The 56,177-nt window shown below is 63.8% G+C and carries 55 protein-coding genes (2 of these 55 running past the window's edge); 30 read left to right on the forward strand and 25 right to left on the reverse strand.

Features of this window, described 5'->3' with window-relative positions:
- Together L6Q21_RS07765 and L6Q21_RS07770 are read left to right on the forward strand one after the other, a co-directional pair.
- Positions 1 to 243: the 3' end of a nucleoside triphosphate pyrophosphohydrolase family protein gene (locus L6Q21_RS07765; protein ID WP_017499945.1), read on the forward strand. It extends 936 nt beyond the left edge of the window; the window shows 243 of its 1,179 coding nt (coding positions 937–1,179); the start codon falls outside the window, past its left edge; it ends in the stop codon at positions 241 to 243.
- Positions 240 to 944, forward strand: a complete 705-nt coding sequence (locus L6Q21_RS07770; RefSeq protein ID WP_017499944.1) for a uracil-DNA glycosylase — start codon at positions 240 to 242, stop codon at positions 942 to 944. Before L6Q21_RS07765 ends, L6Q21_RS07770 begins: the two co-directional genes overlap by 4 nt.
- Here the strand turns inward: L6Q21_RS07770 and L6Q21_RS07775 are convergent.
- Genes L6Q21_RS07775 through L6Q21_RS07795 form a run of 5 tightly spaced genes read right to left on the reverse strand, consistent with a single transcriptional unit; the run spans position 911 to position 4,072 of the window.
- Positions 911 to 1,690, reverse strand: coding sequence for a thymidylate synthase family protein (locus L6Q21_RS07775; RefSeq protein ID WP_058454887.1), 780 nt, complete (start codon positions 1,688 to 1,690; stop codon positions 911 to 913). The two genes, L6Q21_RS07770 and L6Q21_RS07775, sit on opposite strands and share 34 nt — an antisense overlap.
- On the reverse strand, positions 1,662 to 2,342 hold the full coding sequence (locus L6Q21_RS07780) for a C1 family peptidase (RefSeq protein WP_058454886.1): 681 nt from the start codon (positions 2,340 to 2,342) through the stop codon (positions 1,662 to 1,664). Before L6Q21_RS07780 ends, L6Q21_RS07775 begins: the two co-directional genes overlap by 29 nt.
- Before the next feature lie 6 nt (positions 2,343 to 2,348).
- Positions 2,349 to 3,359: an ImmA/IrrE family metallo-endopeptidase gene (locus tag L6Q21_RS07785; RefSeq protein ID WP_082657683.1), complete on the reverse strand. Its 1,011-nt coding sequence runs from the start codon at positions 3,357 to 3,359 to the stop codon at positions 2,349 to 2,351.
- Between the two features lie 3 nt (positions 3,360 to 3,362).
- Positions 3,363 to 3,737: a helix-turn-helix domain-containing protein gene (locus tag L6Q21_RS07790; protein WP_017499940.1), complete on the reverse strand. Its 375-nt coding sequence runs from the start codon at positions 3,735 to 3,737 to the stop codon at positions 3,363 to 3,365.
- Positions 3,734 to 4,072: a hypothetical protein gene (locus L6Q21_RS07795; protein ID WP_058454885.1), complete on the reverse strand. Its 339-nt coding sequence runs from the start codon at positions 4,070 to 4,072 to the stop codon at positions 3,734 to 3,736. Before L6Q21_RS07795 ends, L6Q21_RS07790 begins: the two co-directional genes overlap by 4 nt.
- Before the next feature lie 342 nt (positions 4,073 to 4,414).
- Here L6Q21_RS07795 and L6Q21_RS07800 point away from each other — a divergent pair, with 342 nt between their 5' ends.
- From L6Q21_RS07800 to L6Q21_RS17980, 13 genes are all read left to right on the forward strand, one after another.
- Complete coding sequence (locus tag L6Q21_RS07800) at positions 4,415 to 6,442, forward strand: conjugal transfer protein TraG (RefSeq protein WP_058454967.1); 2,028 nt, start codon at positions 4,415 to 4,417, stop codon at positions 6,440 to 6,442.
- A 2-nt stretch (positions 6,443 to 6,444) separates the two neighbouring features.
- Complete coding sequence (locus tag L6Q21_RS07805) at positions 6,445 to 6,870, forward strand: hypothetical protein (protein ID WP_058454884.1); 426 nt, start codon at positions 6,445 to 6,447, stop codon at positions 6,868 to 6,870.
- Entirely contained in the window at positions 6,867 to 7,889 is a 1,023-nt protein-coding gene (gene trbB / locus L6Q21_RS07810; RefSeq protein WP_058454883.1) for a P-type conjugative transfer ATPase TrbB, read from the forward strand. The genes L6Q21_RS07805 and trbB overlap by 4 nt, the downstream gene beginning before the upstream one ends.
- Complete coding sequence (locus L6Q21_RS07815; RefSeq protein ID WP_017499935.1) at positions 7,886 to 8,239, forward strand: TrbC/VirB2 family type IV secretion system protein; 354 nt, start codon at positions 7,886 to 7,888, stop codon at positions 8,237 to 8,239. The genes trbB and L6Q21_RS07815 overlap by 4 nt, the downstream gene beginning before the upstream one ends.
- The gene (locus L6Q21_RS07820; protein WP_443026223.1) at positions 8,236 to 8,508 is read left to right on the forward strand and encodes a VirB3 family type IV secretion system protein; all 273 of its coding nucleotides are present in this window, start codon (positions 8,236 to 8,238) and stop codon (positions 8,506 to 8,508) included. Before L6Q21_RS07815 ends, L6Q21_RS07820 begins: the two co-directional genes overlap by 4 nt.
- Entirely contained in the window at positions 8,502 to 10,970 is a 2,469-nt protein-coding gene (gene trbE, locus L6Q21_RS07825; protein WP_058454882.1) for a conjugal transfer protein TrbE, read from the forward strand. Before L6Q21_RS07820 ends, trbE begins: the two co-directional genes overlap by 7 nt.
- 6 nt (positions 10,971 to 10,976) lie before the next feature.
- The gene (gene trbJ / locus L6Q21_RS07830; RefSeq protein ID WP_058454881.1) at positions 10,977 to 11,729 is read left to right on the forward strand and encodes a P-type conjugative transfer protein TrbJ; all 753 of its coding nucleotides are present in this window, start codon (positions 10,977 to 10,979) and stop codon (positions 11,727 to 11,729) included.
- A gap of 135 nt (positions 11,730 to 11,864) precedes the next feature.
- The gene (trbL, locus tag L6Q21_RS07835) at positions 11,865 to 13,172 is read left to right on the forward strand and encodes a P-type conjugative transfer protein TrbL (protein WP_058454880.1); all 1,308 of its coding nucleotides are present in this window, start codon (positions 11,865 to 11,867) and stop codon (positions 13,170 to 13,172) included.
- A 3-nt stretch (positions 13,173 to 13,175) separates the two neighbouring features.
- Positions 13,176 to 14,018: a conjugal transfer protein TrbF gene (trbF, locus tag L6Q21_RS07840; protein ID WP_058454879.1), complete on the forward strand. Its 843-nt coding sequence runs from the start codon at positions 13,176 to 13,178 to the stop codon at positions 14,016 to 14,018.
- Positions 14,015 to 14,866: a P-type conjugative transfer protein TrbG gene (gene trbG, locus L6Q21_RS07845; RefSeq protein ID WP_058454878.1), complete on the forward strand. Its 852-nt coding sequence runs from the start codon at positions 14,015 to 14,017 to the stop codon at positions 14,864 to 14,866. The genes trbF and trbG overlap by 4 nt, the downstream gene beginning before the upstream one ends.
- The gene (locus L6Q21_RS07850) at positions 14,863 to 16,101 is read left to right on the forward strand and encodes a TraB/TrbI/VirB10 family type IV secretion system protein (RefSeq protein ID WP_058454877.1); all 1,239 of its coding nucleotides are present in this window, start codon (positions 14,863 to 14,865) and stop codon (positions 16,099 to 16,101) included. The genes trbG and L6Q21_RS07850 overlap by 4 nt, the downstream gene beginning before the upstream one ends.
- Complete coding sequence (locus tag L6Q21_RS07855; protein WP_058454876.1) at positions 16,094 to 16,306, forward strand: DUF2274 domain-containing protein; 213 nt, start codon at positions 16,094 to 16,096, stop codon at positions 16,304 to 16,306. The genes L6Q21_RS07850 and L6Q21_RS07855 overlap by 8 nt, the downstream gene beginning before the upstream one ends.
- Positions 16,307 to 16,310: 4 nt before the next feature.
- Positions 16,311 to 16,544 carry a helix-turn-helix domain-containing protein gene (locus L6Q21_RS17980; protein ID WP_051035681.1) on the forward strand — a complete coding sequence of 78 codons (234 nt, stop codon included), beginning with the start codon at positions 16,311 to 16,313 and terminating at the stop codon, positions 16,542 to 16,544.
- Positions 16,545 to 17,047: 503 nt separating this feature from the next.
- Here the strand turns inward: L6Q21_RS17980 and L6Q21_RS07865 are convergent.
- Genes L6Q21_RS07865 through L6Q21_RS07875 form a run of 3 tightly spaced genes read right to left on the reverse strand, consistent with a single transcriptional unit; the run spans position 17,048 to position 19,785 of the window.
- Positions 17,048 to 17,938, reverse strand: coding sequence for a tyrosine-protein phosphatase (locus L6Q21_RS07865; protein WP_237830190.1), 891 nt, complete (start codon positions 17,936 to 17,938; stop codon positions 17,048 to 17,050).
- 25 nt (positions 17,939 to 17,963) lie between these two features.
- Positions 17,964 to 18,920 carry a TonB-dependent receptor domain-containing protein gene (locus L6Q21_RS07870; RefSeq protein ID WP_237830191.1) on the reverse strand — a complete coding sequence of 319 codons (957 nt, stop codon included), beginning with the start codon at positions 18,918 to 18,920 and terminating at the stop codon, positions 17,964 to 17,966.
- The gene (locus tag L6Q21_RS07875; RefSeq protein WP_237830192.1) at positions 18,907 to 19,785 is read right to left on the reverse strand and encodes a TonB-dependent receptor plug domain-containing protein; all 879 of its coding nucleotides are present in this window, start codon (positions 19,783 to 19,785) and stop codon (positions 18,907 to 18,909) included. Before L6Q21_RS07875 ends, L6Q21_RS07870 begins: the two co-directional genes overlap by 14 nt.
- A 179-nt stretch (positions 19,786 to 19,964) precedes the next feature.
- On the opposite strand from L6Q21_RS07875, the gene L6Q21_RS07880 reads away from it, so the two are divergent.
- The gene (locus tag L6Q21_RS07880; protein ID WP_237830193.1) at positions 19,965 to 21,203 is read left to right on the forward strand and encodes a TetR/AcrR family transcriptional regulator; all 1,239 of its coding nucleotides are present in this window, start codon (positions 19,965 to 19,967) and stop codon (positions 21,201 to 21,203) included.
- 193 nt (positions 21,204 to 21,396) lie between these two features.
- Here L6Q21_RS07880 and L6Q21_RS07885 read toward each other — a convergent pair whose 3' ends face one another.
- Positions 21,397 to 22,173, reverse strand: a complete 777-nt coding sequence (locus L6Q21_RS07885) for an enoyl-CoA hydratase-related protein (RefSeq protein WP_237830194.1) — start codon at positions 22,171 to 22,173, stop codon at positions 21,397 to 21,399.
- 112 nt (positions 22,174 to 22,285) lie between these two features.
- On the opposite strand from L6Q21_RS07885, the gene L6Q21_RS07890 reads away from it, so the two are divergent.
- From L6Q21_RS07890 to L6Q21_RS07900, 3 genes are all read left to right on the forward strand, one after another.
- Positions 22,286 to 23,566: a spinster family MFS transporter gene (locus L6Q21_RS07890; protein ID WP_237830195.1), complete on the forward strand. Its 1,281-nt coding sequence runs from the start codon at positions 22,286 to 22,288 to the stop codon at positions 23,564 to 23,566.
- A 70-nt stretch (positions 23,567 to 23,636) separates the two neighbouring features.
- Positions 23,637 to 23,951, forward strand: coding sequence for a non-heme iron oxygenase ferredoxin subunit (locus tag L6Q21_RS07895; RefSeq protein ID WP_237830196.1), 315 nt, complete (start codon positions 23,637 to 23,639; stop codon positions 23,949 to 23,951).
- 15 nt (positions 23,952 to 23,966) lie between these two features.
- Positions 23,967 to 24,470 (forward strand): MarR family winged helix-turn-helix transcriptional regulator, encoded by a 504-nt coding sequence (locus tag L6Q21_RS07900; protein ID WP_237830197.1) that lies wholly within the window; start codon positions 23,967 to 23,969, stop codon positions 24,468 to 24,470.
- Between the two features lie 36 nt (positions 24,471 to 24,506).
- Here the strand turns inward: L6Q21_RS07900 and L6Q21_RS07905 are convergent, their stop codons facing one another.
- The 9 genes from L6Q21_RS07905 to L6Q21_RS07945 form a co-directional block, all read right to left on the reverse strand.
- A complete protein-coding gene (locus L6Q21_RS07905) occupies positions 24,507 to 26,765 on the reverse strand; it encodes a TonB-dependent receptor (protein WP_237830198.1) in 2,259 nt (752 codons plus the stop codon).
- Positions 26,766 to 26,922: 157 nt separating this feature from the next.
- The gene (locus L6Q21_RS07910) at positions 26,923 to 30,411 is read right to left on the reverse strand and encodes an indolepyruvate ferredoxin oxidoreductase family protein (protein WP_237830199.1); all 3,489 of its coding nucleotides are present in this window, start codon (positions 30,409 to 30,411) and stop codon (positions 26,923 to 26,925) included.
- Positions 30,408 to 31,406, reverse strand: coding sequence for an amidohydrolase family protein (locus tag L6Q21_RS07915; protein WP_255696804.1), 999 nt, complete (start codon positions 31,404 to 31,406; stop codon positions 30,408 to 30,410). The genes L6Q21_RS07910 and L6Q21_RS07915 overlap by 4 nt, the downstream gene beginning before the upstream one ends.
- A 12-nt stretch (positions 31,407 to 31,418) precedes the next feature.
- Positions 31,419 to 32,207, reverse strand: a complete 789-nt coding sequence (locus tag L6Q21_RS07920; protein WP_237830201.1) for an SDR family NAD(P)-dependent oxidoreductase — start codon at positions 32,205 to 32,207, stop codon at positions 31,419 to 31,421.
- A 2-nt stretch (positions 32,208 to 32,209) separates the two neighbouring features.
- Positions 32,210 to 33,121 carry a VOC family protein gene (locus L6Q21_RS07925; RefSeq protein WP_237830202.1) on the reverse strand — a complete coding sequence of 304 codons (912 nt, stop codon included), beginning with the start codon at positions 33,119 to 33,121 and terminating at the stop codon, positions 32,210 to 32,212.
- Between the two features lie 26 nt (positions 33,122 to 33,147).
- Entirely contained in the window at positions 33,148 to 33,630 is a 483-nt protein-coding gene (locus L6Q21_RS07930) for an aromatic-ring-hydroxylating dioxygenase subunit beta (RefSeq protein ID WP_237830203.1), read from the reverse strand.
- A 20-nt stretch (positions 33,631 to 33,650) separates the two neighbouring features.
- The gene (locus L6Q21_RS07935) at positions 33,651 to 34,985 is read right to left on the reverse strand and encodes an aromatic ring-hydroxylating oxygenase subunit alpha (protein ID WP_237830204.1); all 1,335 of its coding nucleotides are present in this window, start codon (positions 34,983 to 34,985) and stop codon (positions 33,651 to 33,653) included.
- Between the two features lie 97 nt (positions 34,986 to 35,082).
- On the reverse strand, positions 35,083 to 36,003 hold the full coding sequence (locus tag L6Q21_RS07940; protein ID WP_237830205.1) for an NADP-dependent oxidoreductase: 921 nt from the start codon (positions 36,001 to 36,003) through the stop codon (positions 35,083 to 35,085).
- A 35-nt stretch (positions 36,004 to 36,038) separates the two neighbouring features.
- Entirely contained in the window at positions 36,039 to 36,941 is a 903-nt protein-coding gene (locus tag L6Q21_RS07945) for an SDR family oxidoreductase (RefSeq protein WP_237830206.1), read from the reverse strand.
- Positions 36,942 to 37,104: 163 nt separating this feature from the next.
- Here L6Q21_RS07945 and L6Q21_RS07950 point away from each other — a divergent pair, with 163 nt between their 5' ends.
- The 6 genes from L6Q21_RS07950 to L6Q21_RS07975 are packed head-to-tail and all read left to right on the forward strand — an operon-like array spanning position 37,105 to position 43,547.
- Complete coding sequence (locus L6Q21_RS07950) at positions 37,105 to 38,343, forward strand: Rv3169 family protein (RefSeq protein WP_237830207.1); 1,239 nt, start codon at positions 37,105 to 37,107, stop codon at positions 38,341 to 38,343.
- Positions 38,344 to 38,359: 16 nt separating this feature from the next.
- Positions 38,360 to 39,508 carry an acyl-CoA dehydrogenase family protein gene (locus tag L6Q21_RS07955; protein ID WP_237830208.1) on the forward strand — a complete coding sequence of 383 codons (1,149 nt, stop codon included), beginning with the start codon at positions 38,360 to 38,362 and terminating at the stop codon, positions 39,506 to 39,508.
- 13 nt (positions 39,509 to 39,521) lie between these two features.
- Positions 39,522 to 40,688 (forward strand): acyl-CoA dehydrogenase family protein, encoded by a 1,167-nt coding sequence (locus L6Q21_RS07960; protein ID WP_237830209.1) that lies wholly within the window; start codon positions 39,522 to 39,524, stop codon positions 40,686 to 40,688.
- A 9-nt stretch (positions 40,689 to 40,697) separates the two neighbouring features.
- Positions 40,698 to 41,552: a MaoC family dehydratase gene (locus tag L6Q21_RS07965; RefSeq protein ID WP_237830210.1), complete on the forward strand. Its 855-nt coding sequence runs from the start codon at positions 40,698 to 40,700 to the stop codon at positions 41,550 to 41,552.
- Positions 41,553 to 41,565: 13 nt separating this feature from the next.
- Positions 41,566 to 42,282, forward strand: coding sequence for an SDR family oxidoreductase (locus L6Q21_RS07970; RefSeq protein WP_237830211.1), 717 nt, complete (start codon positions 41,566 to 41,568; stop codon positions 42,280 to 42,282).
- Entirely contained in the window at positions 42,279 to 43,547 is a 1,269-nt protein-coding gene (locus L6Q21_RS07975; protein ID WP_237830212.1) for a spinster family MFS transporter, read from the forward strand. Before L6Q21_RS07970 ends, L6Q21_RS07975 begins: the two co-directional genes overlap by 4 nt.
- A gap of 10 nt (positions 43,548 to 43,557) precedes the next feature.
- Here the strand turns inward: L6Q21_RS07975 and L6Q21_RS07980 are convergent, their stop codons facing one another.
- Positions 43,558 to 44,178, reverse strand: coding sequence for a glutathione S-transferase family protein (locus L6Q21_RS07980; protein WP_237830213.1), 621 nt, complete (start codon positions 44,176 to 44,178; stop codon positions 43,558 to 43,560).
- A gap of 79 nt (positions 44,179 to 44,257) precedes the next feature.
- Here L6Q21_RS07980 and L6Q21_RS07985 point away from each other — a divergent pair, with 79 nt between their 5' ends.
- The 3 genes from L6Q21_RS07985 to L6Q21_RS07995 are packed head-to-tail and all read left to right on the forward strand — an operon-like array spanning position 44,258 to position 47,288.
- A complete protein-coding gene (locus tag L6Q21_RS07985; protein ID WP_237830214.1) occupies positions 44,258 to 45,436 on the forward strand; it encodes an acyl-CoA dehydrogenase family protein in 1,179 nt (392 codons plus the stop codon).
- 15 nt (positions 45,437 to 45,451) lie between these two features.
- Positions 45,452 to 46,600, forward strand: coding sequence for an acyl-CoA dehydrogenase family protein (locus L6Q21_RS07990; RefSeq protein WP_237830215.1), 1,149 nt, complete (start codon positions 45,452 to 45,454; stop codon positions 46,598 to 46,600).
- A 16-nt stretch (positions 46,601 to 46,616) separates the two neighbouring features.
- The gene (locus tag L6Q21_RS07995) at positions 46,617 to 47,288 is read left to right on the forward strand and encodes a nitroreductase (protein WP_237830216.1); all 672 of its coding nucleotides are present in this window, start codon (positions 46,617 to 46,619) and stop codon (positions 47,286 to 47,288) included.
- 42 nt (positions 47,289 to 47,330) lie between these two features.
- On the opposite strand, the gene L6Q21_RS08000 is transcribed toward L6Q21_RS07995, so the two are convergent.
- The gene (locus L6Q21_RS08000) at positions 47,331 to 48,260 is read right to left on the reverse strand and encodes an electron transfer flavoprotein subunit alpha/FixB family protein (RefSeq protein ID WP_237830217.1); all 930 of its coding nucleotides are present in this window, start codon (positions 48,258 to 48,260) and stop codon (positions 47,331 to 47,333) included.
- Entirely contained in the window at positions 48,257 to 49,006 is a 750-nt protein-coding gene (locus L6Q21_RS08005; RefSeq protein WP_237830218.1) for an electron transfer flavoprotein subunit beta/FixA family protein, read from the reverse strand. The genes L6Q21_RS08000 and L6Q21_RS08005 overlap by 4 nt, the downstream gene beginning before the upstream one ends.
- A gap of 193 nt (positions 49,007 to 49,199) precedes the next feature.
- Between L6Q21_RS08005 and L6Q21_RS08010 the strand changes: the two genes are divergently transcribed.
- Positions 49,200 to 49,973, forward strand: coding sequence for a tyrosine-protein phosphatase (locus L6Q21_RS08010; RefSeq protein WP_237830219.1), 774 nt, complete (start codon positions 49,200 to 49,202; stop codon positions 49,971 to 49,973).
- 30 nt (positions 49,974 to 50,003) lie between these two features.
- On the opposite strand, the gene L6Q21_RS08015 is transcribed toward L6Q21_RS08010, so the two are convergent.
- Positions 50,004 to 51,191: an acyl-CoA dehydrogenase family protein gene (locus tag L6Q21_RS08015; protein ID WP_237830220.1), complete on the reverse strand. Its 1,188-nt coding sequence runs from the start codon at positions 51,189 to 51,191 to the stop codon at positions 50,004 to 50,006.
- Positions 51,192 to 51,240: 49 nt separating this feature from the next.
- Between L6Q21_RS08015 and L6Q21_RS08020 the strand changes: the two genes are divergently transcribed.
- The gene (locus L6Q21_RS08020; protein WP_237830221.1) at positions 51,241 to 52,053 is read left to right on the forward strand and encodes an enoyl-CoA hydratase/isomerase family protein; all 813 of its coding nucleotides are present in this window, start codon (positions 51,241 to 51,243) and stop codon (positions 52,051 to 52,053) included.
- A gap of 4 nt (positions 52,054 to 52,057) precedes the next feature.
- Here L6Q21_RS08020 and L6Q21_RS08025 read toward each other — a convergent pair whose 3' ends face one another.
- The 3 genes in view from L6Q21_RS08025 to L6Q21_RS08035 are tightly spaced (at most 34 nt apart) and all read right to left on the reverse strand, a layout consistent with a single transcriptional unit that may run on beyond the window.
- The gene (locus L6Q21_RS08025; protein WP_237830222.1) at positions 52,058 to 53,299 is read right to left on the reverse strand and encodes a cytochrome P450; all 1,242 of its coding nucleotides are present in this window, start codon (positions 53,297 to 53,299) and stop codon (positions 52,058 to 52,060) included.
- Between the two features lie 18 nt (positions 53,300 to 53,317).
- Entirely contained in the window at positions 53,318 to 55,477 is a 2,160-nt protein-coding gene (locus tag L6Q21_RS08030) for a CoA transferase (protein ID WP_237830223.1), read from the reverse strand.
- Positions 55,478 to 55,511: 34 nt separating this feature from the next.
- A protein-coding gene (locus tag L6Q21_RS08035) for an acyl-CoA dehydrogenase family protein (RefSeq protein WP_237830224.1) crosses the window boundary here: on the reverse strand, positions 55,512 to 56,177 show its 3' portion. Its footprint extends 513 nt past the window's final position; 666 of the gene's 1,179 nt are visible here — the last part of the coding sequence; its start codon lies beyond the right edge, outside the window — the gene reads right to left on this strand; it ends in the stop codon at positions 55,512 to 55,514.

Below are 56,177 nucleotides of genomic sequence, written 5' to 3' on the forward strand. Positions count from 1 at the left end.
GGACAAGCGCAGCAACTCCGGTACTTTGAAAACGTGAAGCGCGGTGGCCTTCCGCTGGACATGCTGAAGCATGTCCGCCAGTTCGTCGCCGGCTACGAATCAGAACGCTGTCCGCTGTGGCTTTGGGAGGAAGCGATCCTCCAGGGCTATACGGCTTTCCGCTTCCTTCAGGAGCATCGGCGCGGCCGCGTCCTGATCGACTTCGCCAATCGCCGCCTGCGTATCAAGGAATTGCCGTCATGACCCCGAAATCCTTTGTGTCCACCCTGGCGGCGACCGAACTTCCCTCAGTGTTCAATCCCTGGCGCGATCGCTGCACGGTCCATGACCGCAGCGACGCCGCCGCCCGGCGCCGCGACAATCTCGAAATGCTGCTCACCGCGGCGCTTGATCATCGCGTCGAAACGATCTGGATCGCGCGTGATCTCGGCTATCGCGGGGGGCGGCGTACGGGCGTACCGCTGACCGACGAAATTCACCTCGGACATGCCGGTACGCTGATGGGCGGCATCGCATTCGAACGTGCGACGCAGGGACCCGCCGTGGCGGAGCGCACCGCGGCGATCGTCTGGCGTGTGCTAGAGCGGATCGGTCAGCCTGTCATGCTCTGGAACGTTTTCCCGTTCCATCCCCATGAAGCGGATGATCCGATGTCGAACCGATGCCACACGCGAAGCGAGCGCGAGGCGACCTGGCCGATATTGCAAGCCCTCGTGTCAATGATCCGGCCCCGCCAGATCGTCGCGATCGGGCGCGATGCTCACCTGGCGCTGGACGGTCTCGACATTCCGACCACCGCGGTCCGCCATCCGAGCTACGGCGGGCAGCGCGAGTTCATCGAGGGCATGTTCAGCCTGTACGGTGTCGCGGATGACAACGATGAGCCGCTAGAACTGCCGTTGGGCGCGCCTCACGCCGCAGCAAGGAGATGTGCGCTCGCCTGATCGCAGCGCTCAAAGAGTTGCTTAAGATCGCCGCGGTTCCAGTTGGCGGTGTCGACCGTGGCGTTGGTCGAGACGATCGTGAGCGGACCCAGCGCGACCCCGCCTTCCTTGGCGATGAATTCGAGCAGACGGCCGAGGCCGATCAGATTGCCGAGCAGTTTTTCGATATAGTAGTGATTGCGGTAGAGCGCGGTCATGCCGAGGCGACGATCGTCGCCCTTGCCGATCAGCTTGAGACTGGCAAAGCTCAGGCACTGACCGCCGTAGGGCGAGTCATTCACGTCGCGGGCGGGGTCGAAGATCAGCAGTTCGAATTTGTTGAGCGCTCGGACGTTCGGGTTGCGCAGGCGCTCGACGATGCCCCAGATTTGATTGATTGGCTGGCCGTCGGCGCGGGGCAATTCCATCATCCGTTCGAAATAATAGCCCGACCAAGCGCCCGACCTCCGGACCTTCGGCAGCACGTTGTCGCGAAACCGGTCGAAGAATTGCGGCGCGCCGTAGCGCCTGTACAGCGCTGCCGGAAAAATCGTGTTGGCGACCGTCTCGATGGGCTTCTTGCCATGGCCCGAAAGGAAGGCATCGACTTCCGCCACGACGGGATCGGCGAGTGTTGCGCGCGCAGTCGGCTCGGCCACGGAGATGACGACATTCTGCGCCTGGTGTCCGGTGGCGAGGTCGACGAGCCGGACCGCCTCGCGCCAGCCAGCAACGCAGTCAGGCTGCGGCGGTATGGGAAGATACATCGACTTCCTCCGTCAAATTTGCCGTGGCGAAAAGGCGCGGCGCTAGAAAGCGCTCAGTAAGCCAGGCGTGGCCTTCCAAGCCCCAACCTGGTCCCCAGCTGTTGCGGATGAGAATGGCCGGGATGCCGTCCACGGTTCCATGCCCGACCGCGACGACCGCGTGCCGTTGCGCTGGCTCGGGGAGTTCGTCGTTCGCCGGATCGACGACGCCATCACCGCGCGGCTGGAAGAAAGACCGTGACAGCATCGTCAGCATGAGCACCGGCGTGTCACGGTCCAGCGCGGCAAGGATGGATGACAGGTCGGTTCCATCCCTCTGTCCGTTGCGGCCATAGAGCGGGCCAACGGTCGCCGGCGGCGTCCACAGTCGATGATCGGCTGGAACCGCAGCCAGATACGGCCAGCCTTTCTCGTCGGGTTGGCCATCGAGCCGTAGCGCGTCCAGCATTGTGGATAGCAGTGCGCCGCTCGTCGGCGGTCTGCCCGCCCGTTTCTGCGCGGCATGAAAGGCGAATTCACACGACAGCGGTGCCCAGCCGTCGCGAAGCCCGGCGTGGGTGTCGCTCGCGGCGAATGCGAGGCATGTCGGCCGCGCGCCTTGATCGCGCGCAGGTCCGAACAGCGGCCGAAGGTCACGGACGATATCGATCATGGGGCGTCAGGCGGCCTCGAGCAGGTGCCGCCGTTCGGCGCGCGACAGGCCCGTCTGTTCCGGGCCGGTGAGGTCGAAATCGAGCGTCAGGCTGGTGAGGGCCGGCGCAGGCTGCCACGGCCGCCGCTCGTCGAGCGACATGCGGCCGCGCCGCGGCGCATCGGGCGCCGCGGTGACACGGCGGACAACGGGACCACCGATGCCATCGCCGTCGATTGCCTCACGCTCGTCGCGAACGACGGCGAAGCCGCTGGCGATCAGTTGGTCGAGATCCCAGAGATACCCACCGCCGCTATGTTCTTCGAGCCGCAGCACGAAAAGATCATTGCGACTGCCATCGATCCGCGAGCCGGCATCGCGCTCGGTCAGCAGCCAGACGTCGCCGCGATAGTTGTCGGGCCGATAGTCCTTGAGGAGATCGACCTTCAGGCTGCGCGGCTGCGTCCGGAGCAGGTCGGTCATCACCGATGGCGAAATCAGATTGTAGCGAACCAGGGTGCGGCACGTCGCCTCATAGCTGGCGCCGATCCGCAGCGAGAGCTGATAGACGACATTGGGGCGCCGGAAATGATCGATCTGCCATCCTTGTCGCGCGCTGTGCGCGAGCATCAGCCATTTCGGCATCATGAAGGCGATCGCAAAGGCGTCGGCTTCGGTTTCCTCGAAGTTGTTTCCCGGTTCGGGCGACATCGGCATCCGGCGCAGGATGCTCTCATCGTCGAGGCTCGGCTCGTGTCGCATCGAAAAATGCCCGAGTTCGTGCGCGGCCGTGAAGCGCTGGATGCTCATCGGTCGTTCCGTCGTGACGAGAACGCCAGGAGCAGGTGCGCTGAGATAGGCGCCGAGCAGGCCTTTCAGGGGACGAAGCAGCAAGGGTAGACCCACGGCATGGATCGCGCCGAAGACATCGACGCTGCCGCCTTGGGTCTCGATCAGTGCGCGCGTATCGAGTTCGCGATGCAGGCGGCCCGCTGCCATCGTACCAGCGCGAACCGCGCTCGCATAATCCGACGCCATCGATCAGCTCCGTTCGCCGCCAGACCGCGAGCGGAGATATTCGGCAAACCGGCTCAGCTCGGCCCGGTCCTCAGTCGACAAGGCCGCAACGCGTCGCGCCAGATGGGCGACATCGGCGGGAAGGCTCGCGGAGGCCTCGTCTTCGCCGGTAAAATAGGCCACCGACTGGCGGTAAAGACGGGCAAGCCGCGTCAGTTCGATCGCTTCAACGCGGCGCTGGCCATTCTCGATATCGGTAAGCGCGGTCCGGGGAATCTTGAGATAGGCAGCAACTTCTTCCTGCTTGAGGCCGAGATATTTCCGTGCTTCGCGCAGACGGTCGCCCAAGCGCCGCCGCTCCTGCTCGTCGCCTTCCTGGCGGAGTGCGAGATTGGTCATGGCTTCGACCCTTTCTTCTTAACCCAGACGCGTTCGATCTTAGGGAGGAGGTCGTCAATCGCCTTCTCGATCGAATTGTAGCCGCCGGTGCGGACGATGCTGTCGCGAAGCTCGATGTCGAGGACCTGCTCCACCGCGCAAAGCGTGTCGACCACGGACAAGGAGTCGAGTGGCACGGGCGCCTGGATGATCTTCGGGTTTTCCGGAGGTAGGGCAATTCCGCGCACCTGTGCCTCAGCCCTGGCCACTTGCAGCAGTTCGTCGACCAACGCCCTAATGGCGTCGGCTTTGGGAAACGCGGTTGCCGCGGGCTTCGGAGGAGCGATTGTCGCCATGCATGCCTCGCACGATTTCACTACATTAAATGCGATATAATGTCTGATAATCCGACACGCAAGCCCGAATTTGCAGCTCGGATTTTTGCAGGGTGTAGCGGGTCATCGGCGGTGCGGTGTGGTGGTCAGTGCCACCTCGAGGGACAACGGCAGGGCAGAATCATCAACTCGGGTCATAGCTCGATCAAAAGAACAGAGCTGGAATATTGAGTCAGTCGCCGACGAGTGATCTCCTTCGGTCACCCACCAGCCCCCAGCGGCTCCGTTCATTTCGGGCGGCCCATAGCCGAGTCTTGAAGCCGCGCCCCGACCGCATCCGGCGGTATGGGCGGGAGCTTCAACGTGACCCCGACCAAATTGCTCATCGGCCAGATCCTTGTCGTGTTCGCAATCGTGATCGCGGGCCTCTGGGCGGCGACCCAATGGGCGGCGGCGATGCTCGCCTACCAGCCCGAACTTGGTCCGGCCTGGTTCATGGCTGGAAGCACGCCGGTCTATCGTCCCTGGGCGCTCTTCCCCTGGTGGTATCACTACGATGCCTATGCGCCGCATGTTTTCGACAAGGCCGGCGCGCTCGCCGGCGCGAGCGGTTTCATCGGCTGCGGCGCGGCGATCGCAGGCTCGCTCTGGCGCGCGCGGCAGTCGCGCCAGGTCACCACTTATGGTTCCGCGCGCTGGGCCAAGCCGAACGAGATCGAGCGGGCAGGCCTTCATGGTGACGCCGGCGTGTTCCTGGGCCGCTCGCGTGGCCGTTATCTGCGCCATAACGGCCCCGAACATATCATGGCGTTCGCGCCGACCCGTTCGGGCAAGGGCGTCGGGCTGGTCATACCGACGTTGCTCGGCTGGACCGGCAGCACCGTCGTTCACGACATCAAGGGTGAAAACTGGCAGCTCACCGCCGGTTGGCGCGCGCGCTTCTCCCACGTCCTGCTGTTCAACCCGACCGATCCCGCTTCCGCCAAATACAACCCGCTGCTCGAAGTCCGGCGCGGCGAGCATGAGGTCCGCGACGTCCAGAACATCGCCGACATCCTGGTCGATCCCGAAGGCGCGCTCGAACGGCGCAACCATTGGGAGAAAACCAGCCACAGCCTGCTGGTCGGCGCGATCCTCCACGTTCTTTATGCCGAGCCGGAAAAGACGCTCGCGCGGGTAGCCACATTCCTGTCGGACCCCCAGCAGCCGTTCGTCACCACGCTCCGGCGGATGATGACCACCAATCATCTCGGCACGAAGGATGCGCCGATCGTGCATCCGGTCGTGGCGTCGGCGGCGCGCGAGGTGCTCAACAAGTCCGAGAACGAGCGCAGCGGCGTCCTCTCCACCGCCATGTCATTTCTCGGCCTCTATCGCGACCCGACCGTCGCCGAGGTCACGTCGCGCTGCGACTGGCGGATCGCGGATCTCGTCGAGGCGGGCCACCCCGTCTCGCTCTACCTCGTCATTCCGCCATCGGACATCAGCCGAACCAAGCCGCTGGTACGCTTGGTGCTCAACCAGATTGGTCGCCGCCTTACCGAGAAGCTGGATGCCGATCCTGCCAAGGCGGGCAAGCACAAGCTCCTGATGATGCTGGACGAGTTTCCGGCATTGGGGCGCCTCGACTTCTTCGAGACCAGCCTTGCGTTTCTTGCAGGCTATGGGGTTCGCGCCTTCCTGATCGCGCAGTCGCTCAATCAAATCGAGAAGGCATATGGCGAGCACAACTCCATTCTCGATAACTGCCATGTCCGTATTGCCTTCGCGACCAATGACGAACGCACGGCGCGGCGGATCTCGGACGCGCTCGGCATCGCCACCGAGCAGCGCGCGATGCGCAACTACGCCGGCCACAGGCTCGCGCTGTGGTTGGCCCATGTCATGGTCAGCCGGCAGGAGACGGCGCGGCCGCTCCTGACCACCGGCGAGGTGATGCAGCTCCCGCCCAAGGACGAACTGGTGCTCGTTTCCGGCATGGCGCCGATCCGCGCGAAGAAGCTGCGCTATTACGAGGATCGCAATTTCCGCGAGCGGATCGCGCCGCCGCCCCAGCTCGCGCCCGGAGACTATCCCGATCGCCCGCAGGGCCGCCCCGACGATTGGAGCGGGCTGGTCCGCGCGCCTGACAGCCGGCTTGGCAAGGCCGACGACGACGCGAAAGCCGATGAGGACGGCGGCTTGCAACAGCAGCGCCATCCCGGACTCGGCGAGGAACAGACCAAAAAGCCCGAACCGCCCAGGCAGCTCGATCTTCTCGGCCTCGACCGCGACGACACCGATCCCGTCGCCGAAAAGCACGCGATGGACCGCGCCGGCACCACCGGCACGCTGATCCGCGCCCATACCATCAACCAGGGTCGCGACAGCGACACACTGCCGAGCTTCTGACGATGGCGGCGATCAAACCCAACCGCGTCCGCTACCAGCTCTTCCTGCCCGAAGATCTGAGCCACCGCTTCGAGGCGCTGGCGAGCCAGCCCGGCGCGTCCAAATCGGCGATCCTCACCGACGCGCTCACCGCCTGGCTCAACCGGCAGGCGGCGAGCGGGCTGGAGAACAAGTTCAGCCAGCGGCTCGATCGCATGTCGCTCGCGCTGGGGCGTGTCGAGCGTGACGGGCATGTGCTGCTCGAGAGCCTGGCGCTGTTCATCCGCTATGAACTGATGGTGCAGGCCCCTTTGGCCGAAGCCGACGAAGCGGCGCGTGCGATCGGCCGAGACCGCTTCGAGGCGTTCATTGCCCGCGTCGGCGAAGCGCTCGCCAGCGGCCAGCGCACGCTTGCTGCCTCCGCGAAAGACAATGGAGGTGGGCGATGAGCGACACGCTTTTCGGCTCCGATAATTCCGCAGGGCGTCGGCGCGCGATGCTGCGCACCGCGATGGGGACGACTATCGCGGCGGCGCTGGCCGATCCGATGGTCATCGAGATCATGGTCAACCCGGACGGCGTGTTGCGCCTCGATCGACTTGGCGAAGGCCGGATCGATACCGGCACCAAATATGAGCCCGCGCAAGTCGAGCGGATCATTCGTCTGGTAGCATCCCACGCGCGCACCGAGGTTCATGGCAATGCGCCGATCGTTTCGGCCGAGCTGCCGCCGCACGGCGAAGGCGCGGGCGAGCGGTTCGAGGGTATCCTGCCGCCGGTCAGCCTCGCGCCATGCTTCTCGATCCGCAAGCCCGCGGCGCGCATCTACACTTTGCTCGACTATGTGCGGGACGGCATCATGCTCGCCGACACGGCGCGACTGCTGTCGATGGCCGTGGTCGAGCGCAAGAACATCCTGGTCGCGGGCGGCACCAGTTCGGGCAAGACGACGCTTGCCAACGCGCTGCTCGCCGAGATGGCGCACCTCGATGAACGCGTCATCATCATTGAAGACACGCGTGAGTTGCAATGCGCCGCGCCCGACGTGGTGGGGCTGCGCACGCGTACGATCGGCACTGCCGGAGCCGGCGGCGTCACGATGGCTGATCTTGTCCGCTCGACATTGCGGCTCCGCCCCGATCGCATCGTCGTTGGCGAGGTGCGCGGGCGCGAAGCGCTCGACATGCTCAAAGCCTGGAACACCGGGCATCCGGGCGGCATCGCAACCGTCCACGCCAATTCGGCAGTGTCGGCCCTCTACCGGCTCGAGCAGCTCGTGCAGGAAAGCGTCGTCACCGTTCCGCGCCGGCTGATCGCCGAATCCATCGACATGATCGTGTTCATCGCCGGGCGCGGCCTCGCGCGCCGCGTCGACACGATCGCGCGCGTCGCCGGCCTCGATCCCGACGGCGGCTACGCCGTCCTCGACCTTACTCCCGACCACGCCCTCGAACCCCAAGGAGAATGACCATGCGCTTGTCCCGTATTCCTGCCCGTATTCCTGATCGTCGGAGCATCTTCCTCACCGGAGCCGCCATCGGCCTCGGGCTTGCGCTCGCCGCCACCGCGCAGGCCGCCGGCTCGGGCATGCCGTGGGAGGAACCGCTCCAGCAGGTGCTGGAGTCGGTCCAGGGTCCGGTCGCCAAGATCGTCGCGGTGATCATCATCATCGTCACCGGTTTGACGCTGGCGTTCGGCGAGACAGCAGGCGGGTTCCGCCGCCTCATCCAGATCATCTTCGGCCTGTCGATTGCGTTCGCGGCGTCGAGCTTCTTCCTCAGCTTCTTCAGCTTCGGCGGTGGAGCGCTCATCTCGTGATCGCCTCCGGCAGTCATATCGAGGGTTTCGAGGCGCCGATGCACCGCGCGCTCGCCGAGCCGATCCTGCTCGGCGGGGCGCCGAGGGCGATCGCGATCGTCAATGGTACGATCGCGGCCGCGCTCGGGCTCGGTCTCCAGCAGTGGATCGCCGGGCTGGCCATGTGGGCGTTCGGGCACACCCTCGCGGTGTTCGCCGCCAAACGCGATCCCGACTTCGCCCCGGTCCTGGTTCGCCACCTTCGCCAGAAGGGGCATCTGTCATGCTGAATCTGCGCGAATACCGTCAGAAGGCCGCCCGGCTCGCCGATCACCTTCCATGGGCGGCGCTTGTCGCGCCCGGCGTGGTGCTCAACAAGGACGGCAGCTTTTCGCGCGTCCTCAGGTTCCGCGGCCCCGATCTAGAATCCGCCACCGAAGCCGAGCTTGTCGCCGCCTGCGCGCGGGCGAACAATGTCCTGAAGCGCTTCGGCTCGGGCTGGGCACTCCATTTCGAGGCCGAGCGGCGCGAAGCGCTGGGTTATCCCGACAGCAGCTTTCCCGATGCGGCGTCGTGGCTGGTCGATGAGGAACGGCGCGCGGCGTTCGAAAGCGCGGGCGCGCATTTCGAGAGCCGCTATTATCTGACGCTCACCTTCCTGCCTCCGCCCGATCAGGCGGACACGGCGGGCCGAGCGCTGGTCGAGCGCAGCGACGACGCGAAGGGCCGCGACTGGCGACAAGCGCTTGCCGGCTTCATCGCCGAGACGGATCGCGCGCTTGACCTGTTCAGAGGCTTCATGCCCGAGGTGCGCGCGCTCGGCGACAGCGAAATGCTGACCTTTCTCCACGGTGCGATCTCCGCGCGCCGCCATGTCGTCGCCGTGCCCGAAACGCCCATCTATCTGGACGGGCTGCTGGCCGACACGCCGCTGACCGGCGGGCTGGAGCCGATGCTGGGCGACCAGCATCTGCGGACGCTGACCATTCTCGGATTTCCGAACGCGAGCCGTCCCGGCATCCTCGACGGACTCAACCATGAGGATTTTGGCTATCGCTGGGTGACGCGCTTCATTGCGCTCGACAAGACCGACGCAACCAAAGCGCTCACTCGCCTGCGGCGGCAGTGGTTCAACAAGCGCAAGTCGATCACCGCGCTGCTGCGCGAAGTCATCTACAACCAGCCGGTCCAGCTTCTCGACAGCGATGCCGACAACAAGGTGGTCGATGCCGACCTGGCCTTGCAGGCGCTCGGCGGCGATCATGTCGCGTTCGGCTATCTGACGACGACGATCACCGTTGCCGATATCGACCGCGCCCGCGTCGAGGAAAAGGTCCGCGCGGTCGAGCGCATCGTCAACGGGCTCGGCTTCACCTGCATCCGCGAGGGCATGAATGTGGTCGAGGCGTGGCTGTCGAGCCTGCCGGGCCATGTCTATGCGAACGTCCGGCAACCGATCGTCCACACCCTGAATCTCGCGCATCTCATGCCGCTGTCCTCGGTATGGGCAGGACCGGCGCGTAATCCGCATCTCGACGGTCCGCCGCTGCTTTATGCGGAAACCAGCGGCTCGACGCCGTTCCGTCTCAGCACGCATGTCGGCGACGTCGGTCATATGCTGATCGTCGGACCCACCGGGGCCGGAAAGTCGGTGCTGCTCGCAATGCTCGCGCTTCAGTTCCGGCGATATCCAGACTCCCAGGTCTATGTCTTCGACAAGGGATTTTCGGCGCGCGCGGCCGTGCTGGCGATGGGCGGCGCGCATCACGCGCTCGGGCTTGGCGGCGAGAGCGGTCATGCCGATGACGAGGGCGGGCGAACGATCGCCTTCCAGCCGCTGCGCCACATCGATCGCTCCAACGAACGAGCCTGGGCGGCCGAATGGATCGGCGCGCTGCTCGCCCATGAGAAAGTACTGGTCACACCCGAGATCAAGGAGGCCGTCTGGTCGGCGCTCACCAATCTCGCGACTGCCCCGATCGAGGAACGCACGCTCACCGGCCTGTCGCTGCTGCTGCAATCGGCACCGCTGCGATCGGCGCTCACGCCCTATACGCTCGAAGGACCGTTCGGCCGCCTGCTCGACGCCGCCGAAGACGATCTAGCGATCGCCGACGTGCAGTGCTTCGAGACTGAAGCGCTGATGGGGCAGGCGGGCGTCGTTGCGCCCGTGCTGACCTACCTGTTCCACCGGCTCGAAGAGCGCTTCACCGGGCGGCCGACGCTTCTCGTACTGGATGAAGCCTGGGTGTTCCTCGACCACCCGCTGTTCGCCGCGCGCATTCGTGAGTGGCTGAAGGTGCTGCGCAAGAAGAACGTCAGCGTCGTGTTCGCGACACAGAGCCTAGCCGATATCGCCGACAGCACGATCGCGCCGGCCATCATCGAAAGCTGTCCGCAGCGCATCTTGCTGCCCAATGATCGGGCGATCGAGCCGCAGGGCCAGACGGCCTACGTCCGCTTCGGTCTCAACGCGCGCCAGATCGAACTGGTCAGCCGCGCGACGCCCAAGCGGCAATATTATCTGCAATCAGCGCGCGGCAACCGGCTGTTCGAGCTTGGGCTAGGCCCGATCGCGCTGGCGTTGTGCGGCGCGTCCGATCCCGACAGCCAGAAGCGCATAGACGCGGTGCTGGCCGAAAAGGGCCAGGCCGACTTCGCCGCGACCTTTCTCTCCCAAGCCGGCCTCGATTGGGCGGCCGACCTGCTTGGGCGTCACCCTGCCGCCCGCCCCCCAGAAGACAAGGAGTAATTTCCCGTGCCCCGTATCCCTATCCGCAAATATGCGTGCCTCTCTGCTCTCGCGCTCGGCGCCGTCGGCTCGCTCGGTATCGGCATCGCGTTGACCTCGACGCCCGTCGCGGCCCAGCTCAGCGTGTTCGATCCATCGAACTATTCGCAAAACCTGCTCACCGCCGCGCGCACGCTCGCCCAGATCAATAACCAGATCCAGAGCCTCCAGAACGAAGCGCAAATGCTGATCAACCAGGGCAAAAACCTCACCAGGATCGATTTCCCGCAACTTCAGGAGCTTCGCCAGCGCCTCCAGCAGATCGACCAGCTCATGGGCCAGGCGCAGGGCGTCGACTTCCGCATCGATCAGCTCGACGAGCGCTTCCGCCAGCTCTACCCGCAGGAGTTCGATCAGGTGTTCCGCCGCGATCAGCGTGTGGCTCGCGCACGCGATCAACTCGATACCGCAATGTCCGCGTTTCGCCAGACGATGGGGGTCCAGAACCGCATCGTCGACAACGTACGGAGCGACACGCAGGCGCTCGCCGACATCGTCGCGCGCAGCCAGGGCGCGGAAGGCTCGCTTCAGGCGCAGCAGGCCACGAACCAGCTTCTCGCGCTCACCGCCAAGCAGCAGCTCCAGCTTCAGCAAATGATGGCGGCGCAGTTCCGGGCGGAATCGGTCGAGCAGGCGCAGCGGGGCCAGATCGCGCGCGAGGCACGCGAGTCAACGCGCCGCTTCCTCGGCGACGGCAAGGCTTACACGCCACGCCAATGAGCTGAGGCAGGCGAGGACCGCGCCCCCAGCTCCCCCCGGTCCGAACCTGTCTCGTCGCGGGGGCCGTAGGGCTTGCCCCTCTCATGGCCGCCGGTCCCCGCGACACCTTTCAACTTCAAGCAGGAACCCGCCCATATGGATGACCTGAATGTCATCGATCAGTTCATGGAGGCCTTCGCCTCCTACATCGACAGCGGGTTCGGCCTGTTGGGCGGTGACGTCGGTTTCCTGACCACGATCCTGATCGGCATCGACATCACTCTCGCCGGGCTGTTCTGGGCGCTCGGCGGCGAAGACGACGTCATCGCCAAGTTCCTCAAGAAGATCCTCTATGTCGGCGTCTTCGCCCTGATCCTCAACAGCTTCTCGACACTGTCCGATATCATCTTTCGCAGCTTCGCCGGCCTCGGCCTCACCGCAGGGGGCAGCGCGATTACGGCTGACGATTTATTGCGACCCGGCAAGCTGGCCGGGACCGGCTTCGAGGCAGCATGGCCGCTCCTCGAGCAGGCGAAGGAGTTGGTTGGCCCGATCGCCTTCTTCGACAATTTCATCGAGATCGCCGTGCTGGTGATCGCCTGGGTCGTCGTCATCGCCGCCTTTTTCATCCTCGCGATCCAGCTTTTCATCACAATCCTCGAATTCAAGCTCACTTCGCTCGCCGGCTTCGTGCTCGTGCCCTTTGCGCTGTGGAACCGCACGTCGTTCCTCGCCGAACGGGTGCTCGGGAACGTCGTCAGTTCGGGCATCAAGGTCATGGTGCTCGCGGTCATCGTCGGCATCGGCTCTAACTATTTCGCCGACTTCACCAGTGCGATCACCGGCGACGAGGTGTCGATCGAACAGGCCGTGTCGCTGATGCTCGCGAGCCTCGCGATCTTTGGCCTCTCCATCTTCGGCCCGGGAATCGCATCCGGCCTCGTCGCCGGCGCGCCGCAGCTCGGCGCCGGATCGGTGATCGCCACTACCGCGCTTGCCGGCGGAGGTCTTGCGATGGCAGGCGCTGGCGCCGTCGGCGCGGCACGCGGTCTCGCGGGGGCCGGTCTCGGCGCGATCCGCGCCGGTACATCGATGGGGTCTGCCGCATCCACCGCCTACAAGCTCGGGCAGGAAACCTCGGGCTCGACCAGCGTCGGCGCGGGCCTCGGCGGCGTTGCGACCGCCATGCGCGGCGCGGCTGCCAACCGGATGAGCGGCGGTCTCGGCGTTAGCGCTGCCGCCGATCGTGGGCAGCGCGCCGCATGGGAAGCAGGAAGCACCCGTGCCGGCGGCGGCGCCCCCGCAGCCGCGCCGACAGGCGCAGCTGAAGGAACACCCGCCTGGGCGCAGAAGCTTCATGCCAGCCAGAATGCTCGCCACCGCCGTCAGATGGCGATCCACGCAATCCAGGGCGGCGACCGCGGCGGCGCTGGCGCCACTCCAGACATCAAGGAAAGGGACTGAGCGATGAAATTTCGACGCGCATTGCAGCGCTATGGGCGAACGCCCGAACCCGAGACACCCTACCAACGAGCGGGCCAGCTTTGGGATGAGCGTATCGGCTCGGCTCGCGCACAGGCGAAGAACTGGCGGCTGATGGCCTTCGGCGGCCTGTTCCTGACCACTGGTCTGTCGGGCGCGCTGGTCTGGCAATCGATGCAAAGCCGCGTCGTGCCCTATGTGGTCGAGGTCGATGCACTCGGGCAAGCACAGGCCGTCGCGCCTGCCGCCAAGGACTATCGGCCGACCGATCCGCAGATCGCATGGTTCCTCGGCCGGTTCATCACCGGCGTTCGAGCGCGCTCGCTCGATCCGGTATTGATGCGTGAAAACTGGCTATCAGCCTATGATTTCGCGACCGAACGTGCGTCACTGTTCCTCGGCGAATATGCCCGCACCTCCAATCCGTTCGCCGATGTCGGGCGCAAGACGGTTTCGGTGCAGGTGACGAGCATCGTCCGCGCGTCAGATACGAGCTTCCAGGTCAAATGGACCGAGCAGCAATATGAGCGGGGAAGCCTCGCCAGCACGTCACGCTGGACGGCGATGCTCACGGTGAAGATCAAGCCGCCGCGCTCGGCCGATGTGCTCCGAAAAAACCCGCTCGGTCTCTATGTTGACGCGATCGACTGGAGCCGCGAACTGGAAACGCCGCAGGACCGGCCACCTTCGCCGCAACCATCGGCCGTGCCCGATCCCGCACAATCACTCCCGGTCGCGCCGCCCGCCGACATTCCGCTGGGCTCGCCGCTCGATCCGACCCTTGCTCAACCCGCAGCCGCACCATCCCCCGAAAGGACCGACCAATGATCCGTGCCCTCATCCTGGCGGCGAGCGCGATGGCGCTTGCCATGCCCGCCGCTGCGCAGAGCCGCGAACCCGCGTCACCGACCGCGCGCGTCACTGCCGCCAACCGGGCGGCACTGCGCGAGCCGTCGAGCGCGGGATATATATATGCCGTCCAGGTCTATCCCTGGGCGGAAGGCGTGCTCTACCGGCTCTATGCCGCGCCCGAGCGCATCACCGACATTGCCTTGCAGCCGGGCGAAACGATTGTGTCCGTCGCCGCCGGCGACACCGTGCGCTGGACTGTCGGCGATACCACCAGCGGCATCGGCGAAAGCAAGCGCGTGCACATCCTCGTCAAGCCGTTTTCGGCGGGCCTACGCACAAACCTTGTCATTGCTACCGATCGCCGGACCTACCATCTCCAGCTCGAAAGCACGCCCGCGACCGCGATGGCGGCGATCTCCTGGACCTATCCACATGACGAGCTGATCGCGCTCCGGCGTCAGCGGGATGCAGCCGTGGCGGCGACGCCGATCGCGTCGGGCCTCTCGGTCGAAAGCCTCAACTTCAACTATGCGATCTCGGGCGACAAGCCGGCCTGGCGGCCGCTGCGCGCGTTCGACGATGGGCGGCAGACCTACATCGAGTTCTCGCCCGCGATCGCCGTGGGTGAGGCGCCCCCGCTGTTCGTGATTGGCGAGGATGGCGAGGCCCAGCTCGTCAACTATCGCGTCGCCGGCCGCTATTATGTGGTCGACCGCCTGTTCGGTGTCGCCGAGCTGCGCCTTGGCGGCAAGAAACAGCAGATTGTCCGTATCACCGCCGCCCAGCCGAAGAGCCGGCAGCGCAAGGCCGGGAGGGGCGCGTGACCGATCCAACCGCTTCTTCCGCGCCGATCGCGGCGCCCAAAGCCGACCCCGAAACGCTCGTTCTGCGCGCGGCGCCGGGCCGCGTCACCCGTTTTCGCCGCGGTGCGATCGTCGCCATCGCTGCCGCCGGCTCGACCGCGATCATCGGCGTCGCCTGGCTGGCGCTCAAGCCCGCGACCCTGAGCCTGATCGCACCAAGCGATGAAAAGCTGGTTGGCGCGAAGGCGCCGCCTGATGCGCTCGCGGGCGCGCCGACGAGCTATGGCGACGTGCCGAAGCTCGGGCCACCGCTTCCCGGTGATCTCGGGCGGCCGATCCTCGAGCGCCAGCGGCAGCTTGGCGGGATGGTTCCCCCTGACCCCGCTGCCGATGCGGTGAGCCGGGCCGCGCAGGAAGCCGAAGCCGAGCGCCAGCGCATCGCCGCTGAGCAGAAGGCCGCACGCGAGTCTGGCGTCATGCTGCAATTGGCGGGCGGCGGTCGCGCCGCCGCCCCTGCACCGGTGACTACCGATGCAAGTGTTCCGCCAGCATCGGCCGAGACTGCCAAGCCGCTCCTCGACCCTGACCGAGATCCTAACGCCCAGGGGCGCAAGAACGAATTGGTCGGCCGCGCCAATCGCGACGACGACATCAATCCGCACGCGCTGGCGCAGTCCGTATCGCCTTGGATCTTGCAGGCCGGCAGCATCATTGCCGCGAGCCTCATAACCGGGCTCAACTCGGATCTTCCCGGGCTCGTCACCGCGCAGATCACGGAGAACGTCTATGACAGTGTGACCGGGCGCGGTCTGCTCATTCCGCAAGGATCGCGGCTGATCGGCAGCTACGACAGCGTTGTAGCGTTTGGGCAGAGCCGTGCGCTGGTCGTCTGGCAGCGGATCATCCTGCCCGACGGCTCGTCGATTCGTATCGACAATGTGCCGGCGACCGATACGCAGGGCTATGCGGGTCTGTCCGACCGGATCGACCGGCATACTTGGCAGCTTCTGAAGGGCGTCGCCCTGTCGACATTGCTGGGCGTCGGCACTGAATTGAGCTTCGGCAGCACCGAAAGCGACCTTGTCCGGGCGATCCGCGAGTCAGCGCAGCAGAGCGGCGCGCGCGCCAGCGATCAGCTCGTCACGCGCAATCTCAATATCCAGCCGACCTTGCGCGTTCGCCCCGGCTGGCCGCTACGGGTGGTCGTGCACAAAGACATCATATTGCCCGGACCCTGGGGAGGCCGTCATGGCTGATTTGAAGCTGCCAAGGCTGCCCGATCGGACGCCGGTTAAGATCACGATCAACGTCATGCCGGATCTCATCGAAGCGCTGAACGACTACGCCGAGGCCTATGAGGCGGCCTACGGCCGACGCGAGTCCGTACCGGACCTCATTCCATTCATGCTTAGCGGCTTCCTGGCGAGCGACCGCTCGTTCAGCCGGGCACGTAAGAAATAGTCCGATGTCGGCCCGGCAGCCTGCAACGAATGGCGACGACGCGCCCCCGATTGGGCCGATAAGCGTTCGCATTCCCGACGCAGTACGGATGACGGGGCTCAGCAAATCCAAGATCTACCAGCTCATCGCTTCCGGCGACATCGAGGCAGCCAAGGTCGGCCGTGCAACCGTGGTGTTTGTCGATAGTCTGCGGTCCTTTCTGCGATCACACTGTAAACAGCCGCGTTCTCGGGCGTAGCAGGGATCGCGCATGTCGGCCTGTCGATATTTCGGCACGGCCTGTCGCGAAGGGGTAAAATTGGGGGTGGATTGAGCGGAATTATCGGCACGACGATCAAGAACGTTGTTATAAATCAGTATCTTATGTTTTTCGTGTGAATCCCTCCTCCGCCACCAAATATATCCAGGCCGTCGAACCGGCCCAATAATATGTGAAATCAAACATTTGTTTGCGATTGCGTGCCGCATCGGCAGCATGCGGCAGACAGCAGGTCATGTGCGGGTATCTCGACGATTCCCCGACCATCCAGCGATTTCGCCGGATCGCCGCGAAAGACGGCAAGCACGCCCTTGTCAGCGTTGCCGTCGCACGGCCAACATATAGCCCAAGCCGTCAATCAGGCTGGCGAAGTGTCGGCTGGAATGTCCGCCATCAGGGCGAAGGCGTTCGAGCAGAACCACGCCCGGGAGAAGCGGCGAGGAAGAGCCCCGCTGCCTCTCTCCCGAAACGCTGGTTCGGGCTTACGCGCCTTCCGGCCGCGGCGACAGATATTTGGCGCGCAGCAGAGCGATCTTCGCCGCGTCCAGGCCCAGCTTGTCGCGGTAATAGCCTTCCACACCACCCGGCTGGCTATCGATCGTGGCGAAGGCCGCCTCCAGATAGCTGCGGTCGACACCCATCAGCGCCTTGATCACATCCGGCGAAAGCTTGCTGTACATTTGGCTCTGCCGGTCATCGGCCAGCATCTCCTTGCGCGGACGGAAATACTGGTTGGAAAGAAGATAGTCCTCGATCACCGTCTCGCGCGGGACGCCGAGCACGCTCAGCAGGATGGCGGCAGCGACGCCGGTGCGGTCCTTGCCCGCCGTGCAGTTGAAGGCGACCGCGCCATCGCCGCCCAGCAATTGCGCGAAGAGCGCGCGATACTGGTCTGCGAAAGTCAGCGGTATCTCGCGATAGAGCGAGGCCATCGCCGCCCTCGCCTGCTCGCCCGTCAGGCCGGGCTGGCTGAGCGGCTTCGCAATCGCGCTGTGGTCCATGCTGTAGTCATGCGTGAGGATTTGCGGAGCGGACGCCGCCGGCCAGGCGACCGCCTCCCTGGCCCGCTCATTGTTGTCGCGGAAATCGACCACGGTTTTCAGGCCAAGCGATGCGAGATAGCGGAAATCCGCCTCCGTAAGGCGGTTCATCGCGCCCGAGCGATAGAGCAGGCCCCATTTCACTTCGCGACCGTCGGCGGTCTTGTAGCCGCCCAGTTCGCGAAAATTCTGCCCGCCTTCCAGCGGCAGCAGGCGCTGCTGCGCGGGGATGGCAGTGGCGGCGACTTCGCGCGCCAGCGCCGGGGCGGCGAGCGGAGAGGCGATGGCGGCGGCGAGCAGGAGCGCGACGCGAACCCGATTCAACTGTTGCATGGTCAGTCCTTCTTTTTCCGGGGGTTCACAGCGCGAAGCGGATTCCGAACAGGTATCGGCTGCCGATCTGTTCGACTTCGGTCGGATGCGACCGCTGCCCCTCATAGGCCATGTAGATCGCATTGGTCAGGTTCGAGAGGTCCGCGAAGAGCGTGAGCCTGTCGTTGATGGCGTAGCGCAAGGATATGTCGAGATTGTCGTAGCCCTTGCGATATTCGCCGCTGCCCAGCCCTCCCAGCGTGTCCAGCCAGTCGCTCCGCCACTGATAGCTGACCCGCGCGGACAGCCCGAACTTCTCGTAGTAAAGCGAGGTGTTGACGACAGTGTCCGACATGCCGGGAAAGGGGACGCCCTTCTGGTCGGCCGTGTCGAACTTGCCGCCGAGGAAGGCGACATTGCCCTGGAAGCCGAAGCCGTCGAGCACGCCGGGCAGGAAGGAGAATTGCTGCTGGTAGTTGAACTCCACGCCGTAGAGCCGGCCGTTGCTGCCGTTGAAGGTGGAGCTGAAGATGTAACCGGACCGATCGACGCCGTCGCTGTTGTAGAAGTCCGAGCCGACCGGTTCCTGGAACTGGAACAGAACATTGTCCACCCAGCGGTAGAAGCCGGAGACGGCGATGATGCCGCCGCCCGGGATATAATATTCCGCGCTGGCGTCGAGGCCCCAGGTGTATTCCGGCTTCAGCTCGGGATTGCCGCCGCCGATGGTTCCGGGGGACGAGGTGTCGTTGATCGAGCTTCCCACCCGCACTTCGCCGAATGACGGGCGGGCGATGCCGCGCTGGCCGGCGAGGCGCAGCACGATGTCGTCCGTCACGTCGAAACGGGCGTTCACGCTGGGAAAGAAGTCGGTGTAGCTCTGCGGCGAGGACAGCGGGATCAGCACGGAACCGCTGCGGGCGAAGCCGGTGTTCGCCAGGCTGAAATGCTCCAGCCGCACCCCTGCGACCACTTGCCCCGCGCCGAAGTCATAAGTGCCCATCACATAGGAAGAAGCGCATCTCGTCGCGCGGGGCATATTCGATCGCCGCGAACAGGCCGTTGTTCTCGCGCTCCACCTTGTACTGGCGCACGTCGAACTCGGTCGGGCCGTCGGCATCGTAAAGCCCCACCTCGCGGTTGTCGGTCAACTGCTTGCGCCGATAGTGGGAGCCGCCGACGACGATGCCGACCGTGCCGTTGGACCAGCTTGCCCGGATCGAGCCCTGCCGCTGCTCCTTGCCGCCCAGGTCCATGAAGCCATAGCCGAGATCGCCCTGCAGGTGGAAACCGTCCTGCGCCAGCGGCGAATAGGTGCGCAGGTCGATATTGGCGACGATCGCTTCGGACGGCAGGTCGGGCGTCAGCGATTTGTTGATCGCCATCGAACTCAGCAGCACGGCGGGCACCGCATCGAAGCGGAAGGCCCGGGTCGTGCCGCCCTCGTCCACGCCAACCATCGGAATCCCGTCTATGCTGACCGAAGTCCAGCGGTTGGGCGCGCCGCGCACCTGGATGTAGCGCTCCTGCCCCTGGTCGCGCTGCACGGCCACGGACGGCAGGCGTGAAAGGGCTGCCGCGCTGTTCTGGTCGGGGAAGCGGCCGACGGCATCGGCCGCCGCGACATCCACGAGGTTCGGGGCGTCGCGCTTCTCGCGGACCGAGGCGGCCTGCGCAGCCAGGATCGAGCCGGTGACGACGATGTCTTCCCCCCCCATGTCGGCAGAAACGCCGGCGGAAGCGCCGGCGGAAGCGTCGGCCGGCGCATTCGCCGGGCTTTGCGCGTGCGCGGACGGGGCCGCGAACAAAGTGGTGGCAACGCCTGCGAGCAGGAGAGCATGCTGGCCGAGAAGAGATGCGATACGCATTTGATGTAACCCCTTTTGAATTTCGCGGGGTCGATAGAACGATTGTATGTGGATCGAGTGACGGCTGTGTTACGCTTTTGAGGCAGGCGGAGAAAGCCGGAGCAGGGACCCTGCATGCGGGTTGAAAAGCCTGTTCGATGGGTTAGTCATATCCGGCTTCAGCAGATCGAGATGAGTGAATGCAATCCGACGCAAAGGGGAAGAAAGCAGCCATCGCCACGCCAGCACAGCTCATCGAGGCAGTGCTGGAGAGCTGGTGCAGCCATTCCAGCGGAGAGATTTCCGCGCGGATGCTGGCGGGGAAAGCCGGTATCGCGACCTCGGCGATTTACTATCATTTCGAAAATCTGGAACAATTGTATCAAGCGGCACAAGTGAAGTCGCTGGGCGATGCGCGACATTGGTGCGAGGCGCAGATACAGACTTTCCTCGCCATCAAGCGCAACGGGCTCCTGTCCCGCTCGGCTTTCGGATCGCTCCTTGCCGCCATCATCGATGATTTGTGCACGGTGCAGCGGCAGGCGGCCTTCGCGTGGCGGGAATGCCAGCTTCTGGCCGCGCGCCGGCCTGGATTTGCACCCCTGCTTGCAGAATGGGATTCTCTCTTTCGCAGGCTGTGCAAGGAGCTGTGCGCAGTCGTCGGCCTGGGCCACGCCTCGGCTCTGACCTTCTACTTTTTCGAAAGCGAAAGCCTGTTCCACCTGATCCGCTGGAACAGGCTGCTCGATCGGGCAGCGCTCGACGAGATCGCGTCAGGCTGGGCAAGTTCGATTCAGGGCAAACCTCCGTTGCACGCCCCGATCCGGGTGCACCTTTGGAAACGGGCGCAGGAGGCTCTTCCGGTCGCGACGGCCAGAACGCATGAGTCCATTGCCAGGGCGGCGGCGAAGCTGCTGATCGAGCAGGGGGTATCGGGAATCACCCATCGCGCCGTAGCCGCGGAAGCCGGGCTGACGCTGGGAGTCGTCGCACATCAATGCCATCGAGCGGCCGATCTGCTGGAGCAGGCCTATGGCGCCATCTACCTGCAATTGACGGGCAATCGGCTGGAGGAGGCGCGCAACACGCCGCCGGATCAGGCTCTGGGCGTTCCATCGCTGCTGCAGATGCTGGCCATTCAGGAACTGGTTCTGGCGGTCGCGCGCGGCCGAACCGATGCGGCGTTCGCCACCTCGCTTCGCTATCTGAGAGGCACGACGAGCAGCCATACAGTAGAGGGGCGGCTGGGCTTGAAAGGTGAAAATTCGGTGCTCGTCGCGACGATCCTGTCCAACACCATGATCGGTTTGTTGCGCAATGCAGGGGAAACCGATCGCCAGGCGGCGGTGATCGCAGCCGAGGCGGAGCTGTTTCGGATGATGGCGGACGATTCTGGCGGCAGCGATCGGGAACCAAAACCGGCTTCAGGGGAGCGATAGGCTGCGCAATCTGTTTCGCCGGCGCAGCCAAAGTCGCTGACGATAGCCTTAGCTCAGTATGCGTCAGATACTATGAAGCGCCACACGCAGCTTCAGCCTTGCCCAAAGCCGCAACAGCTTCATGTCCTTTGCTCCTGCGCGCCAGACTGATGGCCACCGATTTCACCACCAGTTTTGGAGCGAAAGAAGGGTGTCAGCGCCCCTTCCAGACCGGCTTGCGCTTTTCCGCAAAGGCTCTCGGCCCCTCTCTAGCGTCGTCACTGGTGCGCCAGGCGACGAATTCCGCATATCCGGGCTGGTTGCGCATCGCGGTTTCCACATCGGGTTCTGTCAGCCCGCGTTGCACTAGCGCCTTAGACGTACGCAGAGCCATCGGAGAAGCGCGCAATATGTCGCCCACCCAGCGTGCGGTCGCTTCCAGCAACTGGTCGGCTGCCACCACCTCGTTCACCAGCCCCATGCGCAGTGCCTCGTTGGCGGTCGCTCGGCGGGAGGCAAGGATCAGACCCATCGCCTGCTTAAGCGGCGCTTGACGTGCCAGCCGGTGCAACCCACCGCCGAGCGCCACCGCCCCTACCAATGGTTCAGGCAAGCCGAAGCTGGCGACATCGGCAGCGATGACGATGTCACAGGCCAATGCGATCTCAAAGCCACCGCCCAGCGCCACCCCATTCACTGCGGCGATGAACGGCTTGGGGCAATCGAATCGCTCGATCAGGCCAGCGTAGCCGCTTTGTGGGTAAGTCGCCGGAAGTCCGCTGCGCGCGGCGGCCTTCAGATCGGAACCGGCACAGAAAGCGCGATTTCCCGCCCCGGTGATCACGCAAACAAGCTGATCGTCCGCCGCCGCGAAAGCATCGAACGCGTGTTGCAGTTGCACGTGCATTTCGGGGTTCAGAGCATTCATCGCTTCGGGACGATTTAGCGTGATGGTGGTGACCGGCCCTTCGATGGCGACAAGAATGTGCATGTGGTCTCCCGAATTTTTGTAATTGAGATTATCATACACTTATATATGATAATCTCAAACACAGAAAATAGATGAGAAAAGCCATGCATTTTGCAACCGATGATGCCGCGCAATGACCGAACACGAGAAGATGGAGGGCGCAGGCGGCAATAAGGTGGCACGGCCGCAAGCCATGCTGGTATTGCTGACGATGGCTTATTGTCTCGCTTACGTCGATCGGCTGATGATGGCCGTGGTGGCAGAGCAGGTGAAGGCCGAATTCGGCCTTTCCGACAAGCAGCTTTTCCTGCTGACGGGCGCTGCCTTCGTATTGATATATGGAGCGTGCGGCATATTCTCGGGCTGGCTGCTCGACCGTTCCAGCCGGCGCAAGATCGTTGCGGGATCGCTGTGGCTGTGGAGCATCTTCACCATGGCCTGCGCCATGGCCGGGAATTTCTGGCATCTGGCCATAGCCCGCGCCGGTGTCGGGGCTGGTGAATCCGCCATCGTGCCCGCCGCTCTTTCGCTGATCAGCGACAGCTACCCTCCCCGGCGCCGCCCACTGGCGATGGGAATTTTTTATGCCGGCGGCATGGTCGGCATACTGATTGCCTGGGTGGTGGGTGGCTGGATCGCCCACGGCATGGGCTGGCGATGGGCCTTCCTGCTCGCGGGGCCGCCGGGCATCCTGCTGGGGCTGGTGATCTGGTTTCGCGGCGGGGAAATGCCCCGCGCGGCAGTCGCGCCTGCATCGGCAAGCCCCAATTCCACCTTTCACGACGTGTGGCGCAACCGCCCGCTGATGTGGCTGATTACAGCCGGCTCCGTTATCACCTTCGTGAACATCGGGTTGATCAACCTGATGGGCAGCTTTTTCATCCGCAGTCATGGCATGACGGTCCGCGATGTTGGGCTGGTGTTCGGTCCGGTGATGGCGGCGGGAATGGTGCTGGGGCTGATCGGAGGCGGCTGGATTGGCAACCGGCTTGCCAATCGCGGCACCGCCATACTGATCCGCTTTTCCATGTGGAACTGCCTGGCGATGTTCCCGCTGTACATGGGCATCTTCCTGGCAGAGGAACTGTGGCTGGCATTGCTGTTCACCTTTCTGGGCACCATCAGCAGCGTTCTCTATTCACCCAGCTTTTCCGCTGCCTATCAGGCCGTCAGCGCCGCACACACGCGCGGGACAGCGGCCGGCATATCCAATTTCGCCAGCGCGCTGATCGGCGGGGCGCTGGCCACCTTCCTTGTTGGCGCGCTAAGCGATCATCTGCGACCGGAACATGGGGCAGACAGCCTGCGCCTGGCGATGATGGCAGGCATGGTCACATGCCTGATCGCGGCAGCGCTGTTCCATATCGCTTGCCGTAAGGTGATGCGCGAACGTCCGGAATTACTGCACGGCTAGCAAAGCGCTGGTAAAGCGGCTAGCACTCTGCCATAGTTCGCTACTATATAGTATAGCACTGGATCACTGAATGGCGCTGGTGAAGGCATGCGATCTGACAGATCTGAGCGACGACGAAATCTACAAGGCAGAACTGGATGGCGCACCGCCCATCGCCATCTACCTGATCGATGGCGAGGTCTTCGCCACGCACGATACCTGCACCCACGGCGAAGCCAGCCTTTCCGAGGATGGATATATCGAGGATGGTACGGTGGTGTGCAGTTGGCACGAGGGTGCGTTTGATATTCGCACCGGGCAGGCTTGCCGCCTGCCTTGCATGGATCCACTGCGCAAATTCGTGGTGCAGGTGATCGATGGGGAGGTTTTCGTCGATCTGGATTGAGGGGAGCGCCTAGCAATGACAGACAAGGAATCCACGGGAAGCTTCCGGCTTGGCTTTCTGATTCACGATGTCTCCCGTTTGCGTCGAACCGTTGTGGACAAGGCCATGAAGCCAATGGATGTGACGCGGTCGCAATGGTGGGTGCTGAGCAACCTGTCTCGCGATCCGAACAACCAGATGATGCAGACGGAACTGGCCCATGTGCTGGATATCGGCAAGGTGGCGTTGGGCGGTCTGCTCGATCGGCTGGAGGCAGTGGGATATGTGGAGCGTCGAGCCGATCCGATGGATCGCCGTGCCAAGCGGGTGATCATGACCGCAAGGGGTGCGCAGATGATGAAGCGCATCCAGAAGCAGGCCGTCAGCCTGAACACAGAGATGCTGGATGGCATTCCGGCGAGCGAGCTTCAGCAGATGGAAGATATACTGCACCGGATGAAGCAGCGTCTGCGCGCGATGGATAGCGAACTGAAAGTAGAACAGATGCGCAAAAACAGCGAACGAAAAGCTGCCGTTTAAACTGGCGGCGGCATGTGCCGCCGCCATTTAATTGCCTCAGAAATGCGCGCCGAGCGTGATGCCATAGGTGCGCGGGGACGCTGGCGAATATTTCGGCCCGGAACTGCCGCCATTGGCGACATAGGAATAATATTCCTGATCCGTCAGGTTATTGGCCCACAGCTTGATGCTGATATCATCGCCCGGATTGCGCCAGGTGATGGAAGCATTCACCAGATTGGTTATAGGCTGGTGCACCGTTTGCAGATTGTGCGGTTCGGAGAAATAGTTGCCGCCGCGCGAATAGGAACCCGCCAGGCTGAAATCCCCGATCGGCGTCGGGATATCATAGAGGACGGAGACCGTGGCCGCGAACGGCGGTGTGTTCACCGTCTTGCTGCCCGTAAGATCGCAGAAGCGCTGCGCCGCCGGCGCGCCGCCGCCCGCTGTCGGATAGACGGTGAAGTTGCAGCCCGCCGGAATCGGTATGGGCGCATTCGGCGGCTGTGGGAAGAAGGTGGGACCATTAGGGAATTCGGTGTATTTTCCATCGATTACCGAAATATTGGCCATGATCGTCAACCGATTGCTGGGCACGATCTGCAATTCCGCCTCCATCCCCTTGATCTCCGCCTTGCCGGCGTTGGAAAGGATGGTGCCGGCATTGGGCGGCGGCACGTTGTTCTGGAACTGGATGTTGGTGAAATCATAGTAAAAGGCTTCCACGTTCAGCCGCGCGAGGCGATCGAACAGGTCGCTCTTGAAGCCGACCGCAAAGGCATCCAGCACCTCGGGCTTCACCGGCGGCAGTGGCGACGTCGAGCCGGGGCTGTAACCGGGCAGGTTATACACGCCGCTCTTGAAGCCGCGGTTAAAGGAGGCGTAGAGTAGAATATCCTCGTTGAGGCGATAGTCGATCGCTGCCCTGCCCGTCACTTTGCCGAACGTCGTTTTGCTGCCGAACGGGCCCGACTGGACGATAACATCGCCATTCGCCGCGATAAGCGATCCGCCTCCTTCGGATTCCGTGCGCCTGTCGTTGGTATAGCGCAGGCCCAGCGTAAGCTTCAGATTGTCTACGATCTCGTACGTCCCCTGCCCGAACACCGCGATCGACGTGGTCTTCTGGCGGGCGCGCTGGGTCTGCGTGGTACCAACCCCATAAGAGGCGAAGGCCAGCCCGTCGCCCACCAGGTGGAACAGGCTATTGTCCTTCAGGAAATAGCCGCCCACGATCCATTCCAGCCGCGAGCTGTTGTTGGAAAGAAGCTGGATTTCCTGCGTGAAGGTCTTGCCTTCGTTCAGCACGGTCGCGTTCAGGATGTTCATCGGCGCCGCATCGAGATCGAAGCGGAAGTTCGTCGTCGTATCGCTGTAGGTAGAGATGCTCACGAACCGCACGGCACCGAAATCATGATCGATCTTGGCCGACAGCAGCATGAACTCCGTGTCGTAATAGTTATTCACGCCGGCACTGGAGACGGAATCGTAAAAGCCGGCGCCCAGCGCATCGGGGTTGGCGCCCGCAAAGCCATAGGTGCCCGAAACGGACCGCATGGCGATCCCCTGACTGGAATTGCGGTTGCTGAATGTCCCGCTTAACAGGATATCGGTGTTATCTCCGGCCCGCGCCAGCAGCTTGGAGCGCACACCCCAGCCACTGTTCTTGAATACTTCCTGCCCGTCGAGGACGTTCACGCCCCAGCCGTCGCCCTGATAGACGCGGAAGGCCGACACATTGACGGCGATGTTGTCGGTGATCGGGGCAGAGGCATAGACCTGCGCGTTGATAGTGTTGTAGTTGCCATAGCTGAAGGCAAGATCGGCCGTCGGCGTGAAACTGGGATCTCGCGTGCGGACATGGATGACGCCGCCGGTCGCGTTCCGGCCGAACAGCGTGCCCTGCGGGCCTTTCAACACCTCGATCATCTCGATATTGTTGAATTCGAAGATCGCGGCATTGCCGTTGGCGATATAGGAATCGTCGACGAAATAGGCGACCGAAGGCTCGTTTCCGATGAAGCTGGATGTGGAGCCGACACCGCGAATGAACGGGCTGGCGCCGCTGGCCTGTCGCTGGAAAGTGAAGCCGGGCACCAACTGGGTCACGTCCTGCGCCGTCTGAATGTTGAGCGCGGACGTGGTTTCCGCCGTGACAGCGGTGATGGCGATCGGCACTTCCTGCAGGCTCTGGCCACGGCGCTGGGCCGTCACCACGATATCCTGCACGCCGCCGCTGGTGTCTGCAACGCTATCCTCTCCACCGGCTGCGGGCTGATTCGCCGCGGCCGCCGAGGCGATCAAGGCTGCGGACAATAACAGTCCGCTCCTGCCAATATGTCTCATACTGTTTCCTCCCCGATTCCGGATTATTTGTATATATAATTACCGTATCTTTATTCATTGTCAACTAGCATACTATAAGCTTAAAAGTTGCAAAAATGATGTCGTGGTCGCGAACGGTATCGGGGGTTCAGGCTGCGGCAAGCACCGGAGCGTCGAGGGCTGCGAGGTGCCGCTGCATCTCCGCCTCATATTTCACCACATTGGCTTCCTTGATGGGGCCATAGCCCTTCACCATTTCCGGAAGCGCCGCGATGTCGGCGATCGCCTGCTGCGTGCCGGGGTTCAGGCGGGGCAGTTGCTGCTCCACGATGTTGCGATATTCCTCGATCAGGCGACGCTCCATCCGACGCTCGGCCGTCTTGCCGAAGATGTCGAACATCCCTCCGCGCAACCCTTTCATGCCCGCCATCAGCCGGAAGGCGGAAAAAATCCACGGGCCGAATTCGATCTTCTTCGGCTCTCCGCCCGGCTTTGCCGGCCGTGCCAGCACCGGCGGCGCCAGTTGCACCCGCAGCTTGTAGTCACCTTCAAAGCTCTGCGACAGGCGGTCGCGGAAGGCCGGCCCGCTGTAGAGCCGCGCCACCTCATACTCGTCCTTGTACGACATCAGCTTGGAGAGATAGCGCGCCACCGCCTGCGTCACCAGCAGGTTGCCGCCAAGACCGGCGGCTGTTTCGGCCGCCCGCACCTTTTCCACGAAATCGCTGTACTGCCGCGCATAGCTCGCATTCTGGTAATCCGTCAGATGCACGACGCGCCGCGCGATCAGACCTTCCAGATCCTGGGAAAGCGGTTCCTCGGTGGAATGGATACCGGTGCGGGCGATATATTGTTGCAGCAAGGCCGGATCATGGGCGGCAAGGCGTCCCCAGTTGAACACCTGCAGCGTCGATTTCACCTGCGATCCGTTCAGCTTGATCGCCTCCTCGATCGAGGAGATGGACAGCGGCACGAAGCCCTTCTGCACGGCATAGCCCAGCATGAACATGTTGGTGGTGATGCTGTCGCCCATCAGCTTGGTGGCGATGTGCGTGGCCGAAATGCCATCGACACGATCCTGCCCCACCACGCTGCGCAGCAACTCCAGCTGCGTGTCGACGCCGAAGCTGATCGCGTTGTTCGCCTGGAACTGCGCCGTCGGCACGACTTCGGTGTTGACGATGATTTCGGTTTCAGGCGCCACCATGTCCAGCGTGCCGGGGCTTGCCGTCACCACCATGTCGCAGCCGATGACCAGATCTGCGGACTGGTTCCACAGGCGCGGGGCGTGCAGATCTTCCGGCGAGGGCGCGATGCGGATGTGGCTCAGCACGCCGCCGCCCTTTTGCGCCATGCCGGTCATGTCCATCACGCTGGCGCCGCGATTGTCCAGATGCGCGGCCATGCCGGCGATCGCCGCCACCGTCAGCACGCCGGTGCCGCCGATGCCGGTCAGCAGGATGTTGTAGACGCGATCGTGCACGCGGGGCGCCGGTTCCGGGATGGCGGCGAACACGTCCTTCAGTTCCTCGTCGCGGAAGGCGGCGCCGAACTTGCGCGGCTCGCCGCCGATGACGCTGACGAACGACGGGCAGAAGCCGTCCTGGCACGAGAAATCCTTGTTGCAGCTCGACTGGTCGATCTTGCGCTTGCGGCCGAATTCGGTTTCGACCGGCTGCACGGAAACGCAGTTGGATTTCTTGCTGCAGTCTCCGCAGCCCTCGCATACATCCTCGTTGATGAAGACTCGCTTGGGCGGGTTGGGGAATTTCCCGCGCTTGCGGCGGCGACGCTTTTCCGCCGCGCAGGTCTGGTCGTAGATGATGGCCGACACGCCGGGCAGCTTCTGCATCTCGCGCTGCACCTCCTCCAGTTCGCGCCGGTGGCGGACGGTGGTGCCCTCGGGCCAGCGGATGTCGGCGGGGTATTTCTCGGGCTCGTCGGTCACCACGACGATGGGCTTCACGCCTTCCCAATAGACTTGGTTGGCCATTGCCTCCACCGTCAGCGTGCCGTCGATCGGCTGCCCGCCGGTCATGGCGACGGCGTCGTTGTAGAGCAGCTTGTAGGTCATCGTCGCGCCCGAGGCCACGGCTGCGCGGATGGCCAGCAGGCCGGAATGGAAATAGGTGCCGTCGCCGATGTTCTGGAACGCATGCTCCACATCGATGAAGGCGTGGAGGCCGGCCCACAACATGCCCTCCCCCCCCATCTGCGCCGCCCATTCGGTGGGTCGGTCGGGCATGAACATCGCCGAAAGCCCGTGGCAGCCGACGCCGGCGAAGGTGAGGCTGCCATCGACGGTGCGGGTGGAGCTGTTGTGCGGGCAGCCAGAGCAGAAGAAGGCCGTGCGCATCAGTCCGGTGGGCTTGATCGCATGCACCTTGGAACGCGATTCCCGGATGCGCGCGATCCGCGCCTTCAGCGGCTCGTCGGCGATGTCCAGCGCCTCGATGCGGGCGATCAGCACGTCGATGACCAGATGCACCGAGGTTTCCCCGAAATCGGGCACCAGCCGTTTGCCGGCTGTGTCCTGCTTGCCGGTGATCTCGGGCCGCTCGTCCGCGCGCATCGCGTACAGCAGGGAAACCAGCTGCTCTTCGACGAAGGCGCTTTTCTCCTCGATCACCAATATCTCGCGATGACGGCGGGCAAAGGCAGTCGCACCCTCAGGCTCCAGCGGGAAGGTCATGCCCGGCTTGTATAGGCGGATGCCCAAGGCACGCGCACGGCGCTCGTCTATGCCCAGTTCGTTCAACGCCTCACGCACATCGAGATAGGGTTTGCCGGCAGAAATGATGCCCAGTTCGCGGCGATCGGAATCGAAGATCACGCGATCGATACCGTTGGCGCGCACGAAGGCCTGCGCGGCGGGCAACTTGAATTCGACCATCCGCCGCTCGATCGGCAGCGGCATGATATCGCCTTTGATCTTGTTGAGACCGCCTGGCGGCATCTTGAAATCGGGCAGCACCGGCATCGAGCGCGACGGATCGATATCGACGGTAGATGTTCGCTCGATGGTATCGGTTACCGCCTTGAAGGCCGTATAGACGCCGGCATAGCGGGACATCGCCCAGCCCAACAGGCCGAAATCCAGATACTCCTGGGTGTTGGCCGGATAGAGGATCGGCATCAGCGCCGCCTTCCAGACCGGATCCGAAGATGTGGCCGTAACCGTGGACTTGCCGCCGGTATCGTCACCGCCGATGACCAGCACGCCGCCATTCCTGGCGCTGCCTTCCAGATTGGCCTGCCGCATCACCTCGAAGGCGCGATCGACCCCCAGATTCTTGGCGTACCAGATGGAAAATATGCCATCATAACTCGCCTGATTGTAATAATGCAGCCATTGCGTGCCCCGGATGGAGGTGAGCGCCAGTTCCTCGTTCACCCCCGGCTGGAAGCGGATGTGATTTTCCTTCAGCAACTCTGACGCCGCCCACAGGTTGCTGTCGTAGATTCCCAGAGGGGAGCCGCGATAGCCGGTTATGTAGCCGGCCGTGTTCAGCCCGGCAGCCAGATCGCGCTGCCGCTGCATCATGGGCAGGCGCACCAGCGCCTGGTTGGAGGAAATATAGATCCTCCCGTTGGATTGGGTATATTTGTCGTCGAGACGGACGGCGGTCTTGGTCATGGGATGATTTCCAGCAGGCGAGCGGCGTTGCCGCCCAGAATGGCTTGCCCTTCGGCCTCGGCGAGGCCAGCGGAAGCGACAAAGCCGGGAAGATCGGTCTGTCCGATTTCAGTGGGACCGTCGCTGCCGGCGACGATGCGGTCAGCACCCAGCCGGCGGGCGAGATAGCTCAGGTTTTCGCCCGAAAAGACGACGCTGTCGTACCAGAAGCGGCGGGCATAGCTGGTTGGCGGTTCTTTCAGCGCGCCCTGCATGACCGACGGGAATTTGCGCCACACCAGTTCCATGCGATCGATCACCGAGCCGATCATGCCGCCGCCATGGGCGAAGACGATATGCAAGCGGGGAAAACGGGCGAGGATGTCGGTCGCCATGAATCCGGCAAGCGCCATCGTTCCCTCGTAGGGAATGCCGATCACCGCACCCATCAGGCCTGGCCCCTCGATCCGCTCCAGCCCGGCGGGGCGGATGCCGTGGACGAACAGCGGCAGGCCCAGCCGTTCCGCCTCGCCGAACACAGGATGGAATTGCTCTGACGCGATGGATATGCCGTTGACGTGGCTGCCCAGAAAGATTCCGGCAAGGCCCAGATCGGCGAAACCGGCCATTTGCGCCATGGCCGCCTGTACATCCTGCATCGGCAATATGCCCATGGCCCTCAGCCGGCCGCCGGAACGCCGGGCCATGTCGGCTCCGGCACGGTTGATGCTGTCGGTCAGCATCGCCCCGGCTTGCGGCTCCAGCCAGTAGGACAGGAGTTCCGGCAGCGGAGACATGATCTGCACATCCACCCCGGTCGCGTTCAGAACCGCGACCCGGCGTTCTACATCCCAGTAGATCGCTTCGAAATCGCGGAACTTGCGATCCCCGGTGAACAGCGCACCTTCGGACCCGTCTGCCGACAGCCGCAGGGATGGCCATGCCGCCTCCTGCAACGCCGCCGGCCGTTCCGGAAAGGTCGAAGGCACGAAATGTGTGTGGAAATCGATAACCATGGCGCGCTCGGCTCACATCATCCACTGGGCGCCGTTGATCGAATGGATCTGCCCGTTCACCGCACCGGCTTCGTCACCGGCCAGAAATGCGACATAGGCGGCGACCTCGCGCATCTCGGTAAAGCGCTGCGCGGGGATTTCACGGCGGGCCACCTCGCGAGGGTGCACGCTCATTCTGTATTTCTGCAGCGTTTCCGGGTCGTCGCTCATCATCGCCTGCAGATCTTCAGTCAGCACGCCGCCGGGCGACACCACATTGAAGGTGACGCCCTCTTTAGCGAATTCGAAGGCCAGCCCGGTGACGAGTGCATGCACACCACCCTTGGCGGCATTATAGCCGGCATGGCTGTAGGTACCGGTGTGCACGGAATCCGCGCCAATGTTGATGACCCGGCCGAACTGCCGCGCGATCATGCCCGGCAGGAACGCGCGCGTGCACCAGATGGTCGTCCACAGATTGCGGTCGATCGTCTGCCGCAAGGTTTCGGGCGTATGCTCCAGAAACGGCCGGATCACGCCGCCGCCGGCATTGTTCACCAATATGTCGCAATGGCCATGCGCCTGCTGCACGGCCTGCAGCAGCGCCTGCGCCCCCTCTTCCAAGCTCAGGTCCGCGGCATGGAAGCTGGCTGCCGGCGCCCCGGCGGCGCGCAGTTCCGCGCAAAGCGCCTCAAGCCCGCCGCCATTGACATCGGAAATCGCAAGCGCGGCGCCCTCTGCCGCGAGGCGCGTGGCAATGGCCTTGCCAATGCCGCGCGCCGCGCCGGTGACGACGGCGACCCTGCCTGCAAGCCGGGCCATCGTCACCCCTGCACCAGCGGTGGAAACTTCGCCGCATGCACGGTTTCCGGCACCGCATCCCACAGGTCGAAATTGGCGGGGTCCGCCGACATTCGGCGCGGTTCGCGGGCCCCTTCCGCGGGGAACTGCTCCATTCCCAGCGTATATTCCCAGACGAAATAATCGGGATCATAGATATACAGGTGGATGCTGCCCGACGTCGGGTGGCGGCCGATGCCGAACTGGATCTGCACGTCATGGCGCTTGATCCGGTTAAACAGCTTCCCGATGTCGTCTATCTCCTGCACCATGAAGGCCAGGTGATGAAAAGTCGGTCGTGGTGCCGGAAACTGCAGCGGGGCAAAGCTGTGGTGGTTGGGGTTGGGCCATGCGCGCAGCAGAGACGCCTTCCAGCCTTCCAGATAATCGGAAACCCGGAAGCCCATATGCTCGACCATATAGTCGGTCACGGCCTTGCAGTCGGGCACGACCGCTCCATAATGTTTGCCGCCCTCGAACTTCGTCAGCTTGTTGGCCAGCGGGACGGAAGAATAGCTCATGCGGGCGTAATATTCCCACACGGTGTTCAGCTTCGGCTCGACGATGCGGAACGCTCGTTCCAGTCCCAGCATCGCCGCCTCATCCTGCGGGATCAGTTGTGGCGACAGGCCGATACGCTGGTAATGCGAAAGCGCGCGATCGAGATCTTCCTCGCTTTCCAGCTCCCAGCTCGAGCGCACGAAGCCCGGCTTGTCCGCCGGGATCAGCATCACGTCATGATGCCAAGGCGCGATGCGGAAAAAGCGGGCCCCGCCTTCCCCTTCGCCGGCGGAATCCATGCCGAACACGTCTGTCGCGAAAGCGGCCGATCGCTCTATTTCGCTGACATTCAGCGCCAGATAGCCAAGGCGGCGATAGCGAAAATCCACACCCATTTCGTTCCTCCCGATGGTGCGCCCCGTTACAGGATGATGGTAAGCCGCCCCTGATTGTAGAGACTGTTGAGATCGAGGATGCATCGCTTGTGGCGAATCCTGACGCCTTCGGCGGTCTGAACCAGCGTGAAAAACGCCTCGCCCATATAGACGGTGCTGGTATCCTCCTTGGTGCGATAGACAGCGAAATTGGCGCGCGCCTTCGTCTCCTCACCCTCATCGCCCGTTACCCGCACATTGGTGATGAGGTGACGAGTCTTGGATCGCGGATATTCCGCATGCGCCGTTTTCTTCGTCAGCCGGTTCGCCCTGCCGCGTATGCGCTCGATCCGGTCGGAAATCAGGAACAGCGTGTTGCGCGCATCGGCCTTGGTGGGATCGGCGCAGGCGGGCGAGGTCACCTCATATAGCGAATCCTCCGTATAGAGCGCCGCCCATGCCTCGGTTTGCCATTCGTCCAGCAACTCAGCTTCGTGATAAAGGAAATCCTCCACCTCGGAACGGTTCATCGCCATCTTTCCCGCCCCGCTCACTTGACTTCCAGCGTGTTGATGCGACGCATCACACTATCCCACATCGTCCAATAGGCCTGCATCTGGACCTCATCGTCGGGCGGCCCTTCCGCGTAGAGCGGATCGCCAGCCCTGCCGAAACCCTTGGATATTTCGCTCCACTCGATCGGCGTGTGGTCGGCGGCATCCTGGCAGATTTCCAGCATCTCGATATCGTCGGGCGAACCGAAGCCGGCCGGTCCCAGGAAGGACACGAAATTGTCCAGCCGCAGTGCCCTCAACTCCTCGCTCTCGTCGTCGGGGCCCATCGCCCAGGCGGTGACGCGGATTTTCTCGTGCGATTCCGGCTCGATCACCCGCACCGTCACCGAAAGAATGTCGTTGATGACGAGGTTGGGGAAGATCACCAGGTTCTTCTGGGTCTCGGCGATGTATTTCGCCCGCTCCTCGCCCAGCCGGCGGACGAGGCTGTCATAGCGCGCCTCGATCTCGGCCTTTGTGCCCATTCCCATCGAAGGCAGCCACTGCGCCACCGGCCGACCGGTGGGCACGAAGCTGTCGAGCACGGCATGGCCATTGCCCAGCGCGCGCGCGGCACCTGCCGTGTTGTAGCTGGCCAGCGTCTTGTCGATCAGCCCTTCACCCGGCGTGCCGGCAAGCTGGTCGCGCAGATAATCGAAGTAAGAGGCATGCACCGGAAAGAGATGATAGCCGTCGTAGCTGTTCTCACACAGCAGCTTGTAATTGGCGCGGATTGAATAGGTATGTTCGCCCGAAAGGATTATCTGCTTTCCCTCTGTATGGTCCATCAGCGCATCGATCTGGTCGCGTGCACCATCCAGATAATCATAAAGGCTGATGGCGTTGGGGTTGTAGTTCACGAACCAGAAGCCGCGATATTCTTCCAGCCTCTCCACCGGCCGAAGGTCCAGATGCCCGTCCTCGTTGATGCCTTCCGCATACCCCGTCTGGGCATTCTGCGAGACGAGCCCCCCCTCCGAACTGAACACCCAGCCATGATATGGGCAGGTGAAGTTGCGGGCATTCCCCGAACGCTCGCGGCAGACCTTGGCGGCGCGGTGCGTGCAGCTGTTGTAATGGGCACGCACCTCGCCCTTCTTGTCGCGGATAAAGATAAGGTCGCGCCCACCCACCCGACGGGAGTGGAAATCGCCCTTTTTCTGCAGCTCGGTATCGTGGCCCAGATAAAGCCAGCACTTGCCGAAGATCAGCTCCTTTTCCCGCTGGAACACCTCGGCGCTGCGATAGGCGTCGCGGTGAACACGAAAACTCCCTTTTGCGGGCTCCGCCTTTACCAGTTCCTCCTCTCGAACCGGATCGTGCAAGGCCATGACACTACTCCCTCTCCCGGTCGATTCTGACCAATTAGCCCGTACATGGTACGTATGCGAACGATTTTTGCAACCGCCTTTTGTTACCTTCCTGCATTTATTTCACCGATGCGACTATTTTCCCCCGGATATGGCCCGACATGCTGGCGCGCAGCGCGTCCGGGATCTGGTCGAAGGTGAAATGTTGCGCGATTTCCGGTCGCATCCGGCCTTCTCCGACCAGTGCGGCAATGCGCGCAAGCTGCTCTCCATTCGGGCGCACTCGCACCTTGTAGGCCCGGATTCCATCTTCTTCCGCGGCATTGGGGGCATCTGCCCCGCCCGCCACCCGAATTACGGAACCGCCGGAGCGCACCAGCGACCACAGCCCAGTTTCCTTCGAATTGCCCACCAGATCGAGCAGGATATCGATGTCCCGCCTTCTGCCGTCCGGCGCATCTACCCGAAAATCGACGACATCGTCAGCTCCGAGGCTTCGCACATAATCCGAATTGCCGAACGAGGCGGTGCCTGTGACACGGCCGCCCAGCGCCTTCACGATCTGCACCGCGGCCGTGCCCACGCCCCCGGCCGCGTTATGCACCAGCACATGAAGGCCGGCGATGTCGCGGCCATCCGCCACGAGCCCCTGCCAAGCCGTCAGCGCCACCAGCGGCAGGGAAGCCGCATCCACCAGATCGAGCGACGTCGGCACGATGGCACATGCGGATGCATCCACCACCAGCGCTTCGGCATATCCGCCGGTCAGGCCCGGATGCGCCATCACGCGATCGCCGACGGCGAAGGCGGCCACCCCCTCCCCCACTGCATCGACCACTCCGGCGACATCGCCACCCGGCACCAGCGGTAACGACGGCAGCACCGGCGCCTTGCCGCTCAGCAGCTTCCAGTCCACCGGATTGATGCCGATGCCGCGCACGCGCAGGCGCAACTGGCCAGGGCCGGGATCAGGCAGGGGTACCTCGTCGATGACAAGCTGGTCGGGGCCGCCAAAGCCATGAGCACGGATGATCCGCATGTTCAGCCTCGCTTCCGTATCGGTTTCCGGGAAGATCAGGGGTTCAGGAAGGTGTCGCGCTCGATCCCGCCATTATAGCCGGCGGCGGCCAGCGCATGGCGCAGCGATTCGCCTACTTCCCCGGCGCCGCGGCTGGCCGTGGCGCGCGGCCCGTGCTTCCAGCCGTCGCCCACCGTATAGCCATAGCCCCATACCTCGGCGAAGACGCGGCCGGTGATGTCGGCGGCCTCCGGGCTGGAAAGATAGGCGACCAAGGCGGCGATCCATTCCGGGTCGCGGCGTTCGAGCATTTCGCCCGAAACCTCGCGCAGCCCTTCCGTCATCCGCGTCTGGGCGCGGGGCGCGATGGCATTCACCGTCACGCCAATTCGGCCGAGTTCGCGTGCGGTGATGATCGAGAAGGATGCGACGCCGGCTTTCGCCGCACCATAATTGGCCTGGCCGATATTGCCGAATAGGCCCGAACCCGAACTGGTGTTGATGATCCGCGCGTCGCGCTGACGACCCGCCTTGCTTTCCAGCCTCCAGTAGTTGGCGGCGTGATGGCTAGGGGCGAAGGTGCCTTTCAGATGCACCTTGATGACGAGATCCCAGTCCTCCTCCGTCATATTCACCATCATCCGGTCGCGCAGGATGCCTGCGTTGTTCACCAGAATGTCCAGCCCGCCGAAACTGTCGACAGCCTGCTGCACCATCTGCCGGGCCTGCTCCCAGTCGGAGACGTCCGCGCCGTTCACCACCGCCTCGCCGCCGGCGGCGCGGATTTCCTCCACCACCTCCTGTGCTGGCGTCAGGTCCGCGCCGGCGCCGGCCGCGCTGCCACCCAAATCGTTCACCACGACCTTGGCGCCCTCCTGCGCCAGTTTCAGCGCATAGGCGCGCCCCACGCCGCGGCCCGCGCCTGTCACGATGGCGACACGGCCTTCACAAATTCCCATGAGCTTCTCCAACACTTCTCACAAAAAATAGGACGCATCCTAATTGTGATGTTGCAAACTATATGCACAAGGGCTTATTTGACTGCGCAGTGCCTGTCAACGGGGCCGAGCATGACGAACCGGAGATGGCGGGGTGACACCGGCACCGCAGGGGAGAGGAGCGATGGCGGAAGAGACGTTCGAGAAGATGGCGCTGACACCGATGGACGAATATCCGTTTCACGCCACGCCCTATCCGATGTCGTACGTTCCCAATTCCGACCCGGCTTGGGACGATGGCTATTATTTCCTCGCCTATGATGTCGAGAGCGGCGTTTCCGTGTGGACGGGCATGCGCGTCGCCCCCAACAGCAACATCATCGGCGGCTATGTGAACAGCAACATTCGCGGTGTGCAGCGCGCGCTGCGGCTCAGCCGGATCTGGCGCGACGATTTCGCAGTCGCCATAGGGCCGTTGCGCTACGAGTTCGTGGAACCGCTGAAGGCGATCCGGCTGGTCTGCGAAGCCAACGAATCGGGCCTCGCCTTCGATATCCTCTGGCAGGGCATCGCGCCCTGCCATCTGGCCATGCACCACCGCGCGGTGCGCGCCGGCCGCTTCACCACCGATCAGAGCCGCTATCACCAGACGGGCCGCTGCACCGGCTGGCTGGAAATCGCCGGCCAGCGATTCGAGCTGCCGGAGGAAAGCCCGTGGGGCGGATCGCGCGACCGGTCATGGGGCATCTATGAAAGCCGCCCGCCGCTGGGTGTCGCGCCGGGCTGGCTGCCGCCGGCCGAGGCAGCGGAAATCGCGCGGGCTCTGCGCTTTTCCTGCTTTGTGGAGGCAGAGGAGCTTTCCGCCTATTTCCATTTCCACGAAGGGCCGGATGGCCAGCGCATGGTGCTGAACGATGCCTTTGGCGTCCCGTTCGAAGGCTCCATCCATCATGGCTGGGACGAAAGGCTGGAGCTGAAGAGCTACGACCATCGGCTGAACTGGCGGCCCGGCACGAGATCCGTCACCGATGGCGTCGTCACGCTGCGCGATGCCGATGGCGGCACATGGACATTGGCGCTGGATTGCCCGCATCCGCCGCATGTGCTGGGCCAGATCGGCTATCATGTCGGCGCATGGCACGATGGCGGCACCATCCATACCTGGCACGGGCGCAGCCCGGCCATGGAGTGGGACGAATATGATTTCTCATCCCAGCCGTGCGAGCATCGCTTCCCCGGCAATGGCGAGACAAAGACCGTCTTTGGCGTAGAACATTTCGCCAACGTCACGCTGACGGCGCCGGATGGGCGGGTGCGCAGCGGCCGATCCCAGTTCGAGGTTTTCCTGAACGGCCGATACGCGCCTTATGGCTTTGGCGCGCAAGACAGCCATGGCGGCCTGACCGGCCGCGGCATCGCCTGATCCCAAGGAGTGATCCGTGCACACCTTATCACGACCTGTCTACAAGGAAGAGCATGAGATGTACCGCGACGCGGTCCGTCGCTTCATCGCCGCCGAAATCACCCCCTATCACCGCCAGTGGGAGGAGGATGGTGTCGTATCCCGCGAGGTCTGGCTGAAGGCCGGCGCGGCTGGCTTCCTGTGCTCCAACGCGCCGCACCAGTTCGGCGGTGCCGGCGCCGATTATACCTACAATGCCGTCTTCACCGAGGAATTGGGCTACGCCGGCGCCACGGGGCCGGGCTTCGCCGTCCATTCCGACATGGCGGCGAACTACATCCTGAACTTCGCGACCGACGAGCAGAAGCAGCGCTGGATTCCGGGCATGGTTTCCGGCGAGCGCATCGTCGCCCTGGGCCTCAGCGAACCAGGCGCCGGCAGCGATCTGAAGGCCATCAAGACGACCGCCGTGCGCGATGGCGAGGACTACATCATCAACGGCCAGAAGACCTATATCTCCAACGGCCAGCTTGCCGATATCGTCATCCTCGCCTGCAAGACCGACCCTGCCGCCGGCGCCCGCGGCATGACGTTCATCGTGGTGGAGACCGACCGCCCCGGCTTCGTGCGCGGCCGCAAGCTGGAGAAATTCGGCCTGTTGGCGCAGGACACGTCGGAGCTGTTCTTTTCCGATGTGCGCGTTCCGGTCGCCAACCGCATCGGCGCCGAGGGCCAGGGCATGGCCATCGCCGTGCACAATCTGGCCGAGGAACGGCTTTCCATCGCCGTGCATGCGATCGGCATGTGCAAGGGCATGCTGGATACGACCATCGCCTATACCAAGGAACGGATGATTTTCGGCAAGCCGGTCGCCGATTTCCAGAACACCCGCTTCAAGATCGCCGAAATGGCCGCCAGCACGCAGGCGATCCAGGTGTTCGTCGATCGCTGCGTGGAGTTGGCCGTGACACGCGATCTGGATATCGAGACCGCTGCAATGGCCAAGATGCTGGCGGGCGAACTGCAATGGCGGATCGCCGACGAGTGCCTGCAATTCTACGGCGGCGCCGGCTATATGATGGAATATCCCATCGCCCACGCCTTCATCGATTCCCGCATCCGCAAGATCGCCGGTGGGTCTTCCGAAGTGATGCGCGAGATCATCGCACGCAAGGTCTTCGCCTGAAAGGGGCTGGAACATGGAGATGGAACTCAACGAAGTTCAACGATCTGTCCGCGATGGCGTGGGGAAGATCGTCGACCAGTTCGATGATGAATATTGGTCTCGGCTGGATCAATCCGGCGAATTCCCGCATGCCTTTCACCGGGCGCTCGCCGATGCCGGATATCTGGGCATCACCATGCCCGAGGAACTGGGCGGTTCCGGCCTCGGCGTGACCGAGGCGGCTATCATGATGAACCGAATCTGCCAGGGCGCGGGCGGCTATTCGGCGGCATCCACCATCCATCTGAACCTGTTCGGTCCGCACGCCGTGGTCGTGTTCGGCACGCCCGAGCAGAAGGAACGGATGTTGAAGCCGCTGATCGCCGGCACCGACAAGGCCTGTTTCGGCGTGACGGAACCGGATGCCGGGCTGGATACTACCAGCATCAAGACCTTCGCAACCAAGGTGCCGGGCGGCTATCGCATCAGCGGCCGCAAGATCTGGACCTCATCCGGGCAGGTCGCCAACAAGATCGTGATCCTCGCCCGGACCACGCCCAAGGACCAGTGCCGCAAGCCCACGGACGGCATGAGCTTTTTCTACACCGATCTGGATCACAGCAAGATCGAGGTGCGCCGCATTCCCAAAATGGGCCGGAATGCCGTCGATTCCAACACCACCTTCATCGACGATTATTTCGTGCCCGACGAGGATCTGATCGGCGAGGAAGGCAAGGGCTTCCACTATGTGCTGCATTCGATCAACCCCGAACGAATCCTGGTTGCCGCGGAAGCCATCGGCAACGGACAGGGGGCGTTGAAGCGCATTGCCCGATATGCGCAGGATCGCCAGGTGTTCGGCCGCCCGATCGGCATGAACCAGGGCATCCAGCACCCGCTGGCGGAAAGCTGGATGGCGCTGGAATCGGCCTTCTGGATGGTGATGCGCGCCGGCTGGCTTTACGACGCCGGCAAGCCCTGCGGAGCGGAGGCGAACAGTGCCAAGTTCCTGGCCGCCCGCGCCGGTTTCGATGCCTGTACGCGAGCCGTGATGTTCCATGGCGGCATGGGCTATTCCCGCGAATATCAGGTCGAACGCCTGTTCCGCGAAAGCATCCTGCTGCGCATCGCGCCCATCAGCGAACAGATGATCCTGAATTTCATCGGCGAAAAGGTGCTCGGCCTGCCGAAAAGCTATTGAGGAACCAAGATGGACCTGCAGAAAGTCGTCGAGCGTCGGTTCCAGGATACCGAACAGGCTTATTCCGCGCGCGACACCATATTGTATGCGCTGGGCGTGGGTTTCGGCACGCAGCCGATGGACAGGCAACATATCGATTATCTGTTCGAAGAGAGGCTGAAGGCCTCGCCCACCCTCGCCAATGTCCTGGGGCACCCCGGCATGTGGGCGCGCGATTCCGAATATGGCATCGACTGGAAAAGATTGCTGCACGCAGAGCAGCGTCTGGAAATGCACCATGGGCTGGCGCCCGAAGGCCGCATCGTCGGCAGGCATTTCATCATGGGCGTGCGCGACATGGGCGAGCGCGGGGCGATGCTGCACCAGCGCAAGCATGTGCTGAATGCTGATAGTGGCGAGAAGATCGCCACCGTCACCAACACACTGATGCTGCGCAGCGACGGCGGCTGCGGCGACTGGGGCGATGTGCCGGAAGAACTGGCGAAGCTGCCAGAGAGAGCGCCCGACAGCGCGCTGGAAGTGGCTGTGCCGGAAATCCAGCCGCTGATCTACCGGCTTTCCGGCGATCTGAACCCGCTGCACATCGATCCGGATGTGGCGAAGGTCGCCGGCTTCCCCCGGCCGATCCTGCATGGCCTTTCGACCAAGGGCATGGCGGGATATGCGCTGCTGCGGCAGTTTTGCGATTTCGATCCCGCGCGGCTGCGCTCGATGGCGTTGCGCTTCAGCCGGCCGGTGCTTCCGGGTGATCTTATCCGCTTCGAATTCTGGGGCAGCGGGCCGGGGCTGGTGCGGTTCCGCGCGCTGGTGCCCAACCGTGACGATCTCATGGTGCTGGATCGTGGCACCGCCATGATCGGCTGAAGCGATGCCGGTGATGGTGATAGGCGCTTCCGGCGAGGTGGGCGAAGGTGTCGTCGCCGCGTTGCTCACCGCCGGTCGCGAGGTGGTCGCCGCCGCCCGCGACAAGGCCGGGCTGGAGTCGCTGGCCGGCCGGCTGGGCCACCCTTCCCGCTTGCGCCTGCTTGCGGGATCGGTGGCCGACGATGGCGCGGCGCAGCGGCTGGCCGTGGAAGCCGGCGCGGTTTCGCATGTCGTCGTCGCGGTGAACGGGCAGCGAAAGCCGCTGCGGCTGAAGGCGCTGGACACGCCGGCAATGGCCGCGCTGCTCGCGGCAGATCTGCTCAGCCACCATGCCGCCGTCCGCTGCTTCCTGCCGCGCCTGCCGCGGCATGGCTGTCTGGTCGGCATCGGCGGCGGATCGGCGGATTTCATCCTCGATGGCGGCGTGCCGATGTCGATGGCGCAGGCCGCGCTCAGGCAGATGTATCGCGGCTTCGCGCACGAGCGCGAAGGGGATGTGCCGGCCCTTCGGGAACTGATCGTGGCATCGGTCGTCGCCGGGCGCCGCCATGGGGAAGACGCCGATCCTGATTGGGTTACGGCAGGGGAGATCGGGGGGCTGGTTGCCGATATGCTGAAGGATCCCGCGAGATATCCCGGAACGATATGGCGCATCGCCCGCCGTGGCGCCGATGGCCGCCCGGTCGTCGCGCCTGAGGCCGCCGCCGCGGCCCGGACGCTGCCGCTGTGACGCCGGAGCTCGCCCGGCGCGGGCCGTGGATCGCGCTGGCCCTGCTGGCCGCGATGAACCTGATGAACTATTATGACCGGCTGCTGGTGGTCGTGGTGTCGCAGCCGCTGCGCGAGGAGTTCAGCCTGTCGGACACGCAATATGCGCTGCTGACAGGCCCTGTCTTCGTGCTGGTCTATGCCATCGCCAGCATATTGTTCGGCCGGATGGCGGACAGCCATGCCCGCCGGCCGCTGATCGCCTTCGTCGTCGCCCTGTGGAGCCTGATGACCGCGCTATGCGGCTTCGCGAAGAGCTTTGCCCTGCTGGCCATCGCCCGCGCGGGCGTGGGCGTGGGCGAAGGCGGCGCCAACCCGGCGGGCATGTCGCTGCTGAGCGACCATTTCCCGCCGCAGCAGCGGTCGCTGGCGCTGGCGCTGTTCCAGGTGGGGGGCAATATCGGCCTTCTGGCCAGCTTCATGGTGGCAAGCTGGATCGCCGCCACCTACGGCTGGCGCGCCGCTTTCTGGATCGCTGCCATTCCGGGGCTGATCCTGGCCGTGCTGATCTATCTCTTCATGCCGGATGCCCCGCGCGGCCAATATGACGGAGAGCAGCCCGAAGCCGCGCCGTTTTCACGTACCATCGCGCAGTTGTGGGAAAACCGCGCCTATCGCTGGCTGTGCATCGCGGCCTCGTTCGGGGTGTTCAGCAGCCTGGGCATGCTGATCTGGCTGCCGCAATTCTTCATCCGCCTGCATGGCATGGGCCAGCGCGAGGTGGGCTTTCTGTTCGGCCCGGCCGCCAGTTTCGGGCTGATCGCGGGCATGCTGATCGGCGGCTGGCTGGGCAACCGGCTGGCTAAGCGGGGGCTTTCGGTTCCGGTGTGGATCTGCATCATCGCCAATCTGCTGCTGGTTCCGGTTCTGCTGCTGGTGCTGTGGAGCCCTTCCACCACCGTCGCGCTGGCCGCCTGTTTCGCCGCCATGGGGCTGGCCGTGGTCTATGCGCCGGCGTTTCAGGCCACGATGCAGAGCGTGTGTCTGCCGCGTCAGCGAGGAATGGCGAGCGCCTTCTCCAACGTGCTGAATGCGCTGATCGGGCAGGGTTTGATTCCGCTGTTCGTCGGCATGCTCAGCGACCGGCTGACGCCGGCCCATGGGACGGAAAGCCTGCGGCTGGCGCTGACGGCCTCCGTGGGCTTCACCCTTCTGTCGGGCCTGCTGTTCCTGCTGGCGCTGGGCCACAGCCGCCGCCTGTTCGCATGGCGCGCGCAGGCGGCGTGAAGCGCCGAAATCAGGCCGCCAGCCGGCTTTCGTCGATCGCCAGCACCCGCTGCCAGGCGGGGCGCGCGGTGCAACGTGCCAGCCAGCCGGCGATCGCCGGGAAGGCCTTCATGTCGATGCGCGGCGCAATGCCGGCGATGGGGAAAGCCGCGTTGATGTCGCCTATGGTGAAATCCTCTCCGGCGACATAAGCGTTACCGGCCGCCAGATGCGTTTCCAGCGCACCCAGCGTTTCCTGCACACCCTGCAGGCAGGTGGCCACCAGCGTGGCATCGGGTGCCCCACCTGCTTCCCCGGCCCTGCGGATTTCGCGCACCATGACGGTGAAATGAAATTCCACCTCTGTGATCGCCCAACTCGTCCACTGGTCGATCCGGGCGCGCAGACGGGGGGCCTCCGGCAACAGCGGACCGGGCTTCAGAGCCGCCAGATAGGCATTGATCGCCACCGATTCGGTCAGCACGAAATCGCCATCCACCAGCACCGGCACCTTGCCCATCGGGTTCAGCGCCAGAAAGGCCGGCGCGCGCTTGTCGGGCACGGCGAGCTGACGATAGGGCAGCCGAAGTTCCTCCAGTGTCCAAAGGCACCGCGCGACCCGCGAGGGCCTGGTTCCGTATATCGTCAGCATTCTCTTCTCCCTGCTTGACGGCTACTTAACACGCTGGTTTAATATACGCCAGCGCATAAACTTGGGCGAAGGGGAAGCCGTGCGCGGCAACATATTCGATAGCTGGCGCGGGCGCTCGCCCTATTATGGTGAAACACATGAGGCACTGGCTGCCAGCGTGCGCACCTTCATCGCGCGCGAAGCGCTGCCCTTCGTCGACCGGTGGGAAGATGATGGCGTCGTGCCGCGCGAATTCCACCGCAAGGCTGGCGAGGCCGGTCTTCTGGGCCTCGGCTTCCCGGAGGAATTTGGCGGCACGTCCATTGGCATAGACAGTTTCCACAAGCTGGTTCTCGTGGATGAAACGGCGCGCAGCGGCTCGGGCGGCGTGCAATCCGGCCTGTTCACCCATGCCGTCAGCATGCCGCTGCTGATCGAGCATGGCGATCCCGCACTCGCGCGCGAAGTCGCGCCGCGGATTCTTTCCGGCGACAGGATCCTGGCGATCGCCGTGACCGAGCCTTCGGGCGGTTCGGATGTGGCGGCCCTGAAGACGCGGGCACGCCGGGAGGGCGACGACTTCATCGTCGACGGCTCCAAGACCTTCATCAGCAATGGCATGCGCGCCGATTACTTCGTCACCGCCGTCCGCACCGGTGGGGACGGCATGGGCGGGATATCGATGCTGCTGATCCCGGCGGAAAGCAGCGGCCTCACGCGCACGCCGTTGCGCAAGATGGGCTGGCATTCCGGCGATACCGCAACGCTGCATTTCGATGGCGTGCGCGTACCGGCCCGGCATCTGCTGGGAGAGGAGAACAAAGGTTTCCGGCCGATCCTGCGGAACTTCAACTGGGAGCGGCTACAGGCCGCGCAGCAATGCGCATCCTTCGCCCGCATCGCCCATGAGGAGGCGATCGAATGGGCGGGCCAGCGCATCACCTTCGGGCAGAAGCTGGGCTCTCACCCCGTCATCCGTTCGAAGCTCGCGGATATGCAGCGGCAGATCGATGCGACGCAGGCGTGGATCGACCTCTGCGCCTGGCAATATGACCATACGCTCGAAACGGCGGCGGATCTGGCGCTGCTGAAGGTGCAGGCGACCCGCATGTTCGAACAGGTGCTGCGGGAAGCGGCGCAGGTCCTGGGCGGCGCCAGCTTCGTGCGGGGTACACTTACCGAGCGCATCTATCGCGAAGTCCGCGTCGTCGCCATCGGCGGCGGATCGGAAGAGATACTGCTCGATCTGGCGGGCCGGCAGCTCGGCTTCGGCACTTGAAAAAAGGGAGGAACCATGTACCAGACGAACGAATCGCTATGGACGGACGAGCATCGCATCTTCCGCCAGACCGTGCGCAGCTTCCTGGCGGCGGAGGTCGAGCCGCATATCGACGAGTGGGCCGAGCAGCACGCCGTCCCCCGCGGCTTCTGGCGCAAGGCGGCAGAGGCGGGTCTGCTGGGGGTCGATGTTCCGGAGGAATATGGCGGCCCCGGCGGCGATTTCCTGCACCGCCTGGTGATCGCCGAAGAGATTGGATACAGTCCGGCCGGCGCGGTGATGGCGCCATCGCTGATCGCCGATGGCACCTGCGAGATCCTCTATCGTTCCGCCAATGAGGAACAGCGACGGAAATATCTGCCGGCGATGGTGCGTGGAGAGCTGCTGTTCGGCCTCGCCATCACCGAGCCCGACAGCGGCAGCGATGTTTCCGCCACGCGCACCGTCGCGCAGCGCGAGGGCGACGAATATGTGATCACCGGCGCCAAGACCTATATCTCGCAGGCGTCGGTCGCCGATGCGTTCATGGTGGTGGCGCGAACCGGCGAGGCGCCCGGCGCCAAGGGGCTTTCGATGATCGTGGTGGAGGCCGACCGCCCCGGCTTCCGGCGCGGCCGCGCGCTGAAGAAGATGGGTGTCGTCGCCTCCAACACCGGGGAAATCGCCTTCGACGAGGTGCGCGTGCCCGTTTCGAACCTGCTGGGTGAGGAGGGGCGCGGCATGGCGCTGTGCCTGGGCGGGGTGAATATGGATCGCATCACCTGGCCGCTGATCGCCCACGCCGCCTCGACGCGGGCGCTGGAGGAGACGATCGCCTTCGTGAAGAATCGCAAGGCGTTCGGCCAGACCATCTTCGATTTCCAGAATACCCAGTTCAGGCTGGCCGAGATGAAGACCGAGCTTGCCGTGGGCCGCGCCTTCCTCGACGATGTGATCCGCGATTATCAGGCGAACGGCCAGCTCGACACGCTGAAATGCGCGATGGCCAAGATGTGGCTGCCGGAAATGGAAGCGCGGATCATGGATATGTGCGTGCAGTTGCATGGGGGCGCCGGCTATATGGAAGAGTATCCGATCTCGCGCTTCTACACCGCTGCGCGGCTGCATCGTATCTTCGCCGGCACGGCGGAGATCATGCGCCTGATCGTTTCGCGTTCGCTGTGATGACGGGGATGAGCGGATGAACGTCTCCGAAGCGGTCGCCTCCCGCCGGTCGATACGGCGGTTCCTGCCGCGCCCCGTGGATCGCTGCATCATCGAGCGCGTGCTGGAAAAGGCCCGCTACGCGCCGTCGGGCGGCAATCTGCAACCGTGGAATGCCCATGTCGTGGGCGACGACGCTCTCGCCCGCCTGTGCGATGCTGTCGCCAGGATGATACCGCAGGGGCGCTCGGGTCACAGCCCGGAATATGCCATCTATCCGCCCGAACTGGAGGGTCGCTACGCCGAGAGCCGCCAGCAGGTGGGCGAAGCCATGTACAACGCCCTTGGCGTGCCGCGCGAGGACAAGGCCGGGCGACTGGCGCAGTTCGCGCATAATTACCACGCCTTTGGCGCCCCGCTGCTGATGCTGGTGCACACGCCCCGCTATATGGGGCCGCCACAATGGGCCGACATGGGCATGTGGCTGCAGACGGTGATGCTTCTGCTGCGCGAGGAAGGACTGGACAGTTGCGCGCAGGAGGCATGGGCCGTCTATCAGCAGCAGATTCGCGACCATGTCGCCATTCCCGCCGATCATATCCTCTTTTGCGGCATGTCGATCGGCTATCGCGACGCCGCCGCGCCGGTAAACGGCTTCGAGGGAATGCGCGTCCCGCTCGCGGCCTGCATCACCTTCGCCGGGCTTTAGCGCGGTTTCAGCCCCTGCCGCACCGGCCAGGGCTGAAACCTGCTAAAGTTTGGCGGTCAGTTCCGGCACGACCTGAAACAGATCGCCGACAAGCCCGATATCCGCGACCTGAAAGATCGGCGCATCGGCATCCTTGTTGATGGCGATGATGGTCTTGCTGTCCTTCATGCCGGCGAGATGCTGTATGGCGCCCGAAATGCCCACCGCCAGATAGATTTCGGGCGCGACGATCTTGCCCGTCTGCCCGACCTGATAGTCGTTCGGCACATAGCCGGCATCCACAGCCGCCCGGCTGGCGCCCACGGCAGCGCCCAGCTTGTCGGCGAGCGGGAAGAGATGTTGCGCGAAGGTCTCGCTGTCTTTCAACGCGCGCCCGCCGGCAACGATCATCTTCGCCGATGTCAATTCAGGCCGCTCCTGCCGCACGATAACGGCGGATACGAAGGCCGAAACCCCGCGGTCGCCGGTGGACGCAACAGTCTCGATTGCGGCAGAGCCGCCTTCGCGCGCCGCCTTGTCGAAAGCGGTGCCGCGCACGGTAACGACCTTTTTCGCATCCCTGGAACGCACGGTGGCGACGGCGTTTCCAGCATAGATGGGGCGGGTGAAGCTGCCATCCTCCTCCACCGAAAGAATATCGCTGATCTGCATCACATCCAGCAAGGCCGCGACACGCGGGGCGATGTTCTTGCCATTGCTGGTGGCCGGCGCCACGAAAACATCATGGCCAGCCATCAACTGCACGATCAGCGGTGCTACATTCTCCGCCAGCGCATGTGCATAGGCGACATCATCGGCGACATGCACCTTTTGCACGCCCGCGATCGCGGCGGCCTGCGTAGCGACAGCGCCGACATCATAGCCGACGACCAGCAAATGCACCTCCCCGATCCGGGCCGCAGCCGTCACGGACGAAAGCGTGGCGTCCTTGATGCCGCCATCCTCATGCTCAACCCACAGCAGCGTCTTCATGCGGCTACTCCCAGCGATTTCAGTTTTGCGACTAGCTCATCGACGTCGGCAACCTTCACGCCGGCAACCCGCTTCGCCGGTTCCGTCACCTTCAGCGTTTCCAGCCGGGGCGTCACATCCACCCCGAAATCGGCGACGGCGCGCGTCGCCAGCGGCTTGGACTTCGCCTTCATGATGTTGGGGAGGCTCGCATAACGCGGCTCGTTCAGGCGAAGGTCTGTGGTGACGATGGCCGGCAGGTCCAGCTTCAGCGTTTCCAGCCCGCCATCCACTTCCCTTGTCACGGTCACGCTATCGGCCGCCACCTCCAGCTTCGACGCGAAGGTCGCTTGCGGCAGGTCCAGCAACGCCGCCAGCATCTGGCCGGTCTGGTTGCTGTCGTCGTCGATCGCCTGCTTGCCCAGGATCATCAACCCGGCCTGTTCCTCGGCCTGCACGGCCGCAAGCAGCTTGGCAACCGCCAGCGGCTCCACCTCGGCATCGCTTTCGATCAGTATCGCCCGGTCTGCCCCCATCGCGAGCGCCGTGCGCAAAACCTCCTGCGCCTTCGCGGAACCGATGGAGACCGCGACCACTTCGGTCGCCACGCCCTTTTCCTTCAGCCGCACCGCCTCCTCGACGGCGATCTCATCGAAGGGGTTCATGCTCATTTTCACATTGGCGAGATCCACGCCGGAACCGTCCGCGCGCACGCGCGGCTTCACATTATAGTCGATCACCCGCTTCACGGGCACAAGGATCTTCATATGCTTGTCCTTCGTTCCTGTACGGGCACCGTTGCGCTTGCCAGCGAAGAACCGCAGGCCGGCGTTGCAAAGACATAGCCCAATTGAAATCGGAGGTTTCCCTTGCCCCGCTTTTTGATTTGCTAGATTATGATATGCTTACGATCAATAGGAATTTTACGCAAGGCGAAGTGATATCGATATGGAAGATCGAGTGGGCGACAACCGAGAAGTCGCTGTCATAAGCCAAAGGCACAATCTGCGGGACTATGGCGGCCTGTCCACATCGACGGGCGCGCGCCTCGTATCCGGGCGGCTGTTCCGGTCCGGCGAACTGGATCATTGCCTGCCGGCAGACGAAGACATGTTGCAGCGGCTGCATGTCGGCACGGTGATCGACCTCCGCAGCCCGGTGGAATTTCCCCCATCTCCTCCGCCCTTCCTTTCCGGCTTCAGTGGCAGATTGTTGCGGACGGAGGCGGCGCAAGGCGCCATTCCGCACCTGATGGGGCGGTATGCCGGCCTGGCCAATGCACAGGAAATGGCGGCGGGGATGGCGGATACCTATCGCACCCTGCCCTTCCTTCCCCGTTTCCGCGATGCGCTCCGTCTCTATTTCGAGGGGCTGGCGCAGGAACATGCCGGCTCTCTCGTCCATTGCTTCGCGGGCAAGGATCGCACCGGGCTTTGCGTCGCCCTTTTCCATCGCGCGATGGGCGTGCACGAGGACGACATGATGGCGGACTATCTGCTGACCAACGAGATGGGAGAGGCACGGATGCAATTATGCATCGACGGCATGCTGCCCCGACTGGCATTCGACATTCCGCTGGACCATCTGCGCGTGCTGTTTTCGGTGCAGCCGGCTTATCTTCATGCTGCGCTGGAACAGATAGTGGAACGCCATGGCGACGTTCCCGCCTATCTCCGAGACGTTGGAATCGGCTCCGATACGATCAAGGCCATATCCTTGAACTATCTCCGCTAGGATGAACCTCGGTGGGCGTCCGCTGCCCGTCTACAATGCGCGGCCGATCTGCAGGCGCATGATTTCCGCCGTGCCGGCGAAGATGCGATGCAGCCGCGCAGCCGTGAACAGCCGGGAGACAGGATATTCATCCATATAACCGGCACCGCCATGCAGCTGCACGCACTGGTCGACGATCCGGCCTTCCATTTCCGGCAGCCACAGCTTCGCGATCGTCGCTTCCATCATATCGACCTCTCCCTGCCGGATGAAGGTGCGCAGACAGCGATCGATATAGGCCTGCCCTACCGCAAGCTCCGCCGCCATGTCGGCCAGTCTGAACCGGGTATTCTGGAAATCGAAGACGCTCTGCCCGAACGCCTTGCGATCCTTCACAAACTCTACAGTCAGGTCAAAGGCTCGAGTCGCCGCCGCATGGGAAATGATGCTCCACATCAGCCGGTCGCGGTTCAGGCTTTTCACCAGCACCTTGAAGCCGCCGTTCAGCGGGCCGAACAGATTTTCCGCCGGTACGCGGATATTGTCGAAGAACAGCTCGCCGTTGCTGGAGGCGTGACACCCCATCTTCTTCAGTACCCGGCCGATGCGCAGGCCGGGGGCGTCGCGCTCGATCAGAAAAACGGAAATGCCGCGCGAACCCGCATCCGGGTCGGTCTTGCAGGCGACGAGAAACAGATCGGCGTCGGCGATTCCCGAGATGTAGGTTTTCGCGCCGTTGATCACATAATGGTCGCCATTCCTGACGGCGGTGGTGCGAATGGAGGAGAGGTCGCTACCGGAATCCGGCTCGGTCACGGTGAAGGCCAACAGGCATTCGCCCTTCACCATCTTCGGCAGCCATTGCTTCTTCTGCGCCTCGGTGCCGAAATCCATCAGTTGCTCGCACATCTGGTCTCGCTGGAAGGCAGGACCGATGCTGGCGCTGGAAATGGCATAGCCCATCTCCTGCGTCATCACCACGCGATCGAGGAAGTCACCACCGGGGCCGCCATATTCCTCGGGCACGCCGATGCCCAATATCCCGAGGTCGCCCGCCTTGCGCCAGAAAGAGCGCGGTATGGCATGCGCCTCATCCCAGGCCTCCAGATATGGGTCGGCCTCTGTCTCGAAGAAATGGCGGACGGTCTTGCGGAAGATGCCATGGGATTCGGTGAAGATATCCGGATCGATCGTCAGCGGCACGTCGGCCTTCTCCCCATCTTGTTCGCTTATTGACAATATGCTTGATAACCAGACTGATCGATCTTTGCAAACGGAGAGAGCGGGCATGAACGACAGGGCGGACGAACGGGTGAAGCTGTCGCGCGAAGGCGGCATCGCCACCATCCTGCTGGATCGCGCGGACCGTATGAATGCGATCGACGATGCGATGACCCTGCGGCTGATCGCGATCTTTTCGGCACTGGCCGAGGATCGGGAAACCCGTGCCGTGGTGATTCAGGGCGAGGGGCGGAATTTTTCGACCGGCGGCGATATCGGCAACATCGCGGAATGGCTCTCGCCCGATCCGCAGTCCCGGCACGATCGCTTCACCGCTGCCGTCACCAACCTGTCGAAGCCGCTGGCGCTGGCGCTGGAAAACGTGCCGCAGCCGCTCATCGTCGCTGTGCGCGGGCACGCCATCGGCGTCGCCTTGCAGATCGTCATCATGGCCGATCTGGTCGTCGCATCCGAAAGCGCACGCTTCACCTTGCCGCAACTCGATCTGGCGCACACGCCAGACCATGGCGAAAGCTGGGCTCTGCCACGCAAGATCGGCCTTTCCCGCTCGCTGCAGATGGCGCTGATGGCCGAACGGATCGATGCGGTCACGGCCGAACGCTTCGGGCTGGTGAACTGGGTGGTGCCCGATCCCGAACTGGAGGCGCGGACGACAGCCGTCGCCACCCGCATCGCCGGTAGCCCGGTGGTCGCGACACGGGGCGTCAAGGCCCTGCTGCATGGCGCGACAGGCCTGTCTCTGGCGCAGGCGCTGGACCGTGAGATCGCGATGCTGGGGCAGGTGGTGAAAGAAGCCGATTTCGTCGAAGCGATAACCGCCTTCACGGAAAAGCGTCCCCCGAGCTTCGGGGGACGCTGATCCGCTAGCGCGGCGTCACCCGCACATTCAATTGATACACCCCCCGGAACACCCAGACGGGTAGGAAATCCAGCGCATCGTCCAGCACCTCGATCCGCTTCACCTTGCGCACCAGCGCGCCCAGGAATTCTGTCAGTTGCATCTTGGCCAGATGGTGGCCGAGGCAGAAATGAATACCCGGCGCGAATGTCATGGAGTGGCGGTTATCGCGGGTGAAATCGATCCTGTCGGGGTTCTCGAACAGCGCCGGGTCGCGATTCGCCGTGGCGATCATCACCGCCAGCATGTCGCCCTTGCGGATATGTTCGCCATGGAGTTCGAAATTCTCATACACCAGCCGCGGCTGCCCCCCCACCATCGCGATATGCCGCTGCAATTCGGTGACGATCGCCAGCATCTTGTCCTGATTGGCCTCCAGATAGGCCCAGGCCTCCGGGTCGCGCGCGAGCGCATCGACAGATAGCGTCAGCGTGTTCATCGTAGTGTCATGGCCGGCGACGATGGCGACATGCATCTGCGCGAGTATCTCGTCATAGGAAAGCCGGTCTTCGCCTTCCGAGGCGTGGAGCAGGCCGGTCAGGAAATCCTCCTTCGGCTCTTTGCGCCGCTTATCCAACTCCAAGGCGACGGCCTCGTTCATCTTCTCCAGCGCCAGATTGGCCTTTTCCAGCCGCGCCGGCGTTGGCACCGTCGCTCCCACGCCCTCCATCAGCCAGGTAGCCCAGTCGCGTAGATTGGGAACCATCTCCGGCGGCATGCCAAGCAACTGGAACAGCACGTCCCCCGTCATCGCGCGCGATATGCCCTCGTTGAACTCCAGCTCTCCGGCAGCGATCATCGTATCCACCAGATATTCCGCCCGCGCCTGTGCATAGGGGCGCAGCGCCTCCACGATCTTGCGGTTCAGCGCTTTCATCATCAGCGACCGCAACCGGGCGTGCCGTTCCCCCTCGGTGCTGGTGATCCAGAGGTCGGAATATTTCACGAGCGTCGGGATGCGGGCTTCCCATTCCTCCGGCGGGATCAGGTGGAACACCGGGAACATTCGGCCATCGTTCGTCACCGGGATCCGCCGCTGGAAGGCATCGACCACGTCGGCATGGCGGGTTACCAACCAGCAGCGCGATTTCTCGCTCCAGAAAACCGGCTTGTAATCGCGGATATGGTCCAGATCGTTCAGCATGTCCTGCCCGCGCTTCCGCGGGTCGTTGGTCAGATCAACGTCCGAAAGCTCCTGCACCTGCATGATGTATCTCCCTTTCGATCATGCCACTGCGGTGGTGGCGAACAGCGTCTCGATGGCCGCCTCGTCATGCCCCAGCCCTGCCAGCACCTCTCGGCTGTGCTGCCCCGGCATCGGAGCCGCACGGTCATTGCCCATCGGCGAACGCGACAGGGTGTAGGCGGCACCGATTTCATGGATGCGCCCGAAAGCCGGATGGGTGGTGACGCGCACGGTACCGCGCGCGATCAGCGCCGGGTCGCGCAATATCTCCTGCTCCTTGCCATCGCGGCACGGCTCCAGCCAGATACCGTGCGATTCCAGCCGTTTCGCAAGCTCCGCCACATTGTGTTGCGCTACGGCCCCGGCGATGGCCGCGCACGTCGCCTCTCCGGCGATCTCCAGCGCCTCCCTCAGCGCCCCCTTTGCCCGCTCGCCGCGCGCAACGATGGCTATCCAGCCATCGGCGGCTTCATACAGCGCTTCATAAGGCGAGTAGCCGCGCAGTTCGGAATCCGGTCGGGCCGTTTCCGCAAAACTGCCGTCGGGCCGCTGGACCAGTTCCGAAAGCGTATAGATGCCAGCGTTGCACAGCGGCGATTCCAGAGCGACTCCATTGCCGGTTCGCACACGATGCAGCAGCCCTGCCAGGGTCGCGATAGTGCCCAGCATGCCGCCGGCGATGTCCACCAGGTTGGTGCGGTTCCAGCGCGGCTCGTTGCCAGCGCCGGCCGCCTTGGCCTCATGCCCGGTCCAGGCTTGCATCACCATGTCGAAACCCGCCTTCTGCGCCAGCGGTCCGGTGGTGCCGAATGCCGGCGCCTCCAGCACCACCAGCGACGGGTTCAGCTTCGCCAGGCTGTCCGGATCAATCCCCAGGCGCGCGGATACGCCGGGGCGGAAATTGTTCATCACGATATCCGCCCCCGCGCACAGCCGATGCACCGCATCCAGACCCTCGGCATGCTTCATGTCCAGCGCGATCGCCCGTTTGCCGCGGTTGGCCACAGCGAAGGATTTGAAGATGGAGCGGTTGGGATCGCCCTGCAGCGCTTCCACTTTCACCACATCGGCACCCAGATCGGCCAGCCCCACGCCCGCCAGCGGGCCGGCGACGAATGCCCCGCAATCGACCACGCGCACGCTCGCCAGCGGCGCGCCGCCGCCGGCAAAGGAGCGTGCACCGCCGCTGCCCAATTGGCGCGCGCGAAAGGGCAGCCCCACATGCCGGCTGCCATCGGCCTCGGTCACGATGATGCCGTTGTGGATGATCTGTTCTTCCTGCCAGCAGTCGCCGGGAGCCTGGACCTCTTCCGCCGGTAGTCCGCGCTCCCAGATGCGGGCCAGCAACTCGTCGCAATCCCAGTTCGCCACATGGGAGGCGAGCAGTGCATGGTCTCCGAAAAAGTCGCGGCGGTTGCCGCCGGGCTTCGGCATGCCGCTGTCGCCCGGCAGCACGCTGGGGTCGTCGATCCCGAGCGCCTGATAAAATCCATATTTCGAACCGGCGCCGCCGATGGCCATGTGGATGAAACGATCGTCGCGTGTGCGGAAGATCAGCGGCGCCACCCCGCGCGGGATCACGAAGGCCGCCGCCGGCGTCGGCTTTTCGATTTCGGACCAGTAAGTGCCGATCCACGGCAGCGCGCCCTCGAACAGAGAAGTGGAGACGACCTGCCCCTGCCCCGATCCCTCGCGCTCGAACAGCGCGCCCAATATGCCCGTCACGCCCTGCATCGCGGCACCATAGGTGCCCGGATCGAAGGCGTTGATGATCGGGCGGCCCGGTTCCTGCTCCCACACCAGCCCGCTGCGCACCTGCGCCAGCAATTCGGTGGAGGGACCGGCATATCGCGTACCAGCGGGACCGTCGGCGATATCCAGCACCACCAGGCGGGGATGTCGCGCGGCAATGTCCCCCGCATCGCGCCGACGCGGAACATCGGGGTGATCTTCTCCTCCGATGATGCAGACATCGGCAGCCGCCAGCAGCCTCTCGAGGTCCGCCGCCTCTGCGCGCCGGGAAAGCCCGTGCCAGACGGCATGGGCGGGGTAGATATCCACGAACGGATCTCCGCCCTCCGGCTCAATCCGCGTCACCGCCGCGCCCATTTCCGCCAGCATCTTGGACGCCAGCGCTGGCGCCATGCCCACCCCGAGGTCGACGACGTTCAGCCCCTCAAGCAGACCGTTTGCGTACATTCGGCGTTCCTCCCTCGCCTTTATATTCAGGCGTCTATTTCAGATAGCGGCGGCCCAGCACGTCCTTCATCAGTTCCGTCGCGCCGGCGAAGATGCGCTGCACGCGGGCAGCGGTGAACATGCGACTGATGGGATGGTCGTCCATCCACGCCTGCCCACCCCAAAGCTGCACGCAATTGTCCAGCGTCCGGAACTCCAGTTCGGTCAGCCAGATCTTCGCCATCGAGCTTTCGGCATCGGTGATCGTGTCGTTCGCCACCTTGCGCAGCAGCGAATTGTAAAAGGCACGGCCGACGCGGATTTCGGTTTCCATCTGAGCCAGCACGAAGCGCGTGTTCTGGAAATCGATCAGCCGCTGGCCGAACAGTCTGCGGTTCTGGCAATGCTCCAGCGTCAGCTCAAACGCGCGTTGCGCCGCCCCGATCGACCGGGCCACGATCTGCAGCCTGTCCAGCGCCATGTTCGGCACGAACATCGATGCCGCGCCATTTTCCGGCCCCACGAGGTTGGACAGGGGCACCCGCACATCGTCCAGGAAAAGCTCCCCGGTATCACCGCCCTTGTAGCCCTGGGTGATCATGCGGCGCTGGGTGAAGCCGGGCGTACCCTTTTCCACGATGATCATCGAAAGGCCCTTGGCCTTCAGTTCGGGCGCCGTCTTGCAAAGTACATACACCAGATCGGCCTTGGAGCCATTGGA

Source organism: Sandaracinobacteroides sayramensis, from assembly GCF_022014495.1.
Lineage (GTDB): Bacteria > Pseudomonadota > Alphaproteobacteria > Sphingomonadales > Sphingomonadaceae > Sandaracinobacteroides > Sandaracinobacteroides sayramense.

Coding starts and splice junctions, on each gene's coding strand:
- L6Q21_RS07770 (WP_017499944.1), top strand. CDS start 240: ATGACCCCGAAATCCTTTGTGTCCACCCTGGCGGCGACCGAACTTCCC.
- L6Q21_RS07775 (WP_058454887.1), bottom strand. CDS start 1,690: ATGTATCTTCCCATACCGCCGCAGCCTGACTGCGTTGCTGGCTGGCGC.
- L6Q21_RS07780 (WP_058454886.1), bottom strand. CDS start 2,342: ATGATCGATATCGTCCGTGACCTTCGGCCGCTGTTCGGACCTGCGCGC.
- L6Q21_RS07785 (WP_082657683.1), bottom strand. CDS start 3,359: ATGGCGTCGGATTATGCGAGCGCGGTTCGCGCTGGTACGATGGCAGCG.
- L6Q21_RS07790 (WP_017499940.1), bottom strand. CDS start 3,737: ATGACCAATCTCGCACTCCGCCAGGAAGGCGACGAGCAGGAGCGGCGG.
- L6Q21_RS07795 (WP_058454885.1), bottom strand. CDS start 4,072: ATGGCGACAATCGCTCCTCCGAAGCCCGCGGCAACCGCGTTTCCCAAA.
- L6Q21_RS07805 (WP_058454884.1), top strand. CDS start 6,445: ATGGCGGCGATCAAACCCAACCGCGTCCGCTACCAGCTCTTCCTGCCC.
- trbB (WP_058454883.1), top strand. CDS start 6,867: ATGAGCGACACGCTTTTCGGCTCCGATAATTCCGCAGGGCGTCGGCGC.
- L6Q21_RS07815 (WP_017499935.1), top strand. CDS start 7,886: ATGACCATGCGCTTGTCCCGTATTCCTGCCCGTATTCCTGATCGTCGG.
- trbE (WP_058454882.1), top strand. CDS start 8,502: ATGCTGAATCTGCGCGAATACCGTCAGAAGGCCGCCCGGCTCGCCGAT.
- trbL (WP_058454880.1), top strand. CDS start 11,865: ATGGATGACCTGAATGTCATCGATCAGTTCATGGAGGCCTTCGCCTCC.
- trbF (WP_058454879.1), top strand. CDS start 13,176: ATGAAATTTCGACGCGCATTGCAGCGCTATGGGCGAACGCCCGAACCC.
- trbG (WP_058454878.1), top strand. CDS start 14,015: ATGATCCGTGCCCTCATCCTGGCGGCGAGCGCGATGGCGCTTGCCATG.
- L6Q21_RS07855 (WP_058454876.1), top strand. CDS start 16,094: ATGGCTGATTTGAAGCTGCCAAGGCTGCCCGATCGGACGCCGGTTAAG.
- L6Q21_RS17980 (WP_051035681.1), top strand. CDS start 16,311: ATGTCGGCCCGGCAGCCTGCAACGAATGGCGACGACGCGCCCCCGATT.
- L6Q21_RS07865 (WP_237830190.1), bottom strand. CDS start 17,938: ATGCAACAGTTGAATCGGGTTCGCGTCGCGCTCCTGCTCGCCGCCGCC.
- L6Q21_RS07870 (WP_237830191.1), bottom strand. CDS start 18,920: ATGGGCACTTATGACTTCGGCGCGGGGCAAGTGGTCGCAGGGGTGCGG.
- L6Q21_RS07875 (WP_237830192.1), bottom strand. CDS start 19,785: ATGCGTATCGCATCTCTTCTCGGCCAGCATGCTCTCCTGCTCGCAGGC.
- L6Q21_RS07880 (WP_237830193.1), top strand. CDS start 19,965: ATGCAATCCGACGCAAAGGGGAAGAAAGCAGCCATCGCCACGCCAGCA.
- L6Q21_RS07885 (WP_237830194.1), bottom strand. CDS start 22,173: ATGCACATTCTTGTCGCCATCGAAGGGCCGGTCACCACCATCACGCTA.
- L6Q21_RS07890 (WP_237830195.1), top strand. CDS start 22,286: ATGACCGAACACGAGAAGATGGAGGGCGCAGGCGGCAATAAGGTGGCA.
- L6Q21_RS07895 (WP_237830196.1), top strand. CDS start 23,637: ATGGCGCTGGTGAAGGCATGCGATCTGACAGATCTGAGCGACGACGAA.
- L6Q21_RS07900 (WP_237830197.1), top strand. CDS start 23,967: ATGACAGACAAGGAATCCACGGGAAGCTTCCGGCTTGGCTTTCTGATT.
- L6Q21_RS07910 (WP_237830199.1), bottom strand. CDS start 30,411: ATGACCAAGACCGCCGTCCGTCTCGACGACAAATATACCCAATCCAAC.
- L6Q21_RS07915 (WP_255696804.1), bottom strand. CDS start 31,406: ATGGTTATCGATTTCCACACACATTTCGTGCCTTCGACCTTTCCGGAA.
- L6Q21_RS07920 (WP_237830201.1), bottom strand. CDS start 32,207: ATGGCCCGGCTTGCAGGCAGGGTCGCCGTCGTCACCGGCGCGGCGCGC.
- L6Q21_RS07925 (WP_237830202.1), bottom strand. CDS start 33,121: ATGGGTGTGGATTTTCGCTATCGCCGCCTTGGCTATCTGGCGCTGAAT.
- L6Q21_RS07930 (WP_237830203.1), bottom strand. CDS start 33,630: ATGAACCGTTCCGAGGTGGAGGATTTCCTTTATCACGAAGCTGAGTTG.
- L6Q21_RS07935 (WP_237830204.1), bottom strand. CDS start 34,985: ATGGCCTTGCACGATCCGGTTCGAGAGGAGGAACTGGTAAAGGCGGAG.
- L6Q21_RS07940 (WP_237830205.1), bottom strand. CDS start 36,003: ATGCGGATCATCCGTGCTCATGGCTTTGGCGGCCCCGACCAGCTTGTC.
- L6Q21_RS07945 (WP_237830206.1), bottom strand. CDS start 36,941: ATGGGAATTTGTGAAGGCCGTGTCGCCATCGTGACAGGCGCGGGCCGC.
- L6Q21_RS07950 (WP_237830207.1), top strand. CDS start 37,105: ATGGCGGAAGAGACGTTCGAGAAGATGGCGCTGACACCGATGGACGAA.
- L6Q21_RS07960 (WP_237830209.1), top strand. CDS start 39,522: ATGGAGATGGAACTCAACGAAGTTCAACGATCTGTCCGCGATGGCGTG.
- L6Q21_RS07965 (WP_237830210.1), top strand. CDS start 40,698: ATGGACCTGCAGAAAGTCGTCGAGCGTCGGTTCCAGGATACCGAACAG.
- L6Q21_RS07970 (WP_237830211.1), top strand. CDS start 41,566: ATGGTGATAGGCGCTTCCGGCGAGGTGGGCGAAGGTGTCGTCGCCGCG.
- L6Q21_RS07980 (WP_237830213.1), bottom strand. CDS start 44,178: ATGCTGACGATATACGGAACCAGGCCCTCGCGGGTCGCGCGGTGCCTT.
- L6Q21_RS07990 (WP_237830215.1), top strand. CDS start 45,452: ATGTACCAGACGAACGAATCGCTATGGACGGACGAGCATCGCATCTTC.
- L6Q21_RS07995 (WP_237830216.1), top strand. CDS start 46,617: ATGAACGTCTCCGAAGCGGTCGCCTCCCGCCGGTCGATACGGCGGTTC.
- L6Q21_RS08000 (WP_237830217.1), bottom strand. CDS start 48,260: ATGAAGACGCTGCTGTGGGTTGAGCATGAGGATGGCGGCATCAAGGAC.
- L6Q21_RS08005 (WP_237830218.1), bottom strand. CDS start 49,006: ATGAAGATCCTTGTGCCCGTGAAGCGGGTGATCGACTATAATGTGAAG.
- L6Q21_RS08020 (WP_237830221.1), top strand. CDS start 51,241: ATGAACGACAGGGCGGACGAACGGGTGAAGCTGTCGCGCGAAGGCGGC.
- L6Q21_RS08025 (WP_237830222.1), bottom strand. CDS start 53,299: ATGCAGGTGCAGGAGCTTTCGGACGTTGATCTGACCAACGACCCGCGG.
- L6Q21_RS08030 (WP_237830223.1), bottom strand. CDS start 55,477: ATGTACGCAAACGGTCTGCTTGAGGGGCTGAACGTCGTCGACCTCGGG.